This window comes from Bradyrhizobium sp. C-145, assembly GCF_023375135.1.
In the GTDB taxonomy this organism is placed as follows: domain Bacteria; phylum Pseudomonadota; class Alphaproteobacteria; order Rhizobiales; family Xanthobacteraceae; genus Bradyrhizobium; species Bradyrhizobium zhanjiangense.
This window is the reverse complement of the sequence record NZ_CP088150.1, coordinates 5,416,831-5,473,212: the sequence shown is the minus strand read 5'-3', so window position 1 is coordinate 5,473,212 and position 56,382 is coordinate 5,416,831. Positions and strand designations below refer to the sequence as shown.

53 protein-coding genes and 1 pseudogene (1 of these 54 only partly in view) are annotated in these 56,382 nt (G+C 64.3%); 25 read left to right on the top strand and 29 right to left on the bottom strand.

The window, feature by feature from the left end; translation table 11 throughout:
- The 3 genes from LRP30_RS25870 to LRP30_RS25860 all read left to right on the top strand — a co-directional run.
- Positions 1–296, top strand: the end of a protein-coding gene (locus tag LRP30_RS25870; RefSeq protein WP_249756662.1) for a 2-hydroxychromene-2-carboxylate isomerase. The gene continues 313 nt to the left of window position 1, outside the view; the window shows 296 of its 609 coding nt (coding positions 314–609); its start codon lies beyond the left edge, outside the window; its stop codon occupies positions 294–296.
- Positions 296–1,273 carry an NADPH:quinone oxidoreductase family protein gene (locus LRP30_RS25865; RefSeq protein ID WP_128932982.1) on the top strand — a complete coding sequence of 326 codons (978 nt, stop codon included), beginning with the start codon at positions 296–298 and terminating at the stop codon, positions 1,271–1,273. Before LRP30_RS25870 ends, LRP30_RS25865 begins: the two co-directional genes overlap by 1 nt.
- Before the next feature lie 430 nt (positions 1,274–1,703).
- Positions 1,704–2,657, top strand: coding sequence for an IS110 family transposase (locus LRP30_RS25860; RefSeq protein ID WP_128933498.1), 954 nt, complete (start codon positions 1,704–1,706; stop codon positions 2,655–2,657).
- Between the two features lie 17 nt (positions 2,658–2,674).
- Here the strand turns inward: LRP30_RS25860 and LRP30_RS25855 are convergent, their stop codons facing one another.
- The 8 genes from LRP30_RS25855 to LRP30_RS25820 all read right to left on the bottom strand — a co-directional run bounded on the left by LRP30_RS25855 (position 2,675) and on the right by LRP30_RS25820 (position 13,299).
- Positions 2,675–3,565: a crotonase/enoyl-CoA hydratase family protein gene (locus LRP30_RS25855; protein WP_128932984.1), complete on the bottom strand. Its 891-nt coding sequence runs from the start codon at positions 3,563–3,565 to the stop codon at positions 2,675–2,677.
- 304 nt (positions 3,566–3,869) lie between these two features.
- The gene (locus tag LRP30_RS25850) at positions 3,870–5,291 is read right to left on the bottom strand and encodes an amidase (protein WP_128932985.1); all 1,422 of its coding nucleotides are present in this window, start codon (positions 5,289–5,291) and stop codon (positions 3,870–3,872) included.
- Positions 5,284–6,456: a M20 aminoacylase family protein gene (locus LRP30_RS25845; protein WP_128932986.1), complete on the bottom strand. Its 1,173-nt coding sequence runs from the start codon at positions 6,454–6,456 to the stop codon at positions 5,284–5,286. The genes LRP30_RS25850 and LRP30_RS25845 overlap by 8 nt, the downstream gene beginning before the upstream one ends.
- Positions 6,457–6,469: 13 nt before the next feature.
- Positions 6,470–7,975, bottom strand: coding sequence for a M81 family metallopeptidase (locus tag LRP30_RS25840; RefSeq protein WP_128932987.1), 1,506 nt, complete (start codon positions 7,973–7,975; stop codon positions 6,470–6,472).
- 297 nt (positions 7,976–8,272) lie between these two features.
- Positions 8,273–9,922, bottom strand: a complete 1,650-nt coding sequence (locus LRP30_RS25835) for an ABC transporter ATP-binding protein (protein ID WP_128932988.1) — start codon at positions 9,920–9,922, stop codon at positions 8,273–8,275.
- A gap of 156 nt (positions 9,923–10,078) precedes the next feature.
- A complete protein-coding gene (locus LRP30_RS25830) occupies positions 10,079–10,966 on the bottom strand; it encodes an ABC transporter permease (protein ID WP_091888843.1) in 888 nt (295 codons plus the stop codon).
- 19 nt (positions 10,967–10,985) lie between these two features.
- Entirely contained in the window at positions 10,986–11,927 is a 942-nt protein-coding gene (locus LRP30_RS25825) for an ABC transporter permease (RefSeq protein WP_164934790.1), read from the bottom strand.
- 241 nt (positions 11,928–12,168) lie between these two features.
- On the bottom strand, positions 12,169–13,299 hold the full coding sequence (locus LRP30_RS25820; protein ID WP_128932989.1) for a M20/M25/M40 family metallo-hydrolase: 1,131 nt from the start codon (positions 13,297–13,299) through the stop codon (positions 12,169–12,171).
- Between the two features lie 269 nt (positions 13,300–13,568).
- Here LRP30_RS25820 and LRP30_RS25815 point away from each other — a divergent pair, with 269 nt between their 5' ends.
- Complete coding sequence (locus LRP30_RS25815) at positions 13,569–15,179, top strand: ABC transporter substrate-binding protein (protein WP_128932990.1); 1,611 nt, start codon at positions 13,569–13,571, stop codon at positions 15,177–15,179.
- Between the two features lie 233 nt (positions 15,180–15,412).
- On the top strand, positions 15,413–17,008 hold the full coding sequence (locus tag LRP30_RS25810) for a glycosyltransferase family 39 protein (protein ID WP_249756661.1): 1,596 nt from the start codon (positions 15,413–15,415) through the stop codon (positions 17,006–17,008).
- Positions 17,009–17,017: 9 nt separating this feature from the next.
- On the opposite strand, the gene LRP30_RS25805 is transcribed toward LRP30_RS25810, so the two are convergent.
- The 4 genes and pseudogenes from LRP30_RS25805 to LRP30_RS25785 form a co-directional block, all read right to left on the bottom strand.
- Complete coding sequence (locus LRP30_RS25805) at positions 17,018–17,155, bottom strand: hypothetical protein (RefSeq protein WP_164940303.1); 138 nt, start codon at positions 17,153–17,155, stop codon at positions 17,018–17,020.
- A gap of 54 nt (positions 17,156–17,209) precedes the next feature.
- Positions 17,210–17,344, bottom strand: a pseudogene (locus tag LRP30_RS25800) (MFS transporter); the annotation flags it as partial.
- 103 nt (positions 17,345–17,447) lie between these two features.
- Positions 17,448–17,888 carry a hypothetical protein gene (locus LRP30_RS25790; protein WP_128932991.1) on the bottom strand — a complete coding sequence of 147 codons (441 nt, stop codon included), beginning with the start codon at positions 17,886–17,888 and terminating at the stop codon, positions 17,448–17,450.
- A gap of 300 nt (positions 17,889–18,188) precedes the next feature.
- Entirely contained in the window at positions 18,189–19,439 is a 1,251-nt protein-coding gene (locus LRP30_RS25785; RefSeq protein ID WP_128956353.1) for a multidrug effflux MFS transporter, read from the bottom strand.
- 333 nt (positions 19,440–19,772) lie between these two features.
- On the opposite strand from LRP30_RS25785, the gene LRP30_RS25780 reads away from it, so the two are divergent.
- The 5 genes from LRP30_RS25780 to LRP30_RS25760 all read left to right on the top strand — a co-directional run bounded on the left by LRP30_RS25780 (position 19,773) and on the right by LRP30_RS25760 (position 24,118).
- A complete protein-coding gene (locus LRP30_RS25780) occupies positions 19,773–21,092 on the top strand; it encodes a hypothetical protein (protein WP_249761833.1) in 1,320 nt (439 codons plus the stop codon).
- A 722-nt stretch (positions 21,093–21,814) separates the two neighbouring features.
- Complete coding sequence (locus LRP30_RS25775) at positions 21,815–22,561, top strand: phosphatase PAP2 family protein (RefSeq protein ID WP_249756660.1); 747 nt, start codon at positions 21,815–21,817, stop codon at positions 22,559–22,561.
- Between the two features lie 15 nt (positions 22,562–22,576).
- Positions 22,577–22,831, top strand: coding sequence for a hypothetical protein (locus LRP30_RS25770; RefSeq protein WP_249756659.1), 255 nt, complete (start codon positions 22,577–22,579; stop codon positions 22,829–22,831).
- Positions 22,822–23,073, top strand: a complete 252-nt coding sequence (locus tag LRP30_RS25765) for an acyl carrier protein (RefSeq protein ID WP_249756658.1) — start codon at positions 22,822–22,824, stop codon at positions 23,071–23,073. Before LRP30_RS25770 ends, LRP30_RS25765 begins: the two co-directional genes overlap by 10 nt.
- Positions 23,074–23,689: 616 nt before the next feature.
- Positions 23,690–24,118: a twin-arginine translocation pathway signal gene (locus tag LRP30_RS25760; RefSeq protein ID WP_249756657.1), complete on the top strand. Its 429-nt coding sequence runs from the start codon at positions 23,690–23,692 to the stop codon at positions 24,116–24,118.
- A 25-nt stretch (positions 24,119–24,143) separates the two neighbouring features.
- Here the strand turns inward: LRP30_RS25760 and LRP30_RS25755 are convergent, their stop codons facing one another.
- Both LRP30_RS25755 and LRP30_RS25750 read right to left on the bottom strand, forming a co-directional pair.
- Entirely contained in the window at positions 24,144–25,346 is a 1,203-nt protein-coding gene (locus LRP30_RS25755) for an FAD-dependent monooxygenase (RefSeq protein WP_249756656.1), read from the bottom strand.
- 19 nt (positions 25,347–25,365) lie between these two features.
- Positions 25,366–25,611 (bottom strand): zinc-finger domain-containing protein, encoded by a 246-nt coding sequence (locus LRP30_RS25750; RefSeq protein ID WP_007602543.1) that lies wholly within the window; start codon positions 25,609–25,611, stop codon positions 25,366–25,368.
- A 307-nt stretch (positions 25,612–25,918) separates the two neighbouring features.
- Between LRP30_RS25750 and LRP30_RS25745 the strand changes: the two genes are divergently transcribed.
- Both LRP30_RS25745 and LRP30_RS25740 read left to right on the top strand, forming a co-directional pair.
- The gene (locus tag LRP30_RS25745; RefSeq protein ID WP_249756655.1) at positions 25,919–27,055 is read left to right on the top strand and encodes a hypothetical protein; all 1,137 of its coding nucleotides are present in this window, start codon (positions 25,919–25,921) and stop codon (positions 27,053–27,055) included.
- A gap of 165 nt (positions 27,056–27,220) precedes the next feature.
- Positions 27,221–27,976 carry an alpha/beta hydrolase gene (locus LRP30_RS25740; protein ID WP_249761832.1) on the top strand — a complete coding sequence of 252 codons (756 nt, stop codon included), beginning with the start codon at positions 27,221–27,223 and terminating at the stop codon, positions 27,974–27,976.
- Here LRP30_RS25740 and LRP30_RS25735 read toward each other — a convergent pair.
- Positions 27,934–29,337, bottom strand: a complete 1,404-nt coding sequence (locus LRP30_RS25735; RefSeq protein WP_249756654.1) for a hypothetical protein — start codon at positions 29,335–29,337, stop codon at positions 27,934–27,936. The genes LRP30_RS25740 and LRP30_RS25735 overlap by 43 nt on opposite strands.
- Positions 29,338–29,613: 276 nt before the next feature.
- Here LRP30_RS25735 and cysE point away from each other — a divergent pair, with 276 nt between their 5' ends.
- Positions 29,614–30,438 carry a serine O-acetyltransferase gene (cysE, locus tag LRP30_RS25730; RefSeq protein WP_091889465.1) on the top strand — a complete coding sequence of 275 codons (825 nt, stop codon included), beginning with the start codon at positions 29,614–29,616 and terminating at the stop codon, positions 30,436–30,438.
- A 130-nt stretch (positions 30,439–30,568) separates the two neighbouring features.
- On the top strand, positions 30,569–30,787 hold the full coding sequence (locus tag LRP30_RS25725) for a DUF3126 family protein (RefSeq protein ID WP_007602550.1): 219 nt from the start codon (positions 30,569–30,571) through the stop codon (positions 30,785–30,787).
- A 16-nt stretch (positions 30,788–30,803) separates the two neighbouring features.
- Here the strand turns inward: LRP30_RS25725 and LRP30_RS25720 are convergent, their stop codons facing one another.
- From LRP30_RS25720 to LRP30_RS25710, 3 genes are all read right to left on the bottom strand, one after another.
- Entirely contained in the window at positions 30,804–32,120 is a 1,317-nt protein-coding gene (locus LRP30_RS25720; protein ID WP_249756653.1) for an FAD-dependent oxidoreductase, read from the bottom strand.
- Positions 32,117–32,329: a ferredoxin family protein gene (locus tag LRP30_RS25715; RefSeq protein WP_249756652.1), complete on the bottom strand. Its 213-nt coding sequence runs from the start codon at positions 32,327–32,329 to the stop codon at positions 32,117–32,119. The genes LRP30_RS25720 and LRP30_RS25715 overlap by 4 nt, the downstream gene beginning before the upstream one ends.
- Positions 32,330–32,424: 95 nt before the next feature.
- Complete coding sequence (locus LRP30_RS25710; RefSeq protein ID WP_249756651.1) at positions 32,425–34,551, bottom strand: molybdopterin oxidoreductase family protein; 2,127 nt, start codon at positions 34,549–34,551, stop codon at positions 32,425–32,427.
- A 195-nt stretch (positions 34,552–34,746) separates the two neighbouring features.
- Between LRP30_RS25710 and LRP30_RS25705 the strand changes: the two genes are divergently transcribed.
- Positions 34,747–35,646 (top strand): AraC family transcriptional regulator, encoded by a 900-nt coding sequence (locus LRP30_RS25705; RefSeq protein ID WP_249756650.1) that lies wholly within the window; start codon positions 34,747–34,749, stop codon positions 35,644–35,646.
- A 284-nt stretch (positions 35,647–35,930) separates the two neighbouring features.
- On the opposite strand, the gene LRP30_RS25700 is transcribed toward LRP30_RS25705, so the two are convergent.
- A complete protein-coding gene (locus LRP30_RS25700; RefSeq protein WP_249756649.1) occupies positions 35,931–36,638 on the bottom strand; it encodes a hypothetical protein in 708 nt (235 codons plus the stop codon).
- Between the two features lie 221 nt (positions 36,639–36,859).
- Between LRP30_RS25700 and LRP30_RS25695 the strand changes: the two genes are divergently transcribed.
- The 3 genes from LRP30_RS25695 (at position 36,860) to LRP30_RS25685 (ending at position 39,641) form a co-directional block, all read left to right on the top strand.
- A complete protein-coding gene (locus tag LRP30_RS25695; RefSeq protein WP_091889455.1) occupies positions 36,860–37,189 on the top strand; it encodes a hypothetical protein in 330 nt (109 codons plus the stop codon).
- A 96-nt stretch (positions 37,190–37,285) separates the two neighbouring features.
- A complete protein-coding gene (locus LRP30_RS25690; protein WP_128933001.1) occupies positions 37,286–37,816 on the top strand; it encodes a gamma carbonic anhydrase family protein in 531 nt (176 codons plus the stop codon).
- A 130-nt stretch (positions 37,817–37,946) separates the two neighbouring features.
- Positions 37,947–39,641, top strand: a complete 1,695-nt coding sequence (locus tag LRP30_RS25685) for a PAS-domain containing protein (protein WP_249756648.1) — start codon at positions 37,947–37,949, stop codon at positions 39,639–39,641.
- Between the two features lie 30 nt (positions 39,642–39,671).
- Here LRP30_RS25685 and LRP30_RS25680 read toward each other — a convergent pair whose 3' ends face one another.
- Positions 39,672–39,836, bottom strand: a complete 165-nt coding sequence (locus tag LRP30_RS25680; RefSeq protein WP_164934795.1) for a hypothetical protein — start codon at positions 39,834–39,836, stop codon at positions 39,672–39,674.
- Positions 39,837–39,932: 96 nt separating this feature from the next.
- Between LRP30_RS25680 and LRP30_RS25675 the strand changes: the two genes are divergently transcribed.
- Complete coding sequence (locus LRP30_RS25675) at positions 39,933–40,262, top strand: hypothetical protein (protein WP_249756647.1); 330 nt, start codon at positions 39,933–39,935, stop codon at positions 40,260–40,262.
- 103 nt (positions 40,263–40,365) lie between these two features.
- Positions 40,366–40,716 carry a hypothetical protein gene (locus LRP30_RS25670; RefSeq protein WP_249756646.1) on the top strand — a complete coding sequence of 117 codons (351 nt, stop codon included), beginning with the start codon at positions 40,366–40,368 and terminating at the stop codon, positions 40,714–40,716.
- A gap of 195 nt (positions 40,717–40,911) precedes the next feature.
- Here LRP30_RS25670 and LRP30_RS25665 read toward each other — a convergent pair whose 3' ends face one another.
- The 6 genes from LRP30_RS25665 to LRP30_RS25640 all read right to left on the bottom strand — a co-directional run bounded on the left by LRP30_RS25665 (position 40,912) and on the right by LRP30_RS25640 (position 46,495).
- Entirely contained in the window at positions 40,912–41,406 is a 495-nt protein-coding gene (locus LRP30_RS25665) for a hypothetical protein (protein WP_128940470.1), read from the bottom strand.
- Between the two features lie 177 nt (positions 41,407–41,583).
- Positions 41,584–42,315 (bottom strand): aspartate/glutamate racemase family protein, encoded by a 732-nt coding sequence (locus LRP30_RS25660; protein WP_249761831.1) that lies wholly within the window; start codon positions 42,313–42,315, stop codon positions 41,584–41,586.
- Between the two features lie 20 nt (positions 42,316–42,335).
- On the bottom strand, positions 42,336–43,214 hold the full coding sequence (locus tag LRP30_RS25655; RefSeq protein ID WP_128933005.1) for an ABC transporter permease: 879 nt from the start codon (positions 43,212–43,214) through the stop codon (positions 42,336–42,338).
- 3 nt (positions 43,215–43,217) lie between these two features.
- Complete coding sequence (locus LRP30_RS25650) at positions 43,218–44,177, bottom strand: ABC transporter permease (protein ID WP_128933006.1); 960 nt, start codon at positions 44,175–44,177, stop codon at positions 43,218–43,220.
- On the bottom strand, positions 44,177–45,466 hold the full coding sequence (locus LRP30_RS25645) for a PotD/PotF family extracellular solute-binding protein (RefSeq protein ID WP_164939483.1): 1,290 nt from the start codon (positions 45,464–45,466) through the stop codon (positions 44,177–44,179). Before LRP30_RS25645 ends, LRP30_RS25650 begins: the two co-directional genes overlap by 1 nt.
- Before the next feature lie 42 nt (positions 45,467–45,508).
- A complete protein-coding gene (locus LRP30_RS25640; protein ID WP_249756645.1) occupies positions 45,509–46,495 on the bottom strand; it encodes an ABC transporter ATP-binding protein in 987 nt (328 codons plus the stop codon).
- 257 nt (positions 46,496–46,752) lie between these two features.
- Between LRP30_RS25640 and LRP30_RS25635 the strand changes: the two genes are divergently transcribed.
- The 3 genes from LRP30_RS25635 (at position 46,753) to LRP30_RS25625 (ending at position 51,368) form a co-directional block, all read left to right on the top strand.
- Entirely contained in the window at positions 46,753–47,460 is a 708-nt protein-coding gene (locus tag LRP30_RS25635) for a GntR family transcriptional regulator (protein WP_249756644.1), read from the top strand.
- A 413-nt stretch (positions 47,461–47,873) separates the two neighbouring features.
- Complete coding sequence (locus LRP30_RS25630; protein WP_249756643.1) at positions 47,874–49,421, top strand: FAD-dependent oxidoreductase; 1,548 nt, start codon at positions 47,874–47,876, stop codon at positions 49,419–49,421.
- A gap of 180 nt (positions 49,422–49,601) precedes the next feature.
- Positions 49,602–51,368 (top strand): CYTH and CHAD domain-containing protein, encoded by a 1,767-nt coding sequence (locus tag LRP30_RS25625; RefSeq protein ID WP_249756642.1) that lies wholly within the window; start codon positions 49,602–49,604, stop codon positions 51,366–51,368.
- Between the two features lie 116 nt (positions 51,369–51,484).
- Here LRP30_RS25625 and LRP30_RS25620 read toward each other — a convergent pair whose 3' ends face one another.
- The 3 genes from LRP30_RS25620 to LRP30_RS25610 form a co-directional block, all read right to left on the bottom strand.
- Complete coding sequence (locus LRP30_RS25620) at positions 51,485–52,108, bottom strand: transglutaminase-like cysteine peptidase (protein WP_249756641.1); 624 nt, start codon at positions 52,106–52,108, stop codon at positions 51,485–51,487.
- Between the two features lie 331 nt (positions 52,109–52,439).
- The gene (locus LRP30_RS25615; protein ID WP_091889429.1) at positions 52,440–53,051 is read right to left on the bottom strand and encodes a PilZ domain-containing protein; all 612 of its coding nucleotides are present in this window, start codon (positions 53,049–53,051) and stop codon (positions 52,440–52,442) included.
- Between the two features lie 159 nt (positions 53,052–53,210).
- Positions 53,211–54,428: an MFS transporter gene (locus LRP30_RS25610; protein WP_249761830.1), complete on the bottom strand. Its 1,218-nt coding sequence runs from the start codon at positions 54,426–54,428 to the stop codon at positions 53,211–53,213.
- Positions 54,429–54,701: 273 nt separating this feature from the next.
- On the opposite strand from LRP30_RS25610, the gene LRP30_RS25605 reads away from it, so the two are divergent.
- Both LRP30_RS25605 and LRP30_RS25600 read left to right on the top strand, forming a co-directional pair.
- Complete coding sequence (locus LRP30_RS25605; RefSeq protein ID WP_249756640.1) at positions 54,702–55,853, top strand: zinc-binding dehydrogenase; 1,152 nt, start codon at positions 54,702–54,704, stop codon at positions 55,851–55,853.
- Positions 55,854–55,856: 3 nt separating this feature from the next.
- Complete coding sequence (locus LRP30_RS25600; protein WP_249756639.1) at positions 55,857–56,339, top strand: DUF5680 domain-containing protein; 483 nt, start codon at positions 55,857–55,859, stop codon at positions 56,337–56,339.
- Positions 56,340–56,382 lie beyond the last annotated feature (43 nt).

The following is a 56,382-nucleotide window of genomic DNA, read 5'->3' as shown; positions in this document are numbered from 1 at the left end:
TGCCATTCGCCACCGCCGTGTTCGAGGCCTATTGGGGCGAGGACAAGGACATCTCGCAGGACGCGGTGCTGGCCGAGATCTGCAAGAAGGTGGGTATCGACGAGCAAAAATTCTTCGCCGGCATCGCGGAGCAGGGCATCAAGGACCAGCTCAAGGCGAATATGGAGGAGGTCGTCGCGCGTGGCGGTTTCGGCTCGCCGACGATCTTCGTCGGCAAGACCGACATGTATTTCGGCAATGACCGCCTGCCGCTGATCCGCGAGGCGCTGCAGCGTCAAAGGGCGAGTGCGGCCTGATGGTGCGGGCTGTCGTTTGCCGCGAACTCGGCGCGCCCGAGACGTTGCGGCTGGAAGAGTTTCCGTCGCCGCCGCTTGGGCATGGCGAGGTGCGCGTTGCGATCCGCGCTGCCGGCCTGAACTTTCCCGATGTGCTGATGGCGGCGGGCGAATATCAGCTCAAGCCGGAGCTGCCGTTCACGCCCGGCATGGAAGCCGCCGGGGACGTGATCGAAGTGGGGGCGGAGGCGGGGGGCGTTGCCGTCGGCGACAAGGTCATCGTGAAGATGCGCCACGGCGCCTTCACCGATGAGGCGGTGGTGACGCCGTCGCAGCTCACCCCCAAGCCGTCCACGTTCGACTATGCGGAAGCTGCGACCTATCTCGCCGGCCACGGCACGGCCTATCATGCACTGATCGATCGCGGCCGGGTCGCGCCGGGCGAGGTGTTGCTGGTGCACGGCGCCGGCGGCGGCGTCGGCCTTGCCGCCGTCGAGATCGGCAAGATGCTGGGCGCGACCGTGATTGCGACCGCCTCCAGCGACGAGAAGCTGGCGATCGCGAAATCGCGCGGCGCCGATCATCTCGTCCGCTACGATCGCGAGCCGTTTCGCGATGCCGTCAAGCGCATCACCGACGGCCGCGGCGCCGATGTCGTGTTCGATCCCGTCGGCGGCCAGGTTTTCGAGGATTCGATGCGCTGCATCGCCTGGGGCGCGCGGCTTCTGGTGATCGGCTTCACCGGCGGCATCGGTTCGGCCAAGACCAATCTGCTGCTGATCAAGGGCGCCAGCGTGTTGGGGGTGCGCGCCGGCGAGGCCGTGCGGAGAAATCCCGCGCTCGGCGAAGTGCGCCTGAAGGCACTGCTGCAATGGGCGGAGGAAGGCAAGCTGCGCCCGAACGTCTCGCATCGCCTGCCGCTGGAAGACTATGCGAAGGCGATGCGGTTGCTGATCGAGCGCAAGGCGATTGGGCGCGTCGCGCTGATTATGGATTGACGGTGCCGCTGAACCGCGGCTGCGCGAAGCGCAGTCCGCTGGCGTAATCCACCACTTCTACCAGAGCGGAAAGCAAAGAGGTGGGTTACGCCCTGCAGTGCCGTAGGGTGGGCAAAGCGACTTGTCCGCCGTAGCGCGGAGAGCGAAGGCGGAAGCGTGCCCACCATTCTGGTTTCGGTTGCGGGTAGATGGTGGGCACGGCGCGATGCGCCTTTGCCCACCCTTGTAATAGCGCAATCAGATATTGTCGGCGTGTTCCGTGAGGAATGGCCTGCCGCGGCTGCAACCCGCGGCAGGCCGCTGGCGATCGGATCGCGCCCACCCTGAGCAGTTTGTGGCTGCCCCGTAGCAGGATCGCGCCAGCACCTTCATCGGACCCGGATGGTTGCCGGAACAATCAGGTTCGCTTCACAAGGCAGGGTCGACGAAGATGGCACAGACTAGCACGACGACAGCGGGAATCGATACGTCCAAGGCGAAGCTCGACATTGTAGTTCATGGTCGAGACGAGGGTTGGGAGGTCGCCAACGACCTTCCCGGTTGGCGGAAGCTGGTGCAACTGCTGACCAAAGCTGGCGTCAAGCGAGTCGGGATCGAAGCGACCGGCGGTTACGAGCGTGGGGTAGTGGAGCATTTGCGTGCGGCCGGCGTCATCGTGCTGGTGCTGCAGCCGATCCAGGTCAAGGCGTTCGGCCGCTCCCGATTGCGTCGCGCCAAGAACGATACGCTGGATGCCGCGCTGATTGCTGCCTGCGCGGCATCGCTCGAAGAGGTGAGGAGTGCGCCGGATCCGCGCTTGGCGGAGCTCGCCGAGCAGCTCACCTTCCTCGAGCAGATCGAGGACGACATCAAGCGCTTCAAGACCCGGCTCGAGCATCTCGATAAGCCTGGGCTACGCCGCATCGTGCTGGATGACATTGCCCGGTTGAAGGCAAGGCGGCTCTCCCAAATCCGTCACATCGCCAAGCAACTACGCGCTCACCACGATCTCGCTGTCCGCCTTGACCTCGTGATGAGCATTCCCGGGATCGGTGAGCGCACGGCACTGGCCCTCCTGGTCCGCATGCCTGAACTCGGCCGTGTCAGCCGGGAGGAAGTCGCAGCCCTTGCCGGGCTGGCTCCCTTCGACAACGATAGCGGGCAGTACACGGGCCAACGCCGTATCGCCGGCGGCCGCGCTCGCCTGCGTCGCTCTCTGTTTGCGGCAGCCCTGCCTGCGGCCTTCCGCTGGAATAAGGCCGTCATGGCCCTCTATGCCCGCCTGACTGCGGCCGGAAAGGCTCACAATGCCGCTCTCATCGCATGCGCGCGCAAGCTGCTCATCTATGCCAACACCGTCGTGCAACGCGGAACGCCGTGGACTGAAAAACTCCTCGGCGTTTAATGGTTGCTACGAGAGCCTCACTTGTACTCCCGCTCGGTCCACCACGGGAAATAATCCGGCATATCGCTGGACACCTTGTTCTTGAACTGCGCCGGACGCTTCTCCAGGAACGACACCACGCCTTCCTTCACGTCCTCCGAACGGCCGCGGGCATAGATGCCGCGGCTGTCGACCTTGTGGGCCTCCATCGGATCGTCTGCGCCCATCATGCGCCACATCATCTGGCGGATCAGGGCGATCGATACCGGCGCGGTCTTGGCGGCAAATTCCTTGGCAAGTGCGCGCGCGGTTGGCAGGAGATCATCCGGCGCGACGACCTTGCTGACGAGACGCCCCGCAAGCGCCTCTTGTGCCGGGAAGACGCGGCCCGAATAGCACCATTCCAAGGCCTGCGAGATGCCGACGATGCGCGGCAGGAACCAGCTCGAGGCGGCCTCCGGCACGATGCCGCGCTGGGAGAACACGAAGCCGAAGCGCGCGGCGTCCGAGGCGATGCGGATGTCCATGGCGAGCTGCATGGTGACGCCGATGCCGACCGCGGGGCCGTTCACCGCGGCAATCACCGGCTTCAGGCATTTGAAGATGCGTAGCGTGACCTGACCGCCGCCATCGCGCACCTGCGAATCGCTATAATCGACCTTGCCGTCGGCGAAGCGCTTCACCGGCCCGCGGCGCGCGTCGCGGTCGAACGTGTCGGCGCCGGAGGAGAGATCGGCGCCCGCGCAAAAACCGCGGCCGGCCCCGGTGACGATGATGGCGCGAACATTGTCGTCCTTGTCGGCGGCGTCGAACGCGCCGATCAACTCTGCTTGCATCTGCGCGTTGAAGGCGTTGAGCTTGTCGGGCCGGTTCAGCGTAATGGTGAGGATCTGCTCGGCAACCTCGTATTTGATCGTCTCATACGCCATGGTGGTTTCCTTCCGTTGTTCTTTTCACTGCGTGAGCGGCAGAGGCTTATCCTCCCCTGTAGGGGGAGGGTCGATCGCGCGTAGCGCGAGCGGGGTGGGGTGATCTCTCCTCTCGGGCACGGTCGGACGCGGAGAGACCGTCACCCCACCCCGTCTCACATTTCGCTCCGCTCAATGTGAGCCGACCCTCCCCCTCCAGGGCCCCTCCAGGGGAGGGTAAGCAAGAGAGGCTCCGCATGCTGCCCGTCCCAAGTCATTCGGGCTTGCGCCTAAAGGGCGCGCTTCCCGGGATGAGGAGAGCGTCTTACCGCCCCGGCGGCTTGGGCCAGGGCCGCTGCGCCCCGCGCAGACCCTCAAACACCTTGGCAATGCCGAGCACTCCGATATCGTCGAAGCGGCGGCCGACGATCTGCACGCCGATGGGAAAACCCTTGGCGTCGAAGCCGCCGTTGACGGAGATCGCAGGGTTCTCCGACATATTCCACGGCACGGTATAGGCGATGTGCTCGAACGGCTTCATCGGATCGTTGGTCGGCGAGGCCCATTCCACCGGATAGTTCACGTTCGGGGCGGTCGGCGAGACCACATAATCGAGCTCGCAGAACAGTTTTCCTGCGGCCGCGCGGATCGCCATGGTCTGGTTGAAGCCGCGGATGACGTCGACGCCGGACAGCTTGGCGCCGGACTCGCCCCACTTGAAGATGTAGGGCAGCACCTTGGCCTGCTCGGCCGGCGTCAGCTTGGACAGATCGTCCCACATCCGTGCACGCCAGAAATTGTCGAGGCCGTCGAGCATCTCGCGGGTGAGGATGCCGTCGACCTCGGTGACGACGGCGCCGGCGGATTCGAACGCCTTGGCCGCCTTCACGGCGACCTCGCGCACCGGCTTGTCCAGCGGCATGCCGACGCCGGGATCGAGCATCAAGCCGATGCGCAGTTTGCGCGGAGACTTCTCCAGCCCCTTCCAGTTGAGGGGCTCGGCCGGCAGGCTCATGCCGTCGCGCCGGTCGGGTTTTGCAATCGCGCTCATCATCAGCGCGCAATCATCGACCGTGCGGGTCATGGGTCCGGCGACGCGGCCGACGTAGGTGGGATCGATCGGCACGCGGCCAAAGCTCGGCTTCAGGCCGACGAGGCCGCACCAACCCGCGGGCAGGCGCACCGAGCCGCCGATATCGGTGCCGAGATGCAACGGACCATAGCCGGCTGCCGCGGCAGCACCGGCGCCCGCGCTGGAGCCGCCGGGGTTCTTGGAGAGGTCCCAGGGATTGCGCGCGAGCGCGTGGAAGCTGGAGAGACCGGAGGACAGCATGCCGTAATCGGGCATGGTGGTCTTGGCGAAGATGATCGCACCGGCCTCGCGCAGCCGCGCGGCGGGAGGCGCGTCCTTCTCGGCCGGCACCAGCTTGACGCTGGCAGCGCCCAGCGGCACCGGCACGCCCTTGGTCGCGATATTGTCCTTCACCGTGACAGGCACGCCGTCGAGCGCGCCGGACGGCTCGCCGCCGGTCCAGCGCGCGGTCGAGGCCTTCGCGGCCTCGCGCGCGGCCTCGGGGTCGAATGCATAGAGCGCTTTCAGATGCGGTTCCCACGCCGCGACGTGCGCAAGCACGTCCTCCAGCACCTCGCTCGGCGAGAACTGCTTGGCGCGATAGCCCGCGATCAGATCGACCGCGGACAGATCATGCAGCGAGGTGACCGTCTCTTCGGCGCTCTTTTTATGCATGGCTACCCACCGGCATGCGGGTCTCGATGATGCGGGCGAACATGCTGGCGCCGATCGGCAGGATCTTGTCGTCGAGCACGAAGCCGGGATTGTGCACGGGCACCGAGCCGTCGTGGCCAACCCAGAAATAGGCGCCGGGAATGGTCTGCAGCATGTCGGCAAAATCCTCGCTGCCCATCTTCGGCTGGGCGCGGGTGATCACGTTGGCGGGATCGACCACCGTGCGCGCGACCTCCTCGACCACCTTGGACTGCTCGACCTGGTTGATCAGGACGCCAAAAGTGTCGCGGATGTCGGCTTCGATCGTGCACTGGAACGCAGCTGCTATGCCGGCACAGATCGTGCGGATGCGCTCGCTGATCAGGGCGCGAACTTCATCCGAGAAGGTGCGGATGGTGCCGCAGAGATGCGCTTCGCCGGGGATGACGTTGTAGGCGGAGCCGGCATGGATCTGGGTGATCGAAATGACGGCGGACTGCAGCGGCTCGACGTTGCGGCTGACGATGGTTTGGATCGCCTGCGCCAGCGTGGTCGCGATGATCACCGCGTCCTTGGACCGCTCGGGCATCGCGCCATGCGCGCCATAGCCGGTGATGCGGAGGTCGAAGAAGTCGGCGCTGGCCATCGCCGGACCCGGCAGGATCGCGATCTCGCCATGGTTGAGATCGGGCGCGTTGTGCAGGCCGTAGAGCTCGTCGCAGGGGAATTTCTCGAACAGGCCGTCCTTGATCATCGCGCGGGCGCCGCCGAGGCCTTCCTCGGCCGGCTGGAAGATCAGGTGCACAGTGCCGTCGAAATTCCTGGTCTCGGCGAGGTAGCGCGCGGTGCCGAGCAGCATGGTGGTGTGGCCGTCATGACCGCAGCCGTGGAAGCGGCCGGGGATCTTCGAGCTCCATTTCAGATTGGTGTTCTCCTCCATCGGCAGCGCGTCCATGTCGGCGCGCAGGCCGATGCGCTTGCCGCTCGTCCCCTTGCCCTTGATGACGCCGATCACGCCGGTGCCGCCGAGACCGCGATGCACCTCGATGCCCCAGCTCTTCAGCTTGTCGGCGACAATACCGGAGGTGCGCACTTCCTCGAACCCGATCTCGGGATGGGCGTGGAGGTCGCGCCTGATAGCAGTGAGTTCGTCGGCATAGCCGTCGATGCGGTCGATCGTGGGCATGTGTCCTGTCCGGTTAGCGTGATGGGGGATGGAAGGCGGGGCCGTTCGGCTTGATGCGGATGCCCGGCCGCAGGCGCGTCCAGGGCAGGGAGGCGGTGTCGGCCGGCATCGCGCCGGGGGCGGCGCAGATCAGCAGCTTCTCCGCGATCGGCTCGAAATCGGCGCGGAAGTGCACCGAGCTCTTGTTGACCAGGATCTTCTGCGCGGTCGGCTCGATGCCGACATAGCGGTACATCGCCTGGTCGGCGAGTTGCGCCTTGTGCGAGGAGACGACGACGCGGACGTCACCGATGCGCAAGGCTGCGGAGGGGCCCATCTCCATCTCGCGGCCGCCATAATAAGGACCGGGCGCGATGAAGCGGCCGTCGGAGAGCTTTTCGACGACGAAGGTCTCGCGATAGGGCTCGTCGCCGGGGATGCCGGATTTGCCGCCGAGCGACAGCGTCACGGTGGCGCCGACGCCGGCTTCATGCGCCGCCTTGGCCGAGACCGGATCGTAGATCGCCCCCGTCGCGGCGCTCGCGTTGTTGCGCACCAGCGCGCGCAGCATGCCTGTGGTGTCGGAATCCCCGCCCGCGCCGGGATTGTCCTGGGTGTCGGCGATGATGATCGGCTTGCTCGCGCTCTTGGAAAGCTCCATCGCGTGGCGCACGCATTCGTCGGGTGACCAGATCTTGCCGTCGAAATCGTCCTCGTGGCTCTCGATCAGCTTGAGAAGCGCATCCGCCGCGCGATCGGCGTCGGCTTGCGTCTTGCCATAGGCGAACACGCTCGGTCCGCAATCGCGGAAATCGGCTGCGGGGAAGCCCGGTGCGAAGGACAACGTCGGAACCGCATCGCTCTCCAGCGCGGCGAGCCTCTCGTAGATGCATTGGGTGGGCTGGTCGTTGGTACACTGCCAGCTGATCGGGATCAAGAACGGCAACTGCCGGAACGCCTTTGCGAAGCGCTGCTTGGTCTTCAGCAGCAGCGCCAGATGTTTTGCGCAGGCGCGGCCGGTCGCAGCCATGTCGACATGCGGATAGGTGCGGTAGGCGATCAGCGCGTCGGCGTGCTCGATCATCTCGGGCGTGACGTTGGCGTGCAGGTCGAGGCTCGCGACCAGCGGAACATCCTTGCCGATGACGCGGCGCACGCGCGCCAAGATCTCGCCTTCGCCATCGTCGAGATGTTCGGTTACCATCGCCCCGTGCAGGTCGAGATAGACGGCATCGAGCGGACCGGCGGCTGCGATGCCGTCGACCATCACCTTCACGATGCGCTCGAAAGCATCCTTGGTGACATGCGCCGACGGGCTCGCACCGCAGGCGATCGTTGGAATGAGTTCCCAATCGTGTACTTCAGCGCTGTCGACGAAGCCGGCGAGACCGACATTGATGCGCCGCATCACCTTCAGCACGTCGGCGCCTTCAGTCATCGCCGGCCAGCCGCCGCCATGCTGGAAGTCGGCGAACGTCGCCTTGGTCGGAGCGAAGGTGTTAGTCTCGTGCAGGAAGCCGCCGACGGCGATGCGTGTCATTACTCAGTCCAGGCCATTGAAAGTGCGCGACGTTAGCCTCTGCTTTGCCGCGAGAGCAAGGTGGGAAGCAATCGCGCCATGCATAGGGTCAGATCGTTTTGGGAATGCTGCGGATGCGGTGGGGTGTTGTGAGAGGAGCCATCTGCCATACCTCCGGTGTCGTCCTGGCGAAGGCCAGGACCCATACCGCGAGGTCTATCTATGGTGTGCGCTGCTAGTCCCGAGCGATGAGTCTTCGCCAAACTTCTCGCGGGGTAATGGCTCCTGGCTTTCGCCAGGACGACAGCGGGGAGATTTTTACGCGCTCGCCCCCACGCCCTCTGCCACCGGCCGGAAGTTCGCAAAGTCCCAGTCGCGCCCCGGAGCCGCATCTAGCAGCGCCTTGGTGTAGGCCTCCTTCGGGTGCGTCAGCACTTCGGCGGCGGGACCCTGTTCGACGACGCGGCCGTGCTGCATCACCACGACCTCGTCGCAGATTTGTGCGGCGACGCGCAGATCGTGGGTGATGAACAGGATGGCAATGCCGAGCCGCTTCTGGATCTCGTCCAGCAGTTCCAGCACCTGCGCCTGCACGGAGACGTCCAGCGCGGAGACCGCTTCGTCCGCGACCAGCACGTCGGGATCGAGCGCGAGCGCACGGGCAATGGCGATGCGCTGGCGCTGCCCGCCGGAGAACTGATGCGGATAGCGCGACACCGCATCGGCGGGCAGGCCGACCAGCTCCAGCAGCTCGCGCGCCCGCTTCATCGCGTCAGTGTGTGCCACGCCGTAATTGATCGGGCCTTCCGCGATGCTCTCGCCGACGGTGACGCGCGGATTGAGCGAGCGGTAGGGATCCTGGAACACGATCTGGATCTTCTGCCGGTGCGGCTGGAGCAGGCGGCGCGAGATGTCGGCGATCTCGCGGCCGGCGAGGCGCACGCCGCCGGAGGTCGGATCGATCAGGCGGACGATGCAGCGCGCGACCGTCGACTTGCCCGAGCCGCTCTCGCCGACGATGCCGAGCGTGCGGCCCTTGCGCAGCGTCAGCGTCACCTTGTCGGCGGCGACGACCTCGCGGCCTTTGCCGAAGAAGGCGCGCTCCTTGTAGACCTTGCTGAGGTCGTTGGCCTCCAGCACCACCGGCTCACGGGTCTCCTCGCGCGGCGACCGCGGCACCAGGCTCGGCACCGAGGCGAGCAGGTTCCGGGTGTACTCCATGGTTGGATTGCGCAGCACGGTCTCGAGCGGACCGGTCTCGACCAGGCGGCCTTGCCGCATCACCGCGACGCGGTCGGCGATCTCCGCGACCACGCCCATGTCGTGGGTGATGAACAGCACCGCCGTGCCGTGATCGCGCTGGAGATCGCGGATCAGGGTCAAAATCTGCTTCTGCGTGGTGACGTCGAGCGCAGTGGTCGGCTCGTCCGCGATCAGGAGCTTTGGTTCGAGCACCAGGGCCATTGCGATCATGATGCGCTGGCGCTGGCCGCCGGAGAGGCGGTGCGGGTAGGAGGCGAAGATGCGCTCGACCTGCGGCAGGCGCACCTGCTCCATCATATCGAGGATGCGCTTCTTCCGTGTTTTGGCGTCGAGATCGGTATGGGCGCGCAGGACTTCGTCGATCTGGCGGCCGACCGGCACGACCGGATTGAGCGCGGTCATCGGCTCCTGAAAAATCATCGCCATCTGCGTGGCGCGGAGCTGGCGCAGGCGGCGGTCGGTCGCGGTGAGCAGCTCCTCGCCGACCAGCTTGACGCTGCCGCCGGTCGGCACCAGCGTGCCCTTGGGCAACAGGCCCATCGTGGTGAGGGAGGTCACCGACTTGCCCGAGCCGCTTTCGCCGACGAGGCACAGCGTCTCGCGCTCGCGCACCTGGATCGAGATGCCGTCGATGATCTTCGGCCCGCCCGGCTTCTTGCCGACGGAGACGACGAGATTGTTGATGTCGAGGATGGTGTTGGTCATCAGGTCACTCCATCGTCATTGCGAGGAGCCCGCGACAAAATTGCAAAGCAATTTTGCGCTGGCGACGAAGCAATCCAGAATCTTTCCGCGGAGGCAGACCGGATTGCCTCGCTTCGCTCGCAATGACGGAACAAGGGGATGGGCCGGCGAAACAAATCACTTCCCCTCCCGCTGCTTCATGCGCGGATCGAGGGCGTCGCGGGCGGCATCGCCGATCAAATTGATGCTGAGGATGGCGATCGAGAGCAGCAGGCCCGGCCAGAAGATCAGCGACGGCTTGAGCTGGAAGTACTGGCGGCCCTCGGCCATGATATTGCCCCATGTCGGCGTCTCCGGTGAGATGCCGGCGCCGAGGAAGGAGAGAATGGCCTCGGTCAGGATCGCGGAGGCGCAGACATACGTGCCCTGGACGATCAGCGGCGCGATCGTGTTCGGCATCAAATGCCGCCACATGATCTTCGGCAGGCTGGAGCCGACCGAGATCGCCGCCTCGACGTAAGGCTCCTCGCGCGCCGACAGCACCACCGAGCGCACCAGGCGCGCCACGCGCGGGATCTCCGGAATGGTGATCGCGATCAGCACGGTCCAGAGGCTGGCGCCGGAGAGCGACACCACGGCGATCGCGAGCAGGATGCTCGGCATCGCCATCAGGCCGTCCATGATCCGCATCATCACGGCATCGACCAGCTTGAAGAAGCCGGAGACGAGACCGATCGCAAGGCCAATGGCGACGGAGAGAATCGCCGAACCGATGCCGATCAGGAGCGAGATGCGGCCGCCATAGATGACACGCGACAGCAGGTCGCGTCCGTAGGCGTCGGTGCCGAGCAGGAACTGCGCCGACGACGGTTTGAGCCGCTGCGACGGCGCGAGCTGGATCGGATCATGCGGCGCGATCAGCGGCGCCACGATCGAGATCACCACGACCAGCGCGAGGCAGACCGTGGCCGTCGCGATGATCGGCGTCGAGGTAAGAAATCCGAACCGCGGCCGCAGCGGCGACGTGATCGGAATGGACGACTGGGGGAGGCTATCAACCGACATTCTTGTTCTTACCCTTGCCTCAGTACCGGATCCGGGGATCGAGCAGCGTATAGGCGACGTCGATCAGGAGATTGACGACGACATAGATCAGCGACGTCAGCAGGATCATCGCCTGGATCACCGGATAGTCCCGCGCCAGCACCGCGTCCACGGTGAGGCGGCCGATGCCGGGAATGTTGAACACGCTCTCGGTGACGACGACGCCGGAGATCAGCAGCGCAAATCCGGTGCCGATGACGGTGATGACGGGCACCGCCGCGTTGCGCAGCGCATGCCGCATCATCACGGCGACTTCGTTGATGCCCTTGGCGCGTGCGGTGCGGACGTAATCTTCGCCGAGCACGTCGAGCATTGCTGCGCGGGTCATGCGCGCGATCAGCGCGATGTAGATGAAGGAGAGCGCGCAGGTCGGCAGGATGATGCGTTCGAAGAACGGCCCGAAACCATTCGAGATGCTCTTGAAGCCTTGCACCGGCACCCAGCGCAAATCGATCGCGAAGATTTCGATCAGGACATAGCCGACCACGAACACCGGCACGGAGAAGCCGAGCACCGACAGGCCCATCACGAAGCGGTCGATCCAGGTCCCGTGCTTCCACGCCGCGATCACGCCCAAGGGCACGGCGACGATGACGGCGAGAATGATCGTCGACAGCGCGATCGAGATCGACGGCTCGACACGCTGGCCGATCATCTTCATCACCGGCAGGTTGGAGATCAGCGAGGTCCCGAGGTCGCCGTGCAGCAGCTTGTTCACCCAGGTGACGAACTGCACGATCAGGGGCTCGTTGAGGCCGAGCGAGGTGCGGATGCGCTCCAGCCGCTCCGGCGTCGCGTTGTCGCCGGCGAGAATGGCGGCGGGATCGCCGGGGGTGAGGCGGAGCAGCAGGAAGACGAACAGCGCGACGACGCCCATCACGGGCACGGCGGCGAAGATTCGGCGAACGAGATATCCGAGCAAGTTGGATCCGTCAGATTAGAGTCAAATCGTGGCAGGGCGTTCGGCAAGCCTGCCATCAGCCTAACATTTCAGCAATTCCCGTGCCATCCGGGCCACAGCTTTTGCAGTGCGGCCAGTCGTTGTAGGGTGGGCTAAGCGGAGCGTGCCCACCACGTTCAGCAAAATGGTGGCATGGCGCTTCGCGCCAAAATGGTGGCATGGCGCTTCGCGCCTTTGCCCACGCCACGGAATAGCTTCACCATTACTCCAGCGTTGCCAGCAGCCCCGCCATCAGCCGGCCGCGTTCGACCAGGCTTTCGACCTCGATATACTCTTCGAGCGTGTGTCCGTTGCCACCACGCACGCCTAGGCCGTCGAGAGTCGGGATCCCCATTGCGCCGGTGAAGTTGCCGTCGGAGCCGCCGCCGGCACTCGCATGCGGCAGTTCGGCGCCGAGCGACTTGGCGATGCCGCGGGCCTTTTCATACAACGCCATGGTCCCGGCATCCGGTTCCCACACCGGGCGCGTCACGCCGCGGGTAACCTTGAAGGTGACATCATTGGTTGTGCCTGACAGCGCCAGCATCCTCTCGACGCCGCGATCGAGGTCGGCCTGGCGCTTGGCCATCGACAGCGCCTCGCCTGTGGCGGTCGTGGCAACGCAATTGACCCATTGTCCGCCATGCACGACGCCGACCGAGAAGGTGCAATCGTCCGTGGTCATCGCGTCGATCGCGAGGATCTGCCGGGCCATCTCGCGGATCGCCGAGCGTCCCGCCGACAGCGTCGCGCCGGCGTGGCTCGGCCGTCCCGTCGCCTCGAGATTGAAACGCGCGATGGCGTAACGTCCGGTGGTGACGCCATTGTCGGCGCGGCCAGGCTCGGGCACCAGCACGTATTTGTTGCGCGCGGCCTCCGCCTCGATGATGTCGCGGGTCGAGGGCGTGCCGACTTCCTCGTCGGGCGTGAAGAGCACCGTGATCGGCAGCGGCGTGGTGAAGGCGGCGCGCGCCAGCTGCCGGATCGCTTCCAGCGAGAGATAGTTGCCGCCCTTCATGTCGTAGATGCCGGGGCCGTAGCACTTGTTGCCCTCACGCCGCCATTTCAGCTTCTCGATGGTGCCGACCGGGTGGACGGTATCCATGTGCCCGGCGATCAGGATGCCGGGCTCGCCCTGCTTCGGATGGGGAAAGCGCGCGCGGATCACGTCGCCAAAGCCCCGGCGGCCGGCGATGCGTTCGATGGTCGCACCCATGATGGCCATATCCTGCGCTGCGAAATCGAGCATGCGATTCACGGCGCCCGCGTCCCAGGTCGGGCTCTCGCATTCCACCCAGCCGCGCAGGCCCTGGAGCATCGCCTCGGAATCGAAGGGAAGATTGGCTGGATTCATCTCAATGTCTCTCAAGCTTCGAAAATGGAACGCGCATTGCATCGGCGCGGGGCAGGACAGGCAGAGAGTGTTGTAGAGCCAAACCGATCCTTGTGGAGCCCGTGCACACGCCGCGAGGGCTTGCAGCGAAACCGGATTGACGCGCTCGGCACTGTCTGCAAGTCTCGAAAAGATAAAGGCATTGCATGAGGTTAGTTCGCCCAAAGAACGAACCGGATGCTCAACCAATAATCTGCCTTTGAACAGTTTCACGTCAGGAGAAACTTTCCATGTTCAACTTCATGCGCCGGGGGTCTCGCGCGTTTGCCTCCAAACTTGCGCTATCGGTCGTCGCGCTGTCCACGGCGATGGCCTCGCCGGTGTTTGCCGCCGGCAAGACCATCACGGCGGTGATGCATTCGGATCTGCGCATCATCGATCCGATCTTCACCACGGCCTACATCACGCGTGACCATGGCTACATGGTTTACGACACGCTGGTGGCCACCGATTCGAACTTCAAGATCCAGCCGCAGATGGCGGACTGGAAGATCTCCGACGACAAGCTCACCTACACCTTCACGCTGCGCGACGGCCTGAAGTGGCATGACGGTGCACCGGTCACGGCGGAAGACTGCGTCGCCTCGCTGAAGCGTTGGGCCGCGGTCGACGGCATGGGCCAGAAGCTCATGGATTTCACCGCGAGCATCGAGGCGACGGACGCCAAGACCATCACGTTGAAGCTCAAGGAGCCCTACGGCCTCGTGCTCGATTCGATCGGCAAGCCGTCCTCGCGCGTCGCCTTCATGATGCCGAAGCGCCTCGCCGAGACGCCGCCGGACAAGCAGATCCCGGAGCAGATCGGCTCGGGTCCCTTCAAGTTCGTGCAGTCGGAATTCCAGCCGGGCGTGAAGGCGGTCTACGTCAAGAACACCGATTACGTGCCGCGCAAGGAGCCGGCGAGTTGGACCTCCGGCGGCAAGGTGGTGAAGGTCGACCGCGTCGAATGGATCACCATGCCGGACTCCCAGACCGCGGTGAACGCGCTGCAGTCGGGCGACATCGATTTCATGGAAAATCTGCCCTACGACATGCTGCCGATACTGGAGGCGAACAAGGAGCTCACGCTCGAGGTCTCGAACAAGTTCGGCTTTCAGACGCTCGGCCGGATGAACTTCCTTCATCCGCCGTTCGATAACGTGAAGGTGCGCCGGGCTGCCTTGCTGGCGATAAACCAGAAGGACGTGCTCGACGCGCTGGTCGGAAACCCGAAGTACCAGAAGATCTGTGGCGCGTTCTTCGTGTGCGATACGCCGCTCGCGACCGAGGTCGGCGGGGAAACCCTGGTGAAGGGCAACGGCATGGCGGAAGCCAAGAAGGCGCTCGCCGAGTCCGGCTATGACGGTACCCCGGTCGTGATCATGGCCCCTGGCGATGTCACGACGCTGAAGGCGCAGCCGATCGTTGCGGCCCAGCTGCTGCGCGAGGCCGGCTTCAAGGTCGATTTGCAAGCGACCGACTGGCAGACCGTGGTGAGCCGCCGCGCCAGCCAGAAGCCGCCGAAGGAGGGCGGGTGGAACATGTTCTTCACCAACTGGGTCGCGGCCGACGTCTCCAACCCGATCACCAATCTCTCGATCGGCGGCCAGGGCAAGAAGGGCGGCTGGTTCGGCTGGGCGGAAGACGCCAAGATCGAGCAGCTCAAGGACGCCTTCGTCCGCGCGTCCTCGCTCGACGAGCAGAAGAAGATCGCAGCCGACATCCAGAAGGAAGCGTATGAGCAGGTGATCTACATTCCGCTGGGGCAGTATCTGCTGCCGAGCGGCTGGCGCAAATCGCTCAGCGGCGTGCTCGACGGTCCCGCGACTCCGCTGTTCTGGAACATTGACAAGTCGGAGTAGGGGCAGGCCAGACCACGCGTCTTTCGTCTCCCTCACCACGCGGCGCCGCTGTCATCAGCGGCGCCGTTGCCTTTTGTCGACCTTGCGTTGGCTGAGAGGCCGGAGCGTTTTTAACCGTTCCAGTTTTCAATTGTTGCTATTTGTTTCTGTCCTGAAATAGATGTGTCGTCCTCGCGCATCGCTTTTCCTTCTTTCATTTGATTCCCGTGCCGCTCGATTTTGCATTCCAGGCGATGGCCGAACGGTCCGATCGTGCGCCGGCGCGATGGCGCCGGCCTTTCTTGCACTGGCTGGACGCGGTCGAGACAGGCTGGGCCGTGCCGCTTCTCATCGCCTGCTTTGTCGCGATCTGGACGCTTTATCTCGTGATCGCGTACGCCGGCGGCGGCCTGCATCCCGATACGCTCGAAGCGTGGACCCTGGGTCGGCATTTCGCCTGGGGTTATCACAAGCATCCGCCATTGACCGGCTGGGTTGCCGCTAGCTGGACCTTCGTCTTCCCGCTCAGCGACTGGTCGCTGCAATTGATGGCGATGGCCAACGCCGGGCTTGCGCTGTATTTCGTCGACCGGATCGCGCGGCAATTCGTGAGCGGGCACAAGCGCGTCCTGGTGCTGCTGCTCCTGATGCCGACGCCGGCCTATCAATTCCATGCCCAGCGCTTCAATGCCAATGCCGTGCTGCTCGCGGTCTGGCCGCTGGCGACCTGGTGCTTCCTGCGCGCGTTCGAGACGCGCGCCGCGTCGTGGGCGGTCGCGGTGGGGTGCACGACGGCGCTGGCAATGCTCGGCAAATATTATTCGATCTTTCTCGTCGCGAGCTTCGCGTTGGCCGCGCTGGCGCACCCGGCGCGGCGCGCCTATTTCACCTCCGCTTCGCCCTGGATCTCGGCGGTGGTCGGGCTCGCGGCGCTGTCGCCGCACGTCGTGTGGCTCGCGGCCACGGGGGCGTCGACTTTCACCTATGCGCTGGCCCATGCCAACGGCAATGCCTTAAGCTCGCTCGGCGAGGCCAGGAACTTCCTGCTCGGGCTGGCGGCGGCCATGAGCGTGTCGGCCGTGCTATGGGTCTTGATCGCCGGCACGCGGCTGAAGCAATTTCCGGCCGACTTCGCTGCAATGAGCCCGGGTCTGCGGCTTCTGTTCTACGTCGCCATGGGCACGATCACGTTGCCGGTGCTGACATCGCTCGTGATGGGCACTGATCTGCCGTCGCTGTGGGCATTGCAGGGGCTGTTCCTGTTCGCCGTTCTCGTGGTTTGCGGCGCGCGCTATCCGATCGAGCGCTTCTACACCGTCAACCTCACCGTGACCGTGGCTGGCGTCGCGCTCGTTGCGGTCATGGTCGTAGCGCCGATCCATGCCGTCTATCGCAACGATCACGGTTACGAAGAAGGCCGGAATTTCTACGCGCAGGTGGCCGGCGAATTGACGCGCGAATGGCGCGAGCTGGCCGGCACGCCGCTCAGCGCCGTGAGCGGTGATGATTCGCTGGCCTTCGCGACGGCGTTCTACAGCCCCGACCATCCGCATTGTGCACGGCCGTTCGAGCATCAAAACTCCTGGGGCTTGCCGCGCAAGGCGACGCTGGACCGCGGCTGGGCCGCGCTCTGTTTTCGCGGCCAGGACTATTGTGGCAGGTGGATGGAATGGGTGTCCTCGAAAGCCGGACACGTCGTCAGGCGCGAGTTCACCGTGCAGGCAACTCTGTGGGGGCGGCCCGGCCTGTCGCGGAAGGTGGTCGTGCTGATGGTGCCGCCGCGAGGAAGCGGGGCGGCGCCCGAGAGCGCTGCTGAGGATTTCAGCGCCCGCAGGCGGGCGGCCGAATAGATTTCGTGATCAGCAATGGCTGTCGCGTACCTGCTCGAGCCCCTCGCTCGCCAAAGGCGTCGTGAACGTGGTCTGCTCAGCGTCCGGCTCCGAACGCTCCTGTTTCTGCGGTTTCGCCTCGCGGTTTTCGCGGTGTTCCAGTTCCATTAACGTGGCCTCTCGAATTGCTGCAGGACAACATCGAGAGGGACGGGAAGTTCCTCACGCGATCGGGCGATGATGCGGCTTGAACAGCCGTCCCTTTTCCACCGCCAGCACGATCGCGAGCGCTGCGAGCATCGACAGGAAGAAGCCGACCGAGAACGGCAGCAGCGTGCCGTCGAAGCTTCGCCCGATCAGGGACTCACGCATGCAAGCGAGGTGCTTTTTGCGCCGTGGGGAATGACCGACGATTGACCTTCAATTGCTTTCGCGAAGGCAATCGCAAGAGCTGCAACGGCTACACCAGCGAAGATGTCCACAAAGTAGTGTCCACCCCACAAGGGCGTTGCTGCCAGCATTGCAACGCACTGAGCATGGCATCCTGCAATGGCAAATTTGCAGATGCTGCGACGTAGGTCAGGACGGCCCCGAGCATGGACACAAGGCCTAACTGGGCGATGGAAATAAGAACGTACGCAATGCGCACGGCGCGTACTCGTGACAACAAGACGTGACCTGCCGCCGTGAGACCTGCAACCGTCGCCATGCCCCCCAACAACTCGCCTTCGAGGGCCATCGAGAGTTTCAACAAGGCAAGGGATACACCGACGAATAGCGCCAGAATTGTAATAGTGATCCAGTTCAGCAGGTAGAGACCATAGGCTTCCACTGCTTCTGAACTCGTTTGCGCTCCCGCGGATTGGGCGGGACTGTTTCTCACGTAAGCACGAACGGTCATGCGCCGCCATTTCCTGCATCTTCCGGGAAATATATGGCAACACAACCTTTAATGTATCAACAACCTGACGACGTCATTAGGCGATGAAACAACCCTCATTCCCAATCGAATCTCTACGAGAGCAGGATCCATTCCGGCAAAATTGAAATAAAGACATCGCATAATCTCAAGATTAGAGATGTCTGCACAAGTGACGACTTCTACTAGGAAGGCGTCAGGGCGCTCTTGTGGCACCGACCGTTACGTTAAAGTGTATAACGCGCTCAGCAGGGCGCGCCCGCCCCGAACGTCCGAGCTTCCTCACGCGGTGGGGCGATGATGCGGCTTGAACAGCCGTCCCTTTTCCACCACCAGCACGATCGCGAGCGCTGCGAGCGTCGACAGGAAGAAGCCGATCGAGAACGGCAGCAGCGTGCCGTTGAAGCTTTGGCCGATCGCCATGCCGACCACGATTCCGATCAATGTCGTGATCGAGCCGTAGAGCGAGGAGGCGGTGCCGGCGATGTGGCCCTGCGGCTCCATCGCGAGCGCGGTGAAATTGGCGACCATCATGCCGAACGAGAACATCATCAGGGCGGAGAGCACCATGAACAAGGATAGCGGCAGCACGCCGAGGCTTTCGGTCAGCAGCATCACGCCGGCCACCGCGGTGTAGAGCGTCAGTGCCCCATGCGAGATCACGCGCATGCCGAGCCGACCGACCAGCCTCGCGTTGAGGAAGCCGGCGATGGCGGTGCCGGCCGCGATCGCCGCGAAGGCGAGCGGGAAGTAATGACCGAGGTGATAGATGCCGGTGAAGACCTGCTGGGCGCAGAAGACGTAGGCAAACAGCGCGCCGATGACGCTGCCGGCGGCCGTGGCGTAGCCGATGGTCTGGCGATGGGTCACGGTCTGCCGGAAGGCCGAGAGCACGTCGGCGGGTGCCAGCGACCTGCGCTCGGACTCGGGAAGGGTTTCGGGCAGTCGCAGCACGCACCATGCGAGCGCGAGCAGGCCGTACAGCATCAGCACCACGAAGATGCCGCGCCATGCCGTCACCAGCAGCACCGCCTGTCCGAACGAGGGGGCAATCACGGGCACCGCGATGAACACCATCATCGCGAGCGACATCACGCTCGCCATGCGGCGGCCGACATAGCAGTCGCGCACGATCGAGGTCGCGATCACGCGCGTCGCCGAAGTGCCGAGCCCTTGCAGCGCGCGCGCCAGCAGCAGCGTCTCGAACGAGGGCGCCGCGACCGCCAGCACGCTCGCCACCGCATAGACCGCCATGCCGCCGAGCAGCACCGGGCGGCGGCCGAAGCGGTCCGACAACGGGCCCATGACGAACTGGCCGGCGCCGAAGCCGACCAGGAAGGTCGACAGCACCAGTTGAAGATGGTTGGCGACGGGAATCTTGAAGGCGGTGCCGATGTTGGGCAGGGCCGGCAGCATCATGTCCATCGCAAGCGGATTCAGCGCCATGATGGACGCGATCACGATGACGAATTCGGGAAAACCCATGGGACGGTGTCCGGAGGACACCCAATCGTCGGCATTGACGTCGGACAAGGAAGCTCACCTCTGAAACTGAGGGCGTTATCCATTCCGATGTTGCGTTGCACAACCCCCGTTTCGGGATGGCTGTCAGGCAGGGCCGGAGCGGACAAGAATTGGTGAGATGGCCGCCTTTCCTTTCCTGCCGGATTCTCCAGATCGCGCAACCCCCGGTGGCCGGAAACCACTGATTCACCATCCCTTCCTAAAGATCGGCGTCCGGCGCGGCCCGCCGGTCCGGCAGGATGAAACCGAAACGCATTCTGCCCACAGTGCGGCCGAGATGAGGAGGCGCCGCAGCGGCGCCCAGAGAAACAAGCCAAACAAAGGTATCCGCCTGTGTCCGAGATGTCCGGTGCAGCACGATGGTTGGAGCCCGCAGCCGACACGGCTGCGAGGCGGAACGTCTGGCTTGCCTGCCTGATCGCGCTGACTGCGCTGCTGGTGCTCGGCAATCTCGCCAACGACGCCAGGCTCGATGTGAAATATGGCTGGGACGTCCGGGTCAATTGCGCGGCAGTCGATGCGCATGCCGACGGGCTCGATCCCTATTTCGTCAAGAACCTGAAGGGCACCAAGCTCTCTTATCCCTATCTGCCCGTGACGCTGGACGTCTTCCGCCCCCTGTGCGCGGGCGGCTTTCTGGTCGATCATTACAGAAGCATCTTTCTCGTCCTCGCCGTGATCTGCGGCCTGCTCTTGCCCGGGCTCGGCCGAACGGGCATGAGCGCGCGCGATGCTGCGCTCAAGGTGCTGTGCGCGCTCGGCGCGTTCGTCGGTTTCGAATGGGTGCAGGCGTCGGGGAATTTCGCGATTCTAAGCGGCCTGCTGACCGCGATCGCGCTGTCGCTCCTGCTTCGTCCGCTTCCCTCTGGAGAAAACACGAGCTTTCCCTTGCGCCTTGCCGGCGCTGCACTGCTCGGCCTCGTGACCTCGTTCAAGCTGGTGTTCTGTCCCGTGCTGGCTGCGCTCTATTTCCTGCCGCTGCCGCGCAGTCGCAAGCTGGCGCTGATCGCGATGGCGGCGTTCGGCTTCGCATTGCCGGTCCTGATGTCGAGGCTGCTGTATCCTGATCTGTTCGCGAGTTGGCTGCTTGCAATTGCGGGTCAGATCCCGAACCAGCATGCCGTCGATCTCGTGGAGATCAATCCGTCGCTGCTGCTGCTGGCGCGGGACCTGATGGACCATGCCGGCCTCGGTGACAGCAGGCTGGCCATGTTCGCGACCTATGCGCTCGCAGCACTCGCGCTCGTGCTGGTGCCGTTCGCCCTGTCCGTCCTGCGCGTGGCCGCGAGCCAGCCGGTGCGGGAAGGGGGATCGCTTCTGACGCGGCTGGATCGCTGGCTGATGGACCAGCCCCGCACGGCCATGCGCGTCACGGTGCTTGCCATGTTTGCGCTCTATCTCAGCTCGCCGCGCCTCAAGGAATATGCCTCCTTCGAGCTCGCGCTCTATGCCGCCATCCTCATCGTCGATCTTCCGGCCATGGCGCTCGCCGGATGTCTCTCGGTCGGTCTGCTCATTCCCGCACTGATCTCGCTTCTGGGAGCAGCATTCGAGGGCAGCTTCATTCTCCTCACGGTCGCGCTGATGTGCTTCTGGATCCTGCTGCTCGACTTCCGTGCCGAGCCGAAACGCCTAGAGGCGCGCATAGTGGAGTCACGTTGAAGGGCTCACGATCGCGCTGAATCGCTTCTGCGCGCATTCCGGAGATCCGACCTCCGATCTCACATCCATGAAGGCATTGTAGGAACCGGATCGAGCCCGAAGTCGGCCATCGATCTCGACCAATGCTGGTGTGGTTGAGCAGATAACGGCGCCTAACAAAGTTCCGTGCGCGAGATCAACCCGCGGCATCCGCGTCGGCGTTAACGATCTCGTGGAATGCTCGGTCGCGTTCCGAATGCCGCCATGACCGCAATTACTCGTCCAAGCGGGGGCGAGGATGGAGCTTTGCCAAGGCGCAAAGGATCACCGCCCACCCGGCTTAGGTTGTCTTGATTAAATCTACACGCGCTCGTTGTCAAACTATTAAAGGTTGTATTGCCATACATGTCTTCGGAATTGCTGGGAATGACAAATGGCGGTTCAGGCATGCTCGATCGGTGGTCTTGCTCGTTCGACAGGTGCTCTATCAACCCCAGGGGCAAGGGCGGAACTCGCGGTTTGCCTTAATCTTTTTCAGCTCAACTGGGTTCTCATCGCAGCCACGCTGGCCGTCTTCGTCGTTGGGATGCGTCTAGCCGGTTTTCAATTGCGGGTAAGCAGCCATCCGCTCTATTTCGGAATTGCCGGCGTGTACGGAGTGGTCGGTTATCTAAATCTGAAATCAAAACTCAGACATCGCCCTGTTCTTCATTGCTCAAATCGTTCTTCAACTTCTTCTTCTGGTGTCGATCGGCTATCTCGCGGCGACAGCCAACTTTCCAATGCAGGACACGAATCTGCTGGCCATGGATCGGGCGCTCGGCCTGGATTTTCGTGCTTATCTGGCGTTGGTCAACCGGCCGGGTCTGATCGATGCTCTTGCAGTGACCTACGACTCCATTCGATGGCAACTGGTTCTGATCGTGGTTGTCGTTCCACTGCTCGGTCATTACAGGCGCGCTGCGGAGTTCTCGCTCGGATTTGGCCTGACGTTGGCTATCACGACCCTCATCTCCACGCTGTTCCCAGCGACCGGCGTCTATGAAACCGTAGGACTACACTCAGCGGACCATCCCAATTTCGAGCCCTCCGTCTACAACGCGACGCTGCGCGAGCTCCCCCTGGTGCGCGACGGCACAGTGAAGCTGCTCGATGCGTTTCAACTGGGGCCGCTTCTGACCTTTCCAAGCTTTCACGCGGTCTCGGCAGTCTTGTGCATGTGGGTGCTCTGGCCGATCCGCTGGGTCCGGGGCATCGGCGTGCTATGGAACGCGGTCATGCTGGCCGCGACCCCGATCGGAGGGGGACACTATTTTGTCGACGTGTTCGCCGGGGTGGTCCTCGCCATCGCATCGATCTGGGTCATCAAAGGCATCGGCGCACGTCTTGCGCCCGAGCAGGATCGGGAGAGAGTCATCTCGCAGATCTCCACCGTCGACCCATTGGCGATGGTCGAGCCCGACGGAGATCTGAGCCCGCAATCGTCGTAGTGCTGCGGTGGAAATATGGTTGAAGGCGCGCATGACCGGGTGTCGGCCAAGCCGAAATCCATCTGGTTGCTGCCTTCATTTTATGCGGCGTTAAATTGCCGCCGCGCGAGGTTGTGGGATCCAGGCTCAGCCCGCGCATTGGGAATGATTTGGGTCATCCTCTTCTTCTGTCTTCTGCATGTCTTCGACGCTCCGCTCGACCGTGTCCACACGATCTGGCAGCGCGCTGATTTTCTCGCATACCTCTTGGGAGTTGACACATGGATCTGAACGTCCGCTCGAAAATGCGCGACTATGTCGTCCAGCGGCTCAGCCTGCGCGGAGATCATTCTCCGGTCGAGGACGATGAGCTCTTGTTCACCAGCGGCCGGCTCGACTCGCTGGATGCGGTCGAAATCATCATGTCGCTGGAGATGGACTACGGGATCGATTTTGCGCGGATCAATTTCGATCTGACGCAGCTGGATTCGATCAACGCCATCTGCGATCTGGTGGATGCGGTCAACGCGTGACCAGTCCAAATGGCTCTTTAGCCATTCGTCCGTGTGAGATGTCACAGACGCTTCGCACGATGCTCTCACCTGGTGCGGGCGGCCGGACTCGAACCGGCACAGGCCTTGCGGCCCCACGGATTTTCATACCACTTCGGCTTTCGCCGCCGCCCTTTCGGCGTTCGTGGTCTGGACTATCCCTTCACCCTGGCGCTTGTCCGCTGTAGGTGCTGCCCGTCTAGTCTCTACACCTTCCCCCTGGCGGGGGCTTGGCTCGGGATTGCCAGTGAAGGTTTCCCCGACTTTGAGCAGTTCTGCTCCTGAAGTTTCCTCCAGGGCACTCAATGGCTTAAGTCCGATGCGTCTACCAATTCCGCCACGCCCGCATCGGCCCATCTATACGGCGCAATTGCCCGACGGGCAAAGAGAATACAGCCGATTCCGCGCACGATTTGAGCCGCTTACCTCAGGGGCTTCAGCTCGGATTCCGTCACGTCCTCGGCCCTCTGGCATTGGTGCTTTGTTGGCTCTACAGGTGGTCCTGGCTCAAGCGGGCCGGCTGCACGAGGCAAAGCCTCAATCCGGACATTTGTTGTTGCTTTAGGCATTCTCAATCCACGGGGACTATTCATCCGGCATGGCTGCTTCGTTTTTCTCTTCCCTGCGCTCCTGCAGCGGGCTTCTCGTGCTGCTCGCGGCGGGCGTCGCGTTGTCGGGCTGCGCCGGCATGAGTGAGACGGTCGCGCCGGCTTTCGCCGATCCCGGCAAATACGAACTGTACGACTGCAAACAGCTCGAGACCGAGCGCAAGAAGCTCGCGAACCGCACTGCCGATTTGCAGAGGCTGATGGACAAGGCCCAGACCGGCGCTGGTGGCGCGGTGGTGTCCGAGCTTGCCTATCGCAACGACTACATCGCGGCGCGGGGCCAGGCGCAACTTGCCGATGAGGCCTGGCGCCGCAACAGGTGCCGGGAAACACCGCCCGAGCCGACACCGCCCGCCGCGCCGCCGTCATCCGCGGCCGCTGCCAAACCGGCGTCGAAATCCGGAAAAGCGATCCGCTGAGGCACGGCGCCGGCGGCGCCTGGCCTCAAGGCCGCCAGTTGTAGATCCAGTCCTGCCGCGCCAGCATGCGGTCCGGGCCGAGCGCGCGGATCGCAAGATCGCGCGCGATCGCGAGCGGCCCGCTGAAATGATAGATGCGGCCCTGCTGCCGCGCCGTCCGCTGCACCCGCCGTACGCGTGCCTGGCGCGCGCGGCCATATTGCGTCAGCGCAGCCGTGATGCCCGCGGTGCTCTCGGCCGCCTCGACGCTCAAATGCCGGGCGAGCACGGCGGCATCCTCGATCGCCATGCCGGCGCCTTGGGCTGCGAACGGCAGCATCGCATGCACGGCATCGCCGAGCAGCCCGACTGGGCCCTTGCTCCAGGGGCAGCCGTCAGGCACCCCGAACAGCGCCCATTTCCGCCAGGCGTCGACCGGGGCGAGCATCATCCGCGCCGACGGCGGCCAGCGCGGCGCGGCGAAAGCCTCCATCACCTCGAGAGGATCGCCGGGCGTGCTCCAGCCCGGCCTGTTCCAGGTGCCCGGCAGCACCGCGACCACGTTGATCTGGCGTCCGCCCGCGATCGGATAGGCCACGAGATGCGCGTTCGGGCCCATCCAGAGCTGCAGCCGGCGCGCGGTGTAGTCCTTCGGCAGTTGCGTCGCATCGAGCGTGCCGCGCCAGGCGATCAGGCCGGAAAAGCGCGGCTGCACTTCGGGGAACAGGTGCTGGCGGACCGTCGACCAGATGCCGTCGGCGCCGATCAATGCGCTGGCGAGATCGCTGCGGCGGATCGTGCCGCTACGATGGACCACCGTCAGCCCCTTGGCGTGAGGCGCGACGTCCTCGAACGTCGCGCCCAGCTTCAGGTCGATATCGGGATGGTCGGCAACAGCGCCCGCCAGCGCCGATTGCAGATCGGCGCGGTGCACCACCCAATAGGGGGCGCCGGCGCGCGCGGAGGCTGCTTCGCCGAGCGGCATGCGCAGCAGCTCGCCGCCGGCCCGCGCGCTCATGATCGAGACCGCTTCCGGGATCACGGCGCGCAGCTTGAGGCGTTCGGTGAGACCGAGCTCGACCAGCACGCGGCTGGCATTGGGGGAGAGTTGCAGGCCGGCGCCGACTTCCTCGAGGCGCTCGGCCTTCTCCAGCACGACGATGCGGAAGCCGCGGGCCGCGAGCGCAAGCGCGGCCGTTAGTCCACCGATGCCGGCACCGGCAATGACAATCGTTCGGGAGAGCGCCACCCCTGACCGATGAGACCGGTCAGGCCACCTTATCCTTCAGCACGCATTCCGGCGGACGGGCTTCGCCCGCCTTCAGGTCGGCCGCGAAGCGGTACAGCGTCGAGCAATAGGGGCAGATGATCTCGTTGTCGTTGCCGAGGTCGAGGAAGACGTGCGGATGATCGAACGGAGGGTTGGCGCCCACGCACATGAACTCTTGCGAGCCGATCTCGATGACGGGAACTCCGGCATCGTTGTGGAAGTGCGGGACGACATGGTCGGACATCGTAGTTCATCCTGGAGTGGCAATGGCGACAGGTACAATCGGAAACTGACGCGGCATCTTTAAGGCGCCGCGGACCATACTGGTGGGTTCAGATGATTGCTAGTCCGGCGGAACCGAAAGGTTCGCAATTGCCCCATGCTCATTTGCTCATGCAAATTCGACACAATCTTGAGGCCTGAGAGAAGCCCTTCTTTCGTCGGTGGCGTTGTGTCGCAATTTTGGCATACTATGTCTGTCGACGAGCATAATTGCGACGAAAGACGAGTCGTCAGGCGTCAGCGATTTTAGGACCGTCCAGGCTTTCCGCATGAAATGGCTGCGAATCAGCACAGCGTTGGCCGGTGTCGCGGCATGCAGCTTCATGCTCGCGCAGGTAGCACCGCACGCCCGCGAGGCCGGCGCGATCCTCGCCGCCCAGGACGATCCCTCCGTGCTCTCCGAGCTCAAGCTCGATGCGCTGCTGCGGCAGAACGAGCGCCTGGTTCAGGACAACATCGAGGCTGCGCTCGCCGCGGGCGACGCCGATCTCGCCGACAGTTTCGTCGCGCTCGCGCGTGACCGTAACATCGCGCTGCCGGACGACCTCCTGAGCCGCGTCAACGATGCGGTCAAAGCCGAGAATTCCACCTCCCATTTCGCCAAACGATTTGCCACCGGTCTCGTCACCGGCAATGCCGACGACGTCGCGAGCCTGTCGGGAACGGTGGCCGGCGATCTCTTCGTGATCGGCGACATCAGGGACGTTGTCCGGGAAGGCAAGCATCTCGCCATGGGCGAGGACACCGACCGGCTCGTGCTGGGGCTTGCGGCGGCGGGCCTTGTGGTGACGGCGGCAACCTACGTCTCCGTCGGTGGTGCCGCGCCGGTGCGCGCCGGGCTGACGCTGGTGAAGGACGCGCGCAAGGTGGGGCGGCTCGGTGAGGGGCTTGCGGCATGGGCCGGCCGGTCGGCGCGCGAGATCGTCGACACGCCGATGCTTCAGAACGCGGTCGCCAAGGGGTCGGTGCTGCGGCCGGGTGCGACCATGAGCGCGATCAAGGCTGCGTTCCGCGCCGAAAAGGCCGGCGCGCTGGTTCGGCTCGGCAAAGACGTGACGCGCGTCGCCGAAAAGACCGGCACGCGCGGGGCGATGGACACGTTGCGGATTGCTGACGGCCCGAAGGATGTTGCGCGCGCGGCCCGGCTTGCGGAGGCGCAGGGCGGCAAGGCCCGCGCCATCATGAAACTGCTTGGCCGCGGCGCGCTGCTCCTCATCGGCGGTGCGTTCGATCTGACGCTCTGGCTGTTCGGCGCGGCACTGACGCTGTTTGGGCTGTTGTCCTCGATCAAGGCGACCACGGAGCGCCTGACCCAGGCCTGGTGTGATCGCAAGCGCGCGCGCCGGCTCCGCCGGGCGCAGATGGCCGCCGAGGCCGCTCTGGCGGATGCAGCCCTCAAGGCCTAAAGCGCGATGAGATTGAGGTAATTCGTAGCCGCGCTTGAGGCTATTGTTTGAGCATGATCTCCGCGCAAACGCGTTCCGCGTTTGCGGAGCGGAAAAACCGCTGCACACTTGTCCGGATCGTGCTCTAAGATCGACTTTTCCCCCTCAAGACCCGCGGAACTGATGATGCCGAACTTCCACAACGGCGCCGTTGAAATTGCCTATCTCGACGAAGGTGAGGGCGACCCGATCATTCTCCTGCACGGCTTTGCCTCGAGCAAGAACGTGAACTGGGTCTATCCGACCTGGGTCTCGGAACTGCGCAAGAACGGCCGCCGTGTCGTCGCGCTCGACAATCGCGGCCACGGCGAGAGTGCGAAGCTCTACGAGCCTTCGCAGTACTCGATCCCGGTCATGGCCGGCGACGTGCTGGCGCTGATGGATCATCTCGCCATCCCGCAGGCCGACATCATGGGCTATTCGATGGGCGGACGGATGGCGGCGTGGCTCGCGCTCAACGAGCCGCAGCGCCTGCGCTCGGCGATCCTCGGCGGCATCGGCATCGGCGGCCTGATCGAGGGCACCGGCCCCGGCGAGAACGTCGCGAAGGCGCTGGAGGCATCCTCGTTCGACGACGTCACCGATCCCGTGGGTCGCACCTTCCGCGCCTTCGCCGATCAGACCCGTTCGGACCGCCGGGCGCTCGCCGCCTGCCTGCGCGGCACGCGGGAGCTCATGACGAGAGCGCAAGCCGCGCGCATCGAGGTGCCCGTGCTGATTGCGGTCGGCACCGCCGACGACGTCGCGGGCTCTGCCGGCGCGCTCGGCGCGATCATCCCGGACGCGCAAGTGCTCGATATCCCGGGCCGCGATCACATGCGGGCTGTCGGCGACAAGGTCTACAAGACCGGCGTGCTCGATTTCCTCTCACGCCGTAGCTGAGTCTCGTCCGTCGGCGCCTCGTCGCCGAACGCGCGAAACAGCGCGGTCAGCACCACGAAGGTCGCAATCCACACCATCCGCGCGCCATAGCGGTCGTGCGGACCGGAGATCACGCCGCAGATGAAGGCGTTGCCGAGCAGCGCCAGTGTCACAGTCGCTGCCAGCAGCGTCAGATCGTCGAGCCGGCGCCTCGCGAGCGCATGCACCAGCAGCCCGACGAGCGCTGCCATCGAGGCCAGCGCGACGGGGATGTGCAGCCAGTTGACGTCGTCGAAATTGACGGCCCAGTGCTGCTGCCGCGCCGCGCGCATCGGCGCGACTTGCGCGGGTATGTAGCGCTCGATGATGCCGTAGGTGTGCGGAATCCAGCCGTTGGTGCCTTCGCCGGTTGCGACATGCAGCAATTGCTGGCTCATCGCCCGCAGCGCCGCGCCGGCCTGCCAGGCCGGATAGTCCGCGAGCGAATGCACGACGATGTAGCCCATCTCCTCGTTCAGGCCTTCGAACCGGCCGAGCGTGTTGAACATGCTCTTGCCCCACAGAAACTCGTCGGCGGTCGCCGGCAGCTCGTTGCGATAAGGGCAGAGCTTGTAGCGTTCGCGCGGGCAATGATCGTTGAGATAGCGCGCAACGATGCCGTCCTGCATCATGCGGCCGAAGGCGACGCCATAGCCGCCGGGTGTCCAGGTCCATTTGCCCGACAGCGCATAATTCGCCGACATCAGCATCAGGCCGCCCGCGACGATGGTGAGGCTCGCCAGCGCCAGTCCCGCGAGCGGAAGGCGGGGTCTGAGGAGCGGCCGCGCCATCCAGCCGGCGACGCACAGACCGAGCAGCACGCCGAGCGTTGCGCTGTGGGTCGCTGCGGCAAAGGCGGTGAAGACGAACAGCGCGATTTTTTCGAGCCGCGAGGTGCGGTGTGCTCCGATGACCAGCAGGAACAGCGACAGCACCGACAGTCCCGCGAAGATGTCGGTGAGCAGCATGCTGGCCAGCCAGGGCAGGGCGGTCGACAGGATCAGGAGCAGGCTGATCGCGACGAAGCGGAAGGTCTGCATCAGCCCGAGCACGCGCAAGCTGAGCTGCAATAGCCACAGCGTCGCCAGCGACTGGACCGCGACGTTGATCCAGAAACCAAAGCTCTCGCCATAGTGCAGATAGAGGCCGAACACGGTGGAGCGGCTCGGGACGAGATAGCCCTCGTACCAGCGCGCCAGATAGCCGCCGGTATCCCATTGCAACAATGGATAGCCGTTCCAGAACGCCGGCGCGATCATCAGGAGAGGCAGGGCCATTGCGGCCAGCCGCAGCCATAACGAGCCCGCGGCGCGCGCGCGCAATTGGTCGGTGGTGATGCTCAAAACTGTTCCGTCCTCGCTCGGACCATGCCCGCAATAACGGTTGGGGGAGAATTCACCAATAGTTTGATGCGGCCCGGCTTGAATTTGGCAAAACTCTGACCACTTTGAGCCGACCTTGCCGCTTGGGGGCGTCAGAAGAAAGTCTTGTGTTTCAATGTCTTGGCGCGCTTTCGCAAGGCAAGGCACTGTTCACTCTCAGGCAAGCCGGCCAGGACTTTGTCGCGTAGACTGTGCTATAGAGCCAACAAAACCAGCCCATTCGAAAGAGCAATTCCCATGGCAGTGCATCAGGTCAATCCGGGAGGAAAGCTCGCATCGCTCGATCCGATCTGGGACCGGATCCGGAGCGAGGCGGAGGACATCGTCCATCGCGAGCCCGAGCTTGCGACCTTCATCTATTCGACGGTGCTGCATCACAGCCGCCTCGAAAATTCCGTGATTCACCGTCTCGCCGACCGGCTCGATCACTCCGCGCTGTCGGGCGATCTCGTACGCCAGACCTATGACGAGGCGCTGCGCGACGATCCCGATCTCGGCAACGCCTTCCGCGCCGATCTCGTCGCCGTCTACGACCGCGATCCCGCGACCTCGCGCTTCATCGATCCCTTGCTCTACTTCAAGGGCTTTCATGCGATCCAGACCCATCGTCTGGCGCACTGGCTCTATCTGAAGGGCCGCAAGGATTTCGCGTATTACCTCCAGAGCCGGTCGTCCGCGGTGTTCCAGACCGACATCAACCCCGCCGCGCGCATTGGCCGCGGCATCTTCCTCGACCATGCCACCGGCTTCGTCTGCGGTGAGACGGCGGTGATCGAGGACGACGTCTCGATCCTGCACGGCGTCACGCTCGGCGGCACCGGCAAGGAGAACGAGGACCGTCATCCGAAGATCCGCCATGGCGTGCTGATCGGTGCCGGCGCAAAGATCCTCGGCAACATCGAGATCGGCCATTGCGCGCGCATTGCCGCCGGCTCGGTCGTGGTCAAGCCGGTGCCGCACAACGTCACGGTTGCGGGCGTGCCCGCCAAGATCGTCGGCGAAGCCGGCTGCGCCGAGCCATCGCGCACCATGGATCAGATGATCAACGCGATGGGGCTTTGATCTCCGTTTGATCGGAACGGGGCCGGATTTTCCGGCCCTTTCCGTCCCAAAATTCTTTGGCAATTCATGCTGGCGGTTCGTCGCGTCTCGTCGTAAACCCCGCCAACCAGATTTCGATTGGAGACTTGCCGTGGACGTCAAGGAAGTGAGAAAGCTCGACGCGTATTTGAAGCGCGTGTTCGGCAATCCCAAGATTCGCGTCGTGCCGCGGCCGAAGAAGGACGATTCCGCCGAGGTCTATATCGGCGAAGAGTTCATCGGCGTGCTCTTCGTCGACGACGAGGACGACGACCGCTCGTTCCAGTTCCAGATGGCGATCCTCGAGGACGACCTCGTCGACCAGGAATAGGCGTAGCGCCTCGGAGTCACGCATCCATCGCGGCGAGCATGTCGGGGATCGTGACAAACTTCTCCCGGGGCTTGCCGAGCGCGGCCCCCCGGCGTTTCTCGGCCGCGTCGATCGTGCCCCAATCCGGATAGCTCACGATGCGTGCGACGCGGCCGGTCAGGCGCGCAAGCAGTGCGTCAGGCGTATCCAGGCGCGGCCGTCGATGGGCGATATCCGCCAGGACGGCCTCTGAGGTGGCAATCCCGCAGCCGCGATTGGTGCCGATCGTGCCGTTCGGCCCGCGCTTGCTCCATCCGCAGACATAGAGGCCCTCGATCACCGAACCATCGACTGCGACACGTCCGTCGACGTTCGCATGCACGCCGCGATGCGCGTCATAGGGAACCCCGGCCACAGGCGTGGTCTTCCGGCCGACGCTGCTGAGCGAGAGGCCGCATGCGATGTCCTCGATAGCGCCCGATCCTTGCTTGAACGCGATGGCCTCCAGGCGGCCCCGTCCTCGGAGCGCGACGGGAGACAGACCAAAGCGAAAAACGCAGCGCCGCGGCTTCGCCACGGCCGCCCGCGAGAACGCGCGCAGCAACGACAATTTTTCGGTCAGCTCCGGATCGTCGGGACGCCGCGGCTCGAATTCATCGGAGGTGACGTTGCGCAGGTCGACGCATGTGTCGCATGTGCCGAGTTCGAGAAAGTCACGCAATTCCTTCGCGGTGAACCTGGCCTGCGCCGGTCCGCCGCGGCCGACGACGTGGATTTCGCGGATCCGGCTCTCTGCCAGGACGTCGAGCGCGTGGCGCGCGATGTCGGTCCGGCGCAGCTCGTCCGCGGTCTTGGCGAGGATGCGCGCCACATCGAGAGCGACGTTGCCATGGCCGATGACGATCGCGGTCTCATGCCGAAGATCGAACCGCAGATCCGCAAACTGCGGATGCCCGTTGTACCACGCGACGAAATCGCCCGCCGTGTGGCTGCCCGGCAGTGCTTCGCCGGGGATGTCGAGCGCCCGGCTCAGTTCCGCGCCTGTCGCGAGCACAACGGCGTCATAGGCCTCGCGCAGCTCGTCGATCGTGAGGTCGTCTCCGATCGTGACGCCGCCGATGAAGCGAAACCCGGGCATGGCGGCGATCCGGTCGAAGGCCGTTGTGACCTGCTTGAGCTTCGGGTGGTCGGGGGCAACGCCGAACCGTACCAGGCCGTACGGCACGGGGAGCCGTTCGAACATGTCGACAGTCACGGGCGCGCCCGAGCGCAACAGGGCCTCGGTGGTGTAGAAGCCACTCGGTCCGCTGCCGACGACGGCGATGCGAACTTCGTTTGCAGCAGACCCCGTCATCGGCCCAGCGCCTGCCTGCGTTCATCGGCCCCCGGCAGAGCCGGCAGGCGCGCACTGATGACGGGAGTTTCAGTCGCGCGCTTGCGGTTGACGTCGATCCAGTACTTCTTGTCCGCGGAGAGGCGATAGTCGGGCTCGATCGCGCCGACCGGGCATGCCGGCGCGCAGCCACCGCAATCGATGCAGTTTTCCGGATCGATGTAGGTCATGGTGTCGTCGACGTGGAAACACTCCACGGGACAGACGGTAACGCATTCGGTGTATCGGCAGCCGCGGCAATTGTCGGTGACCACATATGTCATCGTCAGGCCCCGCTGACCTGAACGAGGATGTCCGAGAATGTCGGGGCACGGCCGAGGTCGGCGAAGGCGGGAGGCGTCAGCACGTGAACCGTCGCGCCCTTGCGATTGGACCGCTGCCAGTAGCCGGACGGCGCCACCACCACACCCGGCATGACGTCGGCCGAAACGGTCGCGAAGGCCTCGAACGCGCCACGGTCGTTGAACACGCGAATGGGCGCGCCCGCGACGATGCCACGCTGTGCCGCATCGTCCGGATTGAGGAGCACCGCCTGTTCCTCGCCCGCCTGCGCGGTCTGTGCCGGCAGGTTGCCGTAGTTCGAATTCAGGAAGGCGTGGCTCTTGGGCGACATCAGGCTGAGCGGATAGCGCGTCGCGAGCATGGGCGCGGTGCGCGGGTTCTCGTTCGGCGGGATGTAGTGGGGCAGGGGATCGACCGGCGCGGCGTCCTGATCGCCATTGTAGCCCTGGCGGAACAGCGGCACCACGAAGTTGCCGCCGCCGGCGATGGTCGAGCTGAACTCGCACTTCCCCGATGCGGTCGGAAAATTGCCCTCTCGGTGCGGCGCCCAGTCGGCCGGCGCGGGCATGTTGAGGCGCGCATAGCCCTTGGCCTTGATGCCGTCGAGCGTGATCCCGGCGAGCACCGGGCTGCTCCAGTCGAGTGAGGCTTCGATGATCTCGTCGTCGCTCCGGAAGAAGGCCGGGTCGGTGATGGCCATCGCGCGCGCGAGCCGGCGGAACAGCTCGGTGTTGGACACGGCTTCGCCGAGCGGCGCGATCGCCTGGTTGTTGTAGGACAGATAGAGGTGCCCCCAGGAGAACATGATGTCCTTCTGCTCGAGCTGCGTGGTCGCGGGCAGAACGATGTCGGCGTATTTGGCGGTGTCGGTCAGGAAGTGCTCGCTGACGACGGTGAAGAGATCCTCGCGTTCTAATCCCTTTTCGAGCTTGCCCTGTTCGGTCACCATCGCCATTGGATTGGCGTTGTAGACGAACAGCGCCTTGATCGGCGGATCGAAACCAAGTTCGCCCGTCAGCGCAGCTCCAAGGCGCCAGGAATTGAGCACGCGCATCTTCTCCGGCTGGAGATCGGGACGCATCAGCACGTCCCATCTGACCGGGAACGCCCAGATCGGGAGCTGGAGCAGCCCGCCGCCGACATGCTTCCAGGCGCCGATCAGTCCCGGAAGACAGGCGATCGCGCGCACGGTCTGACCGCCGCCGGCATGCCGTTCGACGGCGACGCCAATGCGCACGACGGCCGGTGGTGTCGTCGCATATTCCCGTGCCAGCTTGACGATGTCGTCGACGGGAATGCCGGTTTCCTGCGAGGCGAATTCGGGTGTGTAGCTGGACGCCCGCGCGGCCAGCTCGTCGTAGCCCACGGTGTATTTGTCGACATAGTCGCGATCGATCAGATTCTCCTTGATGATGACGTGGATCATCGCGAGCGCCAGCGCAGCATCGGTGCCGGGACGGATCGGAATATGCCAGTCGGCGAGGCGTGCGGTGCGGGTGCGGACGGGATCGATGACCACGAGCTTGGCACCGGCCTTCTTCGCCTGCTCGATGAACGGCCAGTGATGCGAGTTCGTGCTCAGTGTGTTGCAGGCCCACAGGATGATGTATTTCGAGTGCACGAAGCTTTCGGGGTCGACGCCCGGCGTGTGCCCGATGGTCATCATGTACGCCGTGCAAGAGGCGGAATCGCAGAAGGTGCGCTCCAGAACCGTCGCGCCGAGCTTGTTGAAGAGCGGATCGCCGACGTTCAGCCCATTGATGATGCCCTGCGTGCCCAGATAGCTGTAGGGCAGGATCGCCTGCGCACCGTGCTCGGCAATGACGGATGTCCAGCGCGAGGCGATGGTCGCGAGCGCTTCCTCCCAGGAGATCCGCTGGAACTGCTTGGTGCCCTTCGGTCCGACGCGTTTGAGCGGATACAGGACGCGCTTGTCACTGTAGACGCGCTCCTCGTAGTTGTTGACCTTCACGCAGAGCCGTCCGCGCGTGAAGGGGTGATCGGGATTGCCCCGGACGGCGATGGCCTTGCCATCCTCGACCGTGGTCAGGATGGAGCAGGTGTCCGGGCAGTCGTGGGGGCACGCGCCTATTACCGTGGTCCGGGCCATGGGGCTCTCCGCTTCCCGATTCAAGTCGGTCAAGGATGCGGCCGGCGGGCGCGGCCTGGCTTTTCAAAATGTGCGGTCTTGTTGTCCCGGACTGCTCTCGGCCCGTGGACGGCCGGCCGGATGTCTGGCATGCTAATTGCTGGACCCGGCAATACCTTTCTACCCACACATCGCGTGATCTGGCGGAGATTTCCGATGGGTATGCTCGGCAATTCTGTCGATAAATATGTTACCGGCAGAATGCTTCAGACGTCCAACGACCGGCGGTGGGGACACCTTTTGGCCGAGCGATGGAGCCATGAGCCAGGCGATCTTCCGCCGCAATTGCCGCGCGACACCGAGATTGCAATCCTGCTGCGAGGCAGCTCGGTCGTCGATCGCGAAGGCGCAGGCATGCGGCAGCGCACCTTCGGCCGAAAGGGCACCGTCTGGCTCTGCCCGGCCGGCATCCGCGAAGACTTCATCCGTGTCGAGAACCAGATGCAGGAATGCCTGCATCTCTTTCTCCCCGGCAAGCCGTTCGACGACACCATGCTCCGGGATCTGGACATCGATCCCTCGGGTATCTCGATCCGCTACGAGACCATCGATCAGGACATGTTCATCGAGCACGTTGCTGACCGGATCTTGAAGGAGCTCGAACAGGAGACCTCCACCGGCCGGCTCCTGATCGAAAGTCTCGGGCGCGCGTTGTCAGCCCATCTCGTGCATACCTACTCGGCAACTGCAGTCAGGCTCCGGCAAATCAACGCCGGTCAGCGGCCACTCGACGCCAAACGGCTGTCGCGCGTGACGGAGTTCATCGAGGCGTCCGTCGAGCGCGAGTTCACGGTGAAGGATTTGGCGTCGGTGGCGTGTATGAGCCCGGCGCATTTCTCCCGCAGCTTCAAGGCGGCGACAGGTAGCGCGCCGCATGAATATGTCAGCCGTCAGCGTCTCGATCTGGCCAAGCGGCTGCTGTCCACCAGCGATCGCCCGCTGATCGACATCGCCTATGCCGCGGGATTTTCATCGCAGGCCAATTTCAACCGCGCCTTCCGCAAGGCGGTCGGGACGACGCCGAGCCTGTACCGGGCGCAGAAGGGCCGGGACTGAGGCTTCCGTCAGAGGACGGCGTCAGGGGCAACCGGATCAGAGCGATCTGGCCGGTCTCGTCAAACCCCAACCGCTCGCGCCAAAGCAATTGGGCGCCGGGAGGTTGGCGCGTCATTCAAATCCGCCACCGCCATGATGCCATCATGCCCCCGTTTTGCCCGACGGGTCAAGGTGGATTTCGTAAAATACGAAAATGCTCATGCGGCAGATGCTTGGCTACTGTGCATGGGGTTGTTTTCGAGATTTTTTGTCGGGAGGCTCCAGCCCGCAAGCTGCGATGACTGTCAGCTCCGCGGCCCGCGCAGCTGCGCCGTCAGCTTCTCCATTGCCTCCGCCACGTCACGCCACTGCGACAGCCAGCTCCGGGGAAAGCGGAAGGTGAGGTCGGCGCCGCCGATGCGGCGCTCGGAGAGGCACATGCCGGGCGTCGCCGCATCGCGGGTGCAGCGCGCGCTCAGCGCGGGGCTTGCGGCGGAATAGAGGTCCTCGCTGCCGTAAGGGGTGTCAGCGCGGAACATCCGCATCGTCAAGCCCTCTTCGGGCATCGTCGTGGCCTGGTCGAGATAGCGCGGATAGATGGTGGCCGTGCGCTGGTCGGGCGCGAGCGCATCGTGATGGGCCGCGATCGACAGGAAGATGCGATCGATCGATTGCACCGTCGCCTCCACCGTGTCGGCGGTGACGTGCTTCGGTGCGCCGGGCGGCTCCAGCGAGGGATAGAGGAAGTCGAGATCGATGCGCTCCTGTGGCCCGGTGTGGCGCTGGATCTTCATGCGGATCGCCGAGGTCGGCAGGTTGAACAGCGTGCCGCCGACGCTCACCGGCAGCTTGTCCGGGGCGTTCGCACCGCGCGTGCCCCAGGTCGGCCACAGCAAATAGGCGACGAGCGCCACCGCGCATGCCGCAGCCGCGCCGCTGAGCACGATCGGGACGACGTGCGCGCGGGTGTGCGTGCGGGGAGAGCGAGAGGAGGCTGCCGAAAACACCGTCATGAGCTAACGCAAGGTAAGCCGAAGTCGGCCGCGGGCCGACGAATCAGCGGCGAATATGCCATGTGGCGGCGATTTCGCGCAGCGTCCCCGGCTGCGGGGAATAGGTAGGCCTCTGCGCCGGATGGCCGGCAGCGTTAACCTTCTCTTAAGGATAATGTAGCGTTAACCGGCACTATTTGTCACAGGAAGACGCTGGCGTTGCGTAAGGGCGGACCGTTCCGATGACACCTGAAGCTCTCAATACCTTCTTCTCGATCTGCATCGGTTTCGCGCTCGCGGGCGCGCTCGTGAACGGATACCAGGCGGTCGCGCAGCGTCCCGCCGGCTTCGGCCTGTTGCAGGACGGCGTCGCGCCGAAGACCTTCGCAGCGGTGCCGTTCCTGGTCTTCGCGGCGCCCTTCATCATCATGCGCAACACGCTGCGCGGCATGCGCGTGGAAAGCCGCCGCGCCGAGTTCGTGATGATGGCGACCCTCATCGCCGGCTTCTGGAGCATGATGAGCGGCACCTTCTTCCTGATGACGCTGCGCGCGGCCGGCGTGCTGGGCTGACGCCTCCGGCGTCGTTCCCAGGCTGCCCGGCCGGGCGGCCCTTTGCGTCCAGGCCGCCGTTTCGCTATGCCAGGATCGTCCTGACAGGAGACCTCCATGGCGATCTACGAGCTCGACGGGCAGGCGCCCGACCTTCCCGCCGACGGCAATTATTTCATCGCGGAGACCGCCACCGTGATCGGCCGGGTGCGCCTGAAGCCGGGCGCGAGCGTCTGGTTCGGCGCGGTGCTGCGCGGCGACAATGAGTGGATCGAGATCGGCGAGGGCGCCAACGTGCAGGACGGCTCGACCTGCCACACCGATCTCGGCTTTCCGCTTGTCATCGGCAGGAACTGCACGGTCGGCCACAACGTCATCTTGCACGGCTGCACCATCGAGGAGGGCGCGCTCGTCGGCATGGGCGCGATCGTGATGAACGGCGCGAAGATCGGCCGCAACAGCATCGTCGGCGCCGGCTCCGTCATCACCGAGGGCAAGGAGTTCCCCGAGCGCTCGCTGATCATCGGCTCGCCGGCGCGCGTGATCCGCACGCTCGATGACGCCCAGGTCCAGAAGATGGGGAGTGCGGCGAGGTTCTACGTGGCCAACGGTCCGCGGTTCAACAAGGGCTTGAAGCGGATCGGCTGAGATGCCCGCCGGCTGTGCCTAGCCCCCACGGCAATGGTTCCGTACCGTAAAAATACAGGCGGGCCCTTTAATCCTCCGCTAGCGCGATCACGCTTATCGTTGAGCGTTTTCAACCAGGAGGAGCGGCGCCATGGACGCGACGGCGCTGGGATCCGGCTTCGGAGCCGGAACCAAATTTCTGAAGAAAGTCGTTCGTTTTGTTCGCGGCGCCGACACGCTGACGGTCGCGGAGAAGGTTTACAGCGTCGCCGGCTTCCTGGCGATCGTCACCACCTTCCTGCTCGTGATGTCGATCCAGTCGGTGCGCTTGCAGACGACCTATCGTCAGATGCATGCGTCCTCGGCTGCGGCGGCGATCAACGTCGGTCGCATCAATGCGCTGATCTATGCGATCGTCATGGAGTCGCGCGGCATCTACATGACGGCCGATCACGGCAAGATGAAGCAGTTCGCGGACGGCCTCTTGCGTCGCAACCGTGAGCTGGCCGAGGCCGTGAAGGGCATGGAGAAGGACGTCGGCGACGACGATGCCGAACTGTTCGCGAGTTTCCGGCAGCGGATCACGCAGTTCATCGACTTCCGTCAGGAGCTGGTGCGGCGCGGAGTGGAGATCAGCTCGGCCGCGGCGCGCGAATGGGGCGACAACGACGCCAACCGGACAGTGCGCAGTAAGCTCAACAGCGATATCGAGGCGCTCGAGCGCATCTACCATCAGCGCGCTCGCGAGGCGGACGAGCTCGCCAACGAGAACCGCTATGCTGCCGCCTATCTGTTCGCGCTCGGGCTGGCGGCGCTCATCCTTGCGGGACTGAACGTCATCGTCATGCGGCGATCAGTGGTCGGCGCGCTGGCCGAGATCACGCAGGCGACTGACCGGATCGCGCAGGGCGACGTCAAGAGCGAAGTGCCGCATCTGCGCCGTCACGACGAGATCGGGCATCTTGCGCGCGCGGTGCAGAATTTCCGCGACGCGGTGGCGCGCATCTTCGAGCTCGAGGAGCTCGAGCTCGGCACCGCCCAGGCGCGCGATGCGGCCATGACCGAGCGCGACAAGTTCAACGACAAGTACCAGGCCAAGAAGTGGCAGCTCTCCGCCGCGATCAACAGCATGCCGCAGGGCCTGATCATGCTGGACGGCAAGGCCAACGTGGTGGCGATGAACGCCAACTACCGGCGGATCTACAATCTGCCTGAGACGATCCAGCCCGGATCGACGCTCGAGGAAATCCTCCAGCACCGAGTCAAGAGCGGACTGTTCAGCGGCGACGTCACGAAATATGTCGGGGCGGTGCGCGACCGGATCGCCAGGCGGGAGCCGACGGCCTATGAGATCTCCCTCAACGACGGCCGCATCATCAAGATCTACGAGCGGCCGATGGACGGCGGCGGTTGGGTGTCGGTGCAGGAGGACGTCACCGAGCAGCGCCAGCGCCAGCGTATCCTGGAGCGGATGGAGCGCTTCCTCGCGACCATCATCGAGAACGTGGCCGAGGGCATCATCGCCAAGGACGCGCGCAATCTGCGCTACGTCTTCGTCAACAAGGCCGCCGAGAAGATGATCGGCATGTCGCGTGGCGAGATCATCGGCAAGACGGCGCGGGAATTGTTCTCCGTGGAGGCGGCCGAACTGATCGAGCGGCGCGACCAGCAGCTGCTGGCGCAGAAGCAGCAGCTCGAGCCGATCGTCGATACCATCGACAATCCCGCGCGCGGGCGCCGTGTGATCTCCGCCCGCCGCGTTCAGATCGGCGGCGCCGACGAAGAGTCCCACATGTTCGTGACCATGGTCGAGGACCGGACCGAGAAGATGGTGGCGGCCGCATAGTGACCGGCTCGCGCCATCCGGAGGGGGGCGTCAGCGTCCCTCGGATTCGCGCGCTTCGGTCGCGCCCGCAACCTTCTCGTGGCCGGCGGCCCATAGTGCGTGCTCGTCGCTACCGTCCAGGTAAGGATTGGCCTCGGCGGGGATGCTTTCGCGCGCGGCGCGCTCGCCTTCAGCAAAAGGATCGCGATCGGTCATCGTGATTTGGCCTCCTCGCCTTCAAGCTGACGTGACGGCATTTGTTCCGGAACAGGTGCTCGCCGCAGTGGTTGACCGGCAAAGGGAGAATTTCCGATGTCTGCCAGATCGTCCGCAATCAAGACCATGATGGTGATCCTCGCGCTCACGGCGATGCCGGCCACCTCGTTCGCGCAGGCGACCGGCGGCTCTCCCGGATCAACCGGAGGCTCTGCGGGTTCGACCGGAAGCTCTGCGGGACCGACGGGGGGCGTCACCAACTCGCCAGCTCCGCCGCCCGGGACCAACAGCCTGGGGACGGCTCAATCATCCGGTCCGGGCTCCGGTGCCACCATCGGCACCGGCTCGGGCGCCGCGGACGCCACCGTCAATGCCGAGAACCGGCTGCTCGACAAGAAGATGAAGAGCATCTGCCGCGGCTGCTGACGCTCGCGCGGAATTGAGACAGTGTGGCTGTCAGGAATGCCCAAGTGACATTAGCTTGATCCTGCTTTGAAGCGTGGAGCGTGTCCACGCGGAGGATCGAGTGATGTTACGCAAGATGATCATGACGACGCTGGCCGTCGCGGCGGTCGGGCTGTCGGCGCCGCAAGTGGCCCAGGCGCGCGGTTTCGGCCATGGTGGCTGGGGCGGCGGCTGGGGCCATGGCGGGCACGGCCATTGGCATGGCGGCGGCTTCTGGCCGGGCGTTGCGATCGGGGCGGGCCTTGCCGGCGCCGGCTACTACGGCACTTATTATGGTTATGGCTATCCCTATTACGGCAGCCCCTATTATTATGGTGCCGGCTACGACGACGGTTATGGCGGCTGCTACGTCGTTCGGAAGCGGGTCATGACGCCAGCTGGATGGCGATACCGCCGCGTGGATGTCTGCGAATAGCATCCTTGGCGAATAGCTGGGCCCATCAAAGAACAAGGCCGTTGACGCAGTATACCGTCAACGACCTTGCCAGCCCCGGACATTGAAATCGGCTTACGCCATCCGGTAACCGCGAGGATGGCGCGGAATCATACAGGCGAATGTGATCCAGTTCACAAGTGGCGAAAATAAAGTTCCAATCGCGCTGGGATCGGCTCAGCCGCGCGAACGCTTGCGCGCGCTGGCGTGGACGCGTTGCCGCGCCGGTTTCCTGCGGGTAACCGAGGGTGTTTCAGCCTCGGTGGCCCGGGCGCTGGCAAAGGACTGCCGCAAGCTATCGATGGATTCGTTCAGCGTCGCGACCTGCTCGGACAGGCGCTTGGTGTCGGCCTGCTGCCCCGCCATCAGCCGCTTCATGGTCTGGAGCTGATCCTGCACGACCTGGAGCTGGTCGATCGATTCCTGCTGAGTCGCCTCCAGCCCCTTGGTCTTCTCGACCAGCTGCTCGGACACCTGTGCCGTGCGGGCCTGGAGCAGCCGCGATGCCACCACCCGATCGGTCTCCGGTGCCGCGCCGGTATAGGCGCGCCAGACCGCAATCGAGGTCACGCCGGCGATGAGCAGGAGAAGGGCGGCGGCGGTCAGCGCGATCGGTTGGCCGCCGAGGCGAAGCAGGGGGGTGGACGGTGTGTCCTGTGCGAGATCGATCATCGCGAACAAAGCCCAAATTGAAACTTGGTGCGTGGCGAAGGCCGGCAACCTGAGGTCGCCGGGGCGTCCCGAAAGCCTTACGTTTCGGCAAGGAATGGGACCAAAAAGAGGCTAAGGACAAAAAAACCAGCAATCAGGGGACCTTAGGGCCTCCGAAGATCTCTTAAGGGGCACGGATCAGGGCTGAAACGGCGAAAACGTCCCGGAATAGGTCTTCGACCGAGGCCTCGCATAGGGGCCGAGCCGGGACGTCGTCAGTCCCAGCCGCACCACCGCTTCCGCCAGCGTCACGGCGGCGGCGACGCCGTCGACGACGGGCAGGCCGTGCGTGGCGGCGAGCTCGCTGGCGAGATCGGCCATGCCGGCGCAGCCGAGCACGATCGCCTCCGCGCGGTCGTCGCGGATCGCGGCCGAGATCTCGGCGGAGATCTTGCCGATGGCATCGGCGTTGCGCTCCTCCAGTGCGAGCACGGGGACCTCGGCGGCGCGGACGCCGGCGCAGCGCTCGGCGAGGCCGTATTTCCGCAAGTTGTGTTCGATCGGCACGATGGAGACACCGAGGGTCGTCACCACGGCAAAACGCGCCGCGATCAGGCTCGCCATGTGGAAGCCGGCTTCGCCGATGCCGACCACCGGTGCCTTGGCGGCGGCACGCGCTGCGTCGAGGCCGGTGTCGTCGAAGCAGGCGATGATGTGCGCATCCGCGCCGTCGCGATCAGCCTCGCGGATGCAGCCGAGCATGCCGGGCACGGCGAAGGCCTCGTCGTAAAAACCCTCGATCGAGACCGGGCCCATCGCCGGCTGGCGCGCATCGATCACGGTGCCGGGCAGGGCGATGCTGCGCGCCGCAGCGGCGATCTTCGCCGTCATCGTCACAGTGGTATTGGGATTGACGACGTGAAGGCGCATCGGATCAGACAAGTCCCTTCTCAGACGAGTCCCTTGCCGGCGTCCGAGCCCTTGGCCGCCTGCCGCTTGTTGAGCATGTGGATGGTGCCGAGCGCAAGCGTGATCACCGCGAACGACACTGCCGAGATCACGGTGCCGAGCGCGTAGATGTCGGGGTTGGTCACCGTGGTGGTGAGGCCCTGCAGATCCAGCGGCAATGTATTGACCGCGCCGATCGCCTGGCTGGAGCGCGCGAGCTCGTCCCAGGACAGCGTGAAGCCGAACAGGCCGATGCCGATCACCGAGGGCAGGATGATCGGCAGCACGACGTGACGGAAGGTCTGCCACGGCGTCGCCCCGAGATCGCGCGCTGCTTCCTCGAGCCTGGGGTCGAATCGGTTGAAGATCGCAAACATGATGAGCAGGCCGAACGGCAGCGTCCAGGTCAGGTGCGCGCCCAGCCCGGAGGTGAGCAGACCCATCGAGGTCTCGAAATTCTCGTTCCAGTGCGCCTTGACCAGATCGTCGATGATGCGGAATTCGAGCGAGATGCCGAGCGAGGTGATGATCGAGGGCACGATGAGGCTCGCAATCGCCGAATAGAACAGGATGCTCTGTGCCTTGAATTTTCTGCGGAAAGCCATGCCGGCGGCGACGGACAGGACGACGGTGGCGATCATCACGATCACCCCAAGCAGCAGCGAGCGGCGGAAGGCTGCGCCGAGATCGACGATGCCGGTGCCCTGGAACAGTTTTGCGATCCAGAACGTCGATACACCGTTCATCGGGAAGGTGAGGCCGCCTTGCGGACCCTGGAACGACAGCACGTAGATCGCGATCATCGGCCCATAGAGAAACAGCACGTAGGCCGCGAAGAAGATCGCGAGCACGTAGAAAGAGCGCGGACGTCCTTCCTTCATGCTCTAGAGCTCCTTCTTGATGTCGACGATGCGCGACATCATGGTGATGATCAGGAAGGTGATCGCGAGCAGGATCACGGCGTTGGCCGCGGCGGCGGGAAATTGCAGCGCATTCACCCGCGTCTCGATGATCTTGCCGGCGGCGGCGATCTGCTGGCCGCCCATCACGCCAATGGTGATGAAGTCGCCCATCACGATGGTGATGACGAAGATCGAGCCGATCACGATGCCGGGTTTTGCCAGCGGGATGATCACGTTGACGAGTGTCTGGAAGCCGCTCGCGCCGGCGTCATAGGCGGCCTCGATCAGCGACTTGTCGATGCGCACCATCGAATTGAAGATCGGCACCACCATGAAAAAGGTGAAGAGGTGGACCAGCGCCAGCACCACGGAGAATTCGGAGAACAGCAGCCATTCCAAGGGATGGTTGATCAGGCCCGTCTTGATCAAGCCTGAGTTCACCAGGCCGTTGCGTCCCAGCAGTGGAATCCAGGCGATCATGCGGATCACGTTGGAGGTCCAGAACGGGATGGTGCACAGCAGCGACAATCCCATCTGCCAGGTCTTGGACTTGACGTGGAAGGCGAGGAAGTAGGCGACCCAGAAACCGATGAAGAGCGTGATGGCCCAGACCATGAAGCAGAGCTTCAGCGTCTTCACATAGGTCTTGCCGATGGTGCAGAGATCGGGGAGCTGCGCGACGCAGCCTTCGAACGTATCGGTATAGCCGCGGCCGGAGAAGGCCGGCAGCAGCTGGTATTCGTTGTAATCCCAGAACGAGACGATGACGACGAACACCAGCGGAATCAGGAAGAAGGCGAGAAACACCAGCATCATCGGTCCGGCCTGCAGCCAGGAGATGAAGGACGGCGACAGGCGCGTCGCTTTCGCGGCGCGCGCTGTGCCCGACCCCGGGATCAAGCCCGGGGATGCCTGTTGCAGGACTTCTTCCGACATATCCATTACGCCGCGATGAACTCATTCCACTTGCGGACCATGTAGTCGTTCTCGTCCATCACGGCGTTCCAGCAGGCGACGCCGCCCATGCGGTCCTCATAGGAGCCGCCGTCGCGCACGGCGCCGGCCTTCTCGAGCAGCGAGCCGTCGGGCGCCTTGATGTCCTTCTCGGCCGGCTTGCCCTCCATCCAGTACGCCCACTCGTAGGGCTCCATGTGGGCCTTCGCGGTGGAGAGCACGGCCGAGTAGTAGCCCTGGCGGTTGAGATAGGCGCCGGCATAGCCGGACAGGAACCAGTTCACGAACTCATAGGCCCAGTCGAGCTTGGGACCCGAGACGCCCTTGGAGACGCAGAAGCCCGAGGCCCAGGAGCGGTAGCCTTCCTTGAGCGGCTGGAAAGTGCAGGCAATCCCCATCGAGCGCACCTTGGTCACCGCCGGCGACCACATCGACTGGATCACGGTTTCCCCTGAAGCCATCAGGTTGACGCTCTCGTTGAAGTCTTTCCAGAAGGCGCGGAATTGGCCGGCCTTCTTGGCTTCGGTCATCACCTTCATGGTGAGGTCGATCTCTTCCTTGGTCATGTTGCCCTTGTCGGCATATTTGTACTTGCCGGAGGCCTCCACGACCATCGCGGCATCCATGATGCCGATCGAGGGGATGTTGAGGATCGAAGCCTTGCCCTTGAATTCGGGATTGAGCAGCTCGGACCACGAGCTGATCGGCCGCTTGATCAGGTCGGGACGGATGCCGAGCGTGTCGGCGTTGTAGACGGTCGGGATCAGCGTCACGAATTCGGTCGCCGACGTCGCAAACTTCTTGGAGTCCTTGCCTTCGAGATAGAGCACCTTCCAGGGCGCGGTGCCCTGGCCTCCGATCTTCTTGCCGCCGGGCGTCTCGCCCTTGGTGAAGACGGGCGTGATGTTGTCGAATTCCTTGATCTTCTTGGCGTCGAGGGCAAGGATGTTGCCCGACGGCACGATCTTCTTCAGCGAGAAATATTCGGTGTCCAGCACGTCGAAGGAGTTCGGCTGGGTCATCACGCGCTTGGTGACGTCGTCGGTGGTCGCGGTGATGTATTCGATCTTGATGCCGGTATCCTTCAGGCACTGTTTGGAGATGTCATCGCCCTCGTTCACGGCGGTGCCGAGATAGCGCAGCACCTTCGCGTCGGCCGACTTCACATAGGGGAAGCCAGTAATGGCGCCGGAGCCGGCGGCAAGGCCGGCGAGACCCGCGGTGCCCTTGAGCAGCGTGCGGCGGCTGACGCCCTTCGTCCTGGTGGTCTCGGTCATATCAGTCACTCCTCTGTTGCGCATTCCAGTGATCGATCGGCGCTATTGCAGGCGTTGCGCCTTGGCGGGATCCCAGGTGGCCAGCACGCGATCGCCCGGACGGAACGGGTGGACGTCGAAGCTGGCTTCGGGAACGTGGGAGAACAGGGCGGTGCCGTCGTCGAGCGTGAGCGAGACGGCGACGTAGGAGCCCTGGTACTCGGTCTGGGTCAGCAGCGCTGGCGCGCCGAAGGCGCCGTCGGTGAACGGGACGATGCCGAGTTGATCGGCGCGCACGGCGATGAGCTTGCCGGCGTCGCTGAGCACGTTGTGGCCGCCGATGAAGCGCGCCACGAATTCGGTGCGGGGATGGTGGAAGATGTCGCGCGCCGTGCCCTGCTGCTCGATCCGGCCGTGGTTCATCACCACGATATGGTCGGCGAGCGCCATTGCCTCTTCTTGGCCATGGGTGACCTGGATGAAGCTGATGCCGAGCTCGCGCTGCAGCCGCTTCAGTTCGCCCCGCATCTTCACCCGCAGGAAGGGATCGAGCGCGGAGAGCGGTTCGTCGAGCAGCAGGATCTGCGGCTCGGTGATCAGCGCGCGGGCAAGCGCGACGCGCTGCTGCTGGCCGCCGGAGAGTTGCGCGGGCAGGCGCCCCGCATAGGGGTTCATCGCCACCAGTTCGAGCAATTCGCCGGCGCGCTTGTGGCGTGTCGGCTTGTCGATGCCGCGCATCTTCAGTGCGAAAGCGACGTTGTCGATGACGCTGAGATGCGGAAACAGCGCATAGGACTGAAACATCATCGCCGTACCGCGCTTGGCGGGCTCGAGGTCGGTGACGTTCTGCGCGCCGAGGATGATATCGCCCTCGCTGACCGCCTCATGACCCGCGATCATGCGCAATGTCGAAGTCTTGCCGCAGCCGGAGGGGCCGAGCAGGCAGCAATAGGTGCCGGCCGGGATCTTCAGGTTGACATTGTCGACCGCCAGCGTCGTGTCGTAGCGCTTGGTGACGGCAACCAGTTCGAGAGCGGCGGGAGTGGCCATGGCGTGTCCGACAGGAGGGCGATGCTTCCCGCCTCTCTCCGCAAGGTCCGTGCCAACGGCTCTCGGCCGGTCAATTTTTCGAAACTGTGCAGCGGAGTCAGATCGTTAGATCAAATCTGGCGCAGCCAGGCTGCCTGCCGCATGCGCAGTCATCTGCACACAAAACGGGCGAAGATTGTATAAACTTTCGCCTGTGATTGGATACAGCTCGTCGACTAACATTCGCAGCGGAACGTTGTCGATCGAGCCTTACAACCATGGCCGCCAAGACCCGCCCGAAATCCGACGCGCCGGACGCTAGCGATCGCGTCAGCCGTATCCGGGAGGGCGTGACCGCGGCGATCCTCGAGCACCGCCTGTTGCCCGGCACGAAGCTCGGCGAGGACGAGATCGGCGACATCTACAGCGCCAGCCGAACGCTGGTCCGCACCGCGCTCCAGCAGCTCGCGCATGAGGGCATCGTCAATATCGAGAAGAACCGCGGCGCCTTCGTCGCGCGCCCGACACCCGCCGATGCCCGCGAAGTGTTCGAGGCGCGCCGCCTGATCGAGCCCACCATCGTCGATCACGCCATCGATGCGGCATCGCCGGCCTGGCTCGATCGCCTCCAGCGCCATCTCGCTGAAGAGCGCGAGGCCGAGCTGCGTGGCGATGCGCGCGCCTCGGTCCGCCTCTCCGGCGAGTTTCACCGCCTCGTCGCCGAGATGAGCGGCCATAGCATCTATCTCGGCTTCCTCAAGGAGCTGATCGCGCGCTCCTCGCTCATCATCCTGCTCTACCGCCGCCATGACACGCCGGCCTGCGGCACCGATCACCACGCAGGCATCGTCGCCGCCATCCGCAAGCGTGACAGAGAGGTGGCACGTGCGCAGATGCTGTCGCATCTGACCGAGATCGAGGCCGAGCTGTTCTTGAAGGATCCCGCCGCCGACGAGCTTCGGCTGGTCGACGTGCTCGGCGCCTGACCGGCACGGATCGCAAAGGCCTGTAGGAGAAGTTGCGGCCGGACCTGCGCGACCGCATCAGCGGCTGAGCTCGCTCTCGGCGGCAAGCTGCCCGTCAGGCGTGATCTCGTATTCGCCGTCGTGCTTGGTCATCCATCCTGACCTGACCATCTCTCGTGCAAGCTGTATCGAGCAGATCGGATGATTGCCTCCTGGGTAATACAGCCTGTCATTCCGGACGAGCAGATGTCCGTACAATTGAGCCTGACGTAACGCCCTGCGCATTCCGGGTGATGGATTTTTCATGTCGTTTCAAGCGCGAGCGCGATGAAGGTTCCTAATGAACGCGGTGTCTCAATGCGATTTCCGCTCGCCGGCCGCCGGGGAGGAACCCTGTTCCTGCCGCCTCGTTTTTTCTTGCGAGGAGTACTGTCATGAATGTACGGGACGAGCACACCCGATCGCTCTGGATGGATGTTTCGGTTGCCGACGCGCCGGCGCTATCCGGTACGGTGGGTACGGACGTCGTCGTTGTCGGTTCTGGAATTGCCGGGATGTCGGTCGCCTATGAGCTTGCCAGCCACGGACGCTCGGTCGTGGTGCTGGACCGCGGCGGCATCGGCAGTGGGATGACGGCGCGCACCACCGCTCATCTGGCGACGGCGCTCGACGACGGCTACGACGAGTTGGTGAGGGTGCGCGGCTCTGAGCGTGCGCGGCACTACTATCAGAGCGTCGCTGCCGCGATCGATCGCGCCGAGGTCATCCAGCTTGCCGAGCATATCGATTGCGATTTTCAACGCGTCGATGGTTACTGGGTGCTGTCGCCCGAAACGCCCGCATCCGAACTTGACGAGGAATTGGTTTGCTGTCGCAAGCTCGGAATTCCGGTCGAAAACCGGATCGAGCCAACCCCGTTCCATGCCGAGGGCCAGGTGCGTTCGCTGCGCTTTGCCCGGCAGGCGCGCCTGCACCCGACCAAATACCTCGCGGGTCTGGCGAGCGCACTCGAGCGCCGGGGGGCGCGGCTCTACGCCGACACCTGTGTTGAGAGCATCCATCAACAGCATGGCGACATGGTCGTGACGACCGCCTCAGGCCACGAGGTCCACGCCGCCGACGTGGTGGTCGCGACGAACTCGCCCGTCAATGTGCAGGTGGCGATCCACACTAAGCAGGCGCCTTATCGCACCTATGCGCTCGCCGCGAAGATTGCGGCCGGCGCGCTGGAGGATGCGCTCTATTGGGATACGCTCGATCCCTATCATTATGTCCGTCTCCAGCCGTTCTCTGCCGACGAGGATATCGTGATCATCGGCGGCGAAGACCATAAATCGGGCGAAGCGAACGATGGCGCACAACGCCTTGACGCGCTCGAGCGCTGGGCACGCGATCGCTTGACGGGTTTGCGCGAGGTCACTCATCGCTGGTCCGGCCAGGTGCTGGAGCCGGTCGATTTCACCGGCTTCATTGGCCGCAGCCCCGGCGAGGAGCATCTCTTCATCGTCAGCGGCGATTCCGGGCAGGGGATCACGAACGGGCTCGTCGCCGGCCTGTTGGTGACGGATCTGATCACGACGGGCGCGAGCCCTTGGGAAGAAGTCTACGCTCCGTCACGGAAGATTCAGAAGAACATCGGCGAGTTCATCAGCGAGAACATCACGCCGCTGAAGAATTTTGCGGAATATCTTGCGGCGAGCGAGATGGCGAGCGTCGAACGGCTGCGGCCGGGCGAGGGGCGTCTGGTCCGCAGCGGCCTGAAGAAGATTGCCGCTTGCCGGGACCGTAACGGACGTCTGCATCTGCACTCGGCAAGCTGCACCCATCTCGGCTGCGTCGTGCACTGGAATGCGCTGGAGCAGTGCTGGGATTGCCCGTGTCACGGCTCGCAATTCGCGCCCGACGGCACCGCACTCAATGGCCCGGCGGTGTCGCCGCTTGCGAGCGCGGAGAAGCCGGTCAATCTCGAAGCCGCGGAGTGAGCGGCAATCCCTCGAAAAGCTGCGGGCAGGCCTTTAAGGACCTCCGCCGCCGCTGAGCTGTGGTTCGCGGATGTGCGTCGCATGTGGACGATGATGCATTGCGACGTAACCTGACTATTCCTCGCGGGGCTTGCCGGCTATATGCTCGCGCTCTGTCATCGAACTGTCATGTACCCCAAAATGCTGAAGTCAGACTCAACACCGGCCCGCAAGACTCCGGGCGCGCCGGATGGGAATCCTGCTCCAAAGGACAACAAGAGAACGCAAGTCGTCGCCGGCTTCCTCAGGCAGATTGAACCCGCCGGGCCAGGCGCAGAACCTCGGATCGAGGACGCCGTGAGTGATCAGACGTCATCGCAAGAGACGACGCCCGATCCGGAACCAGCCCCGTCGAGCGTTGACGCGCGTTCGGCCGGTGAAATCGAACTCAAGCTTCTCGTCGATGCCGATCGCATGGCGCATTTCAACGCTGCGCCGGTCATCACGGCGAACGCGCGCAATAAGGGCACGCGCAAGCATCTCAAGTCCGTCTATTATGACACGCCCGACCGCGCGCTTAGGCGTAGCGGCCTTAGCTTGCGCGTACGCCAGAGCGGCGCGCGCTTCGTGCAGACCGTGAAGACCGACGCCGCGGACGATCCGCTGCGCCGCGGCGAGTGGGAGGCGAGCGTGCCGTCGCTGGCGCCCGATCTCGCTCTGGCGATGCCTTTCATTCCGGAGAAGCTTCGTTGCCACCTCGAAGCGCGGCCGCTCGAAGCCGTCTTCACCGCCGACGTCCATCGTCATGCACGGATGCTCGATCTGCCGTCCGGCACGGTCGAAGTCGCCTTCGACCAGGGCGAGCTGACGGCCGGCGACGGTTCGCTGCCGGTGAGCGAGATCGAGCTGGAGCTCAAGAGTGGCAGCGCAAGCGCGATCTATGAGGTCGCGCTGCGGCTTGCAGAACGCGGGGCGGTGAAGCCGTCCATCCGCACCAAGTCGGAGCGTGGCTTCGACCTTGCCGCCGGCAAGCCGCCCTCGGCACGGCGCCCGCGAAAACTTCGCCTCGATCCGTCGGTGACCCTTGACGAGGCCTTCGCGACGATCCTGCGCTCCTGCTTCCATCATCTGCTTCAGTCGCTGCCCGCCGCCGAGGACGGCCGCAATCCGGAAGGCGTCCATCAGCTTCGCGTTGCGCTGCGCCGGTTGCGCTCGGCGCTGGACCTGATGCGATCGGTCGGCGCGCTCAGCAATCTCGATGCGTTGCGGTCGGAGGCGCGCTGGCTGGCGCAGGATCTGTCCGCCGCGCGGGACTGGGATGTGTTCCAGCTCGAGACCTTGCCGACAATCGCAAAAGCCTGTCCTTCGATCGCCGGCTTCGATGCACTCGGCCGGGCCGCGGCCGAGCGTCAGGCTGACGCCTATCGCAAGGCGCATGATGCGCTCGCCGACCGCCGCTGCGCTGTGTTCCTGATCGGCCTCGGCGGCTGGATCGAGACACGCGGCTGGCGCAACGACGTCGCCGCCGAAGATCTCGGCCAGCTCGCCGAGCCCGCCGTCAACTTCGCGCAGCGCATCTTGTCGGAGCGATACGCCAAGGTGCTCAAGCGCGGGCGCCGCTTCAAGTCGCTCACGATCGAACAGCTGCACCGGGTGCGGCTCGCGACGAAGCGGCTGCGCTATCTCAGCGAGTTCCTGCTGCCGCTGTTTGCCGATCGGAAGTCTGCGAGAAAATTTGCCCGCAGGCTCGCCGGTTTGCAGGAGGAACTTGGCGCATTCAACGACATGGTCGTCACGGCATCGTTGCTGGATCGGCTCGATGCCGAGCCCGACAGCGCCATCGCCGCGGCGGCGATCGCCGGCTGGCAGGCGCGCGCGTCGGTTGGCGTGCAGCCCGCCTTGCAAAGCACGTGGCGCGATTTCACCGCGGCGCGCGTGCCCTGGTCTCGCCGGACCGCACAGGACTGATCGTATTCCTCAAAAAGTTGCGGCCAGCCATTGGGGGATGGCTGGCCGCGCGCGAACCGGTCTGGGACGGGGAGGGGTGGGGATGTGACCGGGTCGCGTAACTCGTTGTCTCGTTCCTAATCTCTGGCGCTGGCGGTGGAGACCGCCGGCTTGGTATCGCCGAGCGAGACCCAGACGTTGGGATCGCTCTGCGACTGGCGCTTGACGAAGCGGTAGCCGGTCTCGGTCCAGGCAACGACGCTCTCGTTCTGATTGTCGAGAACGAACTCGCCCTTGTCGGTCTTCACCGTCAGCACCGCGTGGCCTTCGCCCTTCTTGTCGCGCACGACGGTGATGAGCAGGGCCTCGCGCGGCCATCCGGCATCGACCAGCATCTTGCGCTTCAACAGCACGTAGTCTTCACAGTCGCCGTAACCGTCCGTCGGCAGCGACCACTTCTCGATCACGCCCCAGTGCTCCTGATCGGTCAAAGGCTTCACGGTCTCGTTGACCCAGCGATTGACCTTGACGAGGTCGCGCCATGCAGCCTGCGACATCACGATGTCGCGTGCCTGCGTCGGCCCGCCCTTGCACTGAGCGGCGTTGTCCGCACAGAACTCGACCCAGCCGATCGGCGCACGCGTGGTGTCGCCGAGGCTCGCGTAGAGCAGACGGCCTTCGCCGGCCTGCGCTGTCGCGCTGATCCCGAAGAGCATGGCGGCCAGCGCCAGCCCTTTCCCCTGTCCCCTGAAGTCAAACATTGCGGCCCCCGTTTCTTGTTGGGACCACATTTCGCACGGAGCTTTTGAGTTGCCGCTAAGTCAGCCAAGTCAAGTCGAGACGAATGCAAGTAAAAGGCGCGGCGAATTCGATCTATACTTGAATCGAATTCTCGTAAAATTTGAAATGGCTGCAATTGATTCAAATTTTATCTATTAACGCGCAAACGCTGGCGGAGCCGTTGTTTGCGCGCACGTGCACCCCTCGCGTTAACTCGCGTAGAGCGGGTCGCAACGCACGAAAAAGGCGGCGTCCGCATCGCGGAGGCCGCCTTCGAGGCTGGAAATGCAGCGGTTTTGATGTCGTCGCGCTTTACCGCGCGGTAACGCTCTCTTCGAGTGTCTCGGCCGGCTGCTCGTGCATGAATTCGAGGGCGAAGCCGTCTTCGAGGTTTCGGACCACGCGGCCCTGGACCCGGCCGAGCAGAACCGTCGATTTCAGCGGCGGGCGGTTCTCCGCGGCAATCGCGGCGCCTGACAGCGACAGGTCGATGATGCGGCAGGTCATCTTGGTGCCGTCCTCGAGCGTCAGCACCGCGATCGGATTGCGCGGCACGATACGATCGTGACGGCGGTCCTCCGGCAGGTTGAGGATGTCGCGGTTGGCGAGCCAGGTCAGCTGGGCCGCGAGCTTGTCGCGCTTCCTCGGCGTTGCCCCGATCGTCATGGCAAAGCCATTGTCGATGATCCGGGTGATCTTGCCCTCGACCCGGCCGATATGGTCGAGATAGGCGACGACGCGATCGCCGACATTGCCGATGCCGGGGGCCAGCAGCGCGAGGCCGCCCGGCGACATGTTGATCACCTGGCAGGGGAATTCACGGCGGTCCGGCAGCATGTAGCGGCCGAGCAGGTGCACTTTCACCCGCTGGAAACGCCGACGCTCTTCGGCGGCCGGAAGAAATTTTCTGTTCGCTAACGCCATTTCCAACACCCGACCCCCCGCCCGGGCGGAGTCCGGCACGACCCTAAGGTGCATAGGGTTAATGCCGCGTTAGGATCGGGCGCGCCGGTAACGGACAGACACAATGCGCTCGAAAAGCCACATCAAGGGCGGGCAGGCGAGGCCGCCGGGCGGGACCGGTCAAGCCGCTCGCAGGCGCCGCCGATATAGAAGACCCAGCAGCGCCAGCAGCACCACCGCCGAGAGCCCGAGCGACCAGTGAATGCCGATCGCGGCGCCTGATAGCCCGACGGTGATGCCGCTGAAGGCCCGCATGCCGAGTCCGGCCATGTTGTAGAGACCGACGGCGCGGCCGCGGATGTCGGATGGTGCGTTCAGCTGCACCAGCGCCTGCGCCATGGTGTTGAACGAGAGCTCGAAGAAACCCGCAAAGAACAACAGCACGATCGCGACCGGATAGATCCGCACGGAGGCGAAGCCGAAGAGCGCCACGCTCCACAGCATCGCCAGCATGATCGCGGTGCGCGGCGTGCCCTTGAGGCGTCCCCAGGACTCCAGCGCGATGCCGGCGAGCAGCGCACCGGCCGCGTCAGCCGCGAGCAGCACGCTGTAGGAGACGCCGGGGTCGCCATGGCCGAGATCGCCGGCAAAGCCCGGCATCTGGGCGTGATAGGCGTTGTCGATCATGAAGGAGGTGAGGCCTGCGAGCCACGTCATCGCTAACAGCACCGGCTGGGTGCCGATGGCGCGGATGGTCAGCACGATGTCGGCAAGACCGCGCACCGCGAAACGCCGCACGGCGGCGCTCTTGTCGCGCAGCGGCGCCCAGAACAGCCAGAGTAGCATCGGCAGGTAGAACAACGTGTTGAAGATGATGCCGTGCGAAGTGCCGAGCGTGAGCATGATGATTCCGCCGACGGCGGGGCCGACCAGGATGCCGAGATAGCGCGCCATCGCGTTCAGCCGCACCGCGCTCGGAAGATCGGCGGGGCCGACGAGGTCGTAGAGCAGCAGCTGGTTCGGCGTCTGCCACAGCACGCCGGCGCAGCCGTGGATCACCAGCAGCAGCATCGCGTGCCACATCTGGATCGTATCGGTGAGGAAGAAGAAGCCCCAGCCGGCGGAGGCCATGATGAACAGCACCATGCCGCACTGGATGATGCGGCGCGGATCGAACCGGTCGGCGAGCCCGCCGACCGCGACCGAGAACAATAGGAATGGCAGCCAGTGCGACAGCACCGCAAAGCCCGCCAGCGCCGGCGAATGGAATTTCTGGAACACCACCCAATAGCTGATCACATGCTCGACATTGTCGGCCATCATCGCCAGCACGTAGGCGACGAACTGGAGTCGGTAGGGCACCGACTTCATGGCCGCGAACGAGCCGGACGCGACCATGGGATTTTGAGGGAGGGGGTTCAAGTGGGCACCAAGGTAGGACTTGGGCCGCCTTACACGTTCGGCGTCAATGGCTCAAGACACTTGGGTGTGTGAGTTAGGAGCCCGTAGCCCGGATGGAGCCGACGCGTAGTCCGGGGCCGCCGGTCTCGCATTCCGCTTTGCTCCATGCGGGCTACGAGGCTGCCCGCTTGGCACCAGCCCGCATCTCACATACGCTTCGCTTCAGCCCGCACCAATCGATCATAACAGACGGGCATCGAGGAAACAGCCATGGAATCCATCCGCGTCTGCACCCATGCAGGGCCGGGCTCGGAGCCCGTCATCCGCACCGTGCCGTGGCCGAAGGTCGGCCGTAAGGCGGCGCTGATCAAGGTCGGCGCCTGCGGGGTCTGCGGTACCGATTTGCATATTCTCAAAGGACATTGGCCGAAGTCGCTGCCCTGGCCGTTCACGCTCGGCCATGAGCTCGGCGGCATCATCGTCGAATGCGGCGACGAGTTCACGGAGGACTTCATGAGCAAGCCGCTTACAGTCGGCTCGAAGGTGATGATCCCGCCGCTGATGCCTTGCGGACGCTGCTATTACTGCATCCACTATCCGCAGACAGCCAACAAGTGCCTGACGCCGGTCTATTACGGCCGCTATCTCGGCTTCGAGAAGCCACCTCACATGTGGGGCGGCTGGGCCGAATATGTCTATGTCGATCTCGACATGCTGCCGGGCACCAAAATCTACAAGCTGCCCGACGACATGTCGCTGCGGCTGGGTGCGCTGTCCGAGCCGCTGACGTCCTGCATCCGGGCGTTCAACCGCGCCAGCCGCGCCGGCGGTTTCAGCTGGGGCGACACGGTGGTGATCCAGGGCTCGGGGCCGATCGGCATTCTGGCGATCGCGGCCGCGCAGGAGATGGGGGCAGGGCGGGTAATCTGCATCGGCGCGCCGGAGGAGCCGCGGCTTCGCCTCGCGCGCGAATTCGGCGCGGGGGCGACTGTCAACATCGAGGAGATCAAATCGCCGCAGGATCGCATCGCGCGCGTGCGCGAGATCGTCGGCGGCTTTGGCGCCGATCTGGTGATGGATTGTTCGGGACACCCTTCGGCCGGCCCCGAAGGCATCGAGATGCTGCGCGACGGCGGCACCTATGTCGAGATGGGTCAGTTCACCGACGCCGGCTCGATCGAGACCTCCTGGCACCGCATCTGCACCAAGGACCTCAACGTGCTCGGCTCCTGGGGTTTTACCGGCAACGATCTGCCGCTCGGCGTCGACATGCTTTACCGCACGCGCGACAAGTATCCGTGGCTGAATATGCAGACCATCTATCCGTTCACGGAAGCGGGCGTCGCGCAGGCGGTCAAGGACGCGATGGCGATGAAGACGGTGAAGTCGACCATCGTGCCGTGGCCGGAGCTGGTGGAATAGGTCATGTCCTCCGTCCCCCACGATCTCGCCGCGTTCCTGGTCGAAGCCAAGCGGCGCACCTATGCCGGGCTGGATGACGATGCGACTATCGCCGTCCCGCTGCTCGCGGGCTCCAAACAGCTCGAGCACCGCGCGCCGCCTTATGCCTATCGTGATATCTATTTCGGCATGGGGTTTTTCGTCGGGCAGGAGACCGTGTCGCGCCACGATCGCATCATCTGGTCGATGAGCTACAGTGGCGGCGCCCGTGCGGAGATCAGAGATCGGGACACTTTCCTCGCGATCTACAAATTCCTGCGCCAGGCGCTGCTCGCCGTAAACGCGGACGAGCCCTATCGGGGACCGCGCCGGTTCGAACAGAGCGGCATGGTCTACCGCAACGAGGTCGAAGGCGCACTGGATCGCTTCCACGGTGCCGAGACGATTGCGCGGGATGACGGCGCGCCGCTCTATGAGCTGCGCTATGGTGGTGGGCTGCTGAGATAAAGTCTCGCAAACTTCGCAAGATATTGTAGCCCGGATGAGCGAA

Coding starts and splice junctions, on each gene's coding strand:
- LRP30_RS25865 (WP_128932982.1), top strand. CDS start 296: ATGGTGCGGGCTGTCGTTTGCCGCGAACTCGGCGCGCCCGAGACGTTG.
- LRP30_RS25860 (WP_128933498.1), top strand. CDS start 1,704: ATGGCACAGACTAGCACGACGACAGCGGGAATCGATACGTCCAAGGCG.
- LRP30_RS25855 (WP_128932984.1), bottom strand. CDS start 3,565: ATGGCGTATGAGACGATCAAATACGAGGTTGCCGAGCAGATCCTCACC.
- LRP30_RS25850 (WP_128932985.1), bottom strand. CDS start 5,291: ATGCATAAAAAGAGCGCCGAAGAGACGGTCACCTCGCTGCATGATCTG.
- LRP30_RS25845 (WP_128932986.1), bottom strand. CDS start 6,456: ATGCCCACGATCGACCGCATCGACGGCTATGCCGACGAACTCACTGCT.
- LRP30_RS25840 (WP_128932987.1), bottom strand. CDS start 7,975: ATGACACGCATCGCCGTCGGCGGCTTCCTGCACGAGACTAACACCTTC.
- LRP30_RS25835 (WP_128932988.1), bottom strand. CDS start 9,922: ATGACCAACACCATCCTCGACATCAACAATCTCGTCGTCTCCGTCGGC.
- LRP30_RS25830 (WP_091888843.1), bottom strand. CDS start 10,966: ATGTCGGTTGATAGCCTCCCCCAGTCGTCCATTCCGATCACGTCGCCG.
- LRP30_RS25820 (WP_128932989.1), bottom strand. CDS start 13,299: ATGAATCCAGCCAATCTTCCCTTCGATTCCGAGGCGATGCTCCAGGGC.
- LRP30_RS25815 (WP_128932990.1), top strand. CDS start 13,569: ATGTTCAACTTCATGCGCCGGGGGTCTCGCGCGTTTGCCTCCAAACTT.
- LRP30_RS25810 (WP_249756661.1), top strand. CDS start 15,413: ATGGCCGAACGGTCCGATCGTGCGCCGGCGCGATGGCGCCGGCCTTTC.
- LRP30_RS25805 (WP_164940303.1), bottom strand. CDS start 17,155: ATGGAACTGGAACACCGCGAAAACCGCGAGGCGAAACCGCAGAAACAG.
- LRP30_RS25790 (WP_128932991.1), bottom strand. CDS start 17,888: ATGACCGTTCGTGCTTACGTGAGAAACAGTCCCGCCCAATCCGCGGGA.
- LRP30_RS25780 (WP_249761833.1), top strand. CDS start 19,773: ATGTCCGGTGCAGCACGATGGTTGGAGCCCGCAGCCGACACGGCTGCG.
- LRP30_RS25770 (WP_249756659.1), top strand. CDS start 22,577: ATGGTTGAAGGCGCGCATGACCGGGTGTCGGCCAAGCCGAAATCCATC.
- LRP30_RS25765 (WP_249756658.1), top strand. CDS start 22,822: ATGGATCTGAACGTCCGCTCGAAAATGCGCGACTATGTCGTCCAGCGG.
- LRP30_RS25760 (WP_249756657.1), top strand. CDS start 23,690: ATGGCTGCTTCGTTTTTCTCTTCCCTGCGCTCCTGCAGCGGGCTTCTC.
- LRP30_RS25750 (WP_007602543.1), bottom strand. CDS start 25,611: ATGTCCGACCATGTCGTCCCGCACTTCCACAACGATGCCGGAGTTCCC.
- LRP30_RS25745 (WP_249756655.1), top strand. CDS start 25,919: ATGAAATGGCTGCGAATCAGCACAGCGTTGGCCGGTGTCGCGGCATGC.
- LRP30_RS25740 (WP_249761832.1), top strand. CDS start 27,221: ATGCCGAACTTCCACAACGGCGCCGTTGAAATTGCCTATCTCGACGAA.
- cysE (WP_091889465.1), top strand. CDS start 29,614: ATGGCAGTGCATCAGGTCAATCCGGGAGGAAAGCTCGCATCGCTCGAT.
- LRP30_RS25720 (WP_249756653.1), bottom strand. CDS start 32,120: ATGACGGGGTCTGCTGCAAACGAAGTTCGCATCGCCGTCGTCGGCAGC.
- LRP30_RS25715 (WP_249756652.1), bottom strand. CDS start 32,329: ATGACCTACATCGATCCGGAAAACTGCATCGATTGCGGTGGCTGCGCG.
- LRP30_RS25710 (WP_249756651.1), bottom strand. CDS start 34,551: ATGGCCCGGACCACGGTAATAGGCGCGTGCCCCCACGACTGCCCGGAC.
- LRP30_RS25705 (WP_249756650.1), top strand. CDS start 34,747: ATGGGTATGCTCGGCAATTCTGTCGATAAATATGTTACCGGCAGAATG.
- LRP30_RS25700 (WP_249756649.1), bottom strand. CDS start 36,638: ATGACGGTGTTTTCGGCAGCCTCCTCTCGCTCTCCCCGCACGCACACC.
- LRP30_RS25695 (WP_091889455.1), top strand. CDS start 36,860: ATGACACCTGAAGCTCTCAATACCTTCTTCTCGATCTGCATCGGTTTC.
- LRP30_RS25690 (WP_128933001.1), top strand. CDS start 37,286: ATGGCGATCTACGAGCTCGACGGGCAGGCGCCCGACCTTCCCGCCGAC.
- LRP30_RS25685 (WP_249756648.1), top strand. CDS start 37,947: ATGGACGCGACGGCGCTGGGATCCGGCTTCGGAGCCGGAACCAAATTT.
- LRP30_RS25680 (WP_164934795.1), bottom strand. CDS start 39,836: ATGACCGATCGCGATCCTTTTGCTGAAGGCGAGCGCGCCGCGCGCGAA.
- LRP30_RS25675 (WP_249756647.1), top strand. CDS start 39,933: ATGTCTGCCAGATCGTCCGCAATCAAGACCATGATGGTGATCCTCGCG.
- LRP30_RS25670 (WP_249756646.1), top strand. CDS start 40,366: ATGTTACGCAAGATGATCATGACGACGCTGGCCGTCGCGGCGGTCGGG.
- LRP30_RS25665 (WP_128940470.1), bottom strand. CDS start 41,406: ATGATCGATCTCGCACAGGACACACCGTCCACCCCCCTGCTTCGCCTC.
- LRP30_RS25660 (WP_249761831.1), bottom strand. CDS start 42,315: ATGCGCCTTCACGTCGTCAATCCCAATACCACTGTGACGATGACGGCG.
- LRP30_RS25655 (WP_128933005.1), bottom strand. CDS start 43,214: ATGAAGGAAGGACGTCCGCGCTCTTTCTACGTGCTCGCGATCTTCTTC.
- LRP30_RS25650 (WP_128933006.1), bottom strand. CDS start 44,177: ATGGATATGTCGGAAGAAGTCCTGCAACAGGCATCCCCGGGCTTGATC.
- LRP30_RS25645 (WP_164939483.1), bottom strand. CDS start 45,466: ATGACCGAGACCACCAGGACGAAGGGCGTCAGCCGCCGCACGCTGCTC.
- LRP30_RS25640 (WP_249756645.1), bottom strand. CDS start 46,495: ATGGCCACTCCCGCCGCTCTCGAACTGGTTGCCGTCACCAAGCGCTAC.
- LRP30_RS25635 (WP_249756644.1), top strand. CDS start 46,753: ATGGCCGCCAAGACCCGCCCGAAATCCGACGCGCCGGACGCTAGCGAT.
- LRP30_RS25630 (WP_249756643.1), top strand. CDS start 47,874: ATGAATGTACGGGACGAGCACACCCGATCGCTCTGGATGGATGTTTCG.
- LRP30_RS25625 (WP_249756642.1), top strand. CDS start 49,602: ATGCTGAAGTCAGACTCAACACCGGCCCGCAAGACTCCGGGCGCGCCG.
- LRP30_RS25620 (WP_249756641.1), bottom strand. CDS start 52,108: ATGTTTGACTTCAGGGGACAGGGGAAAGGGCTGGCGCTGGCCGCCATG.
- LRP30_RS25615 (WP_091889429.1), bottom strand. CDS start 53,051: ATGGCGTTAGCGAACAGAAAATTTCTTCCGGCCGCCGAAGAGCGTCGG.
- LRP30_RS25610 (WP_249761830.1), bottom strand. CDS start 54,428: ATGGTCGCGTCCGGCTCGTTCGCGGCCATGAAGTCGGTGCCCTACCGA.
- LRP30_RS25605 (WP_249756640.1), top strand. CDS start 54,702: ATGGAATCCATCCGCGTCTGCACCCATGCAGGGCCGGGCTCGGAGCCC.
- LRP30_RS25600 (WP_249756639.1), top strand. CDS start 55,857: ATGTCCTCCGTCCCCCACGATCTCGCCGCGTTCCTGGTCGAAGCCAAG.